The 55,330-nt window shown below is 70.9% G+C and carries 52 protein-coding genes and 1 pseudogene (2 of these 53 cut by a window edge); 33 read left to right on the top strand and 20 right to left on the bottom strand.

From position 1 onward, the window contains the following. Window positions 1–1,896: the 5' portion of an insulinase family protein gene (locus tag KA711_02720; GenBank protein ID MCM0607897.1), read on the bottom strand. It extends 852 nt beyond the left edge of the window; 1,896 of the gene's 2,748 nt are visible here — the first part of the coding sequence; its start codon is at window positions 1,894–1,896; the stop codon falls past the left edge of the window. A 101-nt stretch (window positions 1,897–1,997) separates the two neighbouring features. Next, window positions 1,998–2,732 carry a Crp/Fnr family transcriptional regulator gene (locus KA711_02725; GenBank protein MCM0607898.1) on the bottom strand — a complete coding sequence of 245 codons (735 nt, stop codon included), beginning with the start codon at window positions 2,730–2,732 and terminating at the stop codon, window positions 1,998–2,000. Window positions 2,733–2,857: 125 nt separating this feature from the next. On the opposite strand from KA711_02725, the gene KA711_02730 reads away from it, so the two are divergent. The 9 genes from KA711_02730 (at window position 2,858) to KA711_02770 (ending at window position 13,403) form a co-directional block, all read left to right on the top strand. Continuing rightward, window positions 2,858–4,837 carry an AMP-binding protein gene (locus KA711_02730; protein MCM0607899.1) on the top strand — a complete coding sequence of 660 codons (1,980 nt, stop codon included), beginning with the start codon at window positions 2,858–2,860 and terminating at the stop codon, window positions 4,835–4,837. 577 nt (window positions 4,838–5,414) lie between these two features. Then, window positions 5,415–6,209 (top strand): ABC transporter ATP-binding protein, encoded by a 795-nt coding sequence (locus KA711_02735; GenBank protein MCM0607900.1) that lies wholly within the window; start codon window positions 5,415–5,417, stop codon window positions 6,207–6,209. A gap of 12 nt (window positions 6,210–6,221) precedes the next feature. Further along, window positions 6,222–7,151 (top strand): branched-chain amino acid ABC transporter permease, encoded by a 930-nt coding sequence (locus tag KA711_02740; GenBank protein MCM0607901.1) that lies wholly within the window; start codon window positions 6,222–6,224, stop codon window positions 7,149–7,151. 164 nt (window positions 7,152–7,315) lie between these two features. Beyond that, complete coding sequence (locus KA711_02745) at window positions 7,316–8,392, top strand: branched-chain amino acid ABC transporter permease (GenBank protein MCM0607902.1); 1,077 nt, start codon at window positions 7,316–7,318, stop codon at window positions 8,390–8,392. Window positions 8,393–8,414: 22 nt separating this feature from the next. After that, a complete protein-coding gene (locus KA711_02750) occupies window positions 8,415–9,740 on the top strand; it encodes an ABC transporter substrate-binding protein (GenBank protein ID MCM0607903.1) in 1,326 nt (441 codons plus the stop codon). A 122-nt stretch (window positions 9,741–9,862) separates the two neighbouring features. Continuing rightward, complete coding sequence (locus KA711_02755; GenBank protein MCM0607904.1) at window positions 9,863–10,672, top strand: ABC transporter ATP-binding protein; 810 nt, start codon at window positions 9,863–9,865, stop codon at window positions 10,670–10,672. Then, window positions 10,669–10,971, top strand: coding sequence for a hypothetical protein (locus KA711_02760; GenBank protein ID MCM0607905.1), 303 nt, complete (start codon window positions 10,669–10,671; stop codon window positions 10,969–10,971). The genes KA711_02755 and KA711_02760 overlap by 4 nt, the downstream gene beginning before the upstream one ends. 92 nt (window positions 10,972–11,063) lie before the next feature. Continuing rightward, window positions 11,064–12,281 carry an AMP-binding protein gene (locus KA711_02765; GenBank protein ID MCM0607906.1) on the top strand — a complete coding sequence of 406 codons (1,218 nt, stop codon included), beginning with the start codon at window positions 11,064–11,066 and terminating at the stop codon, window positions 12,279–12,281. 153 nt (window positions 12,282–12,434) lie between these two features. After that, window positions 12,435–13,403: a tripartite tricarboxylate transporter substrate binding protein BugD gene (locus KA711_02770; protein MCM0607907.1), complete on the top strand. Its 969-nt coding sequence runs from the start codon at window positions 12,435–12,437 to the stop codon at window positions 13,401–13,403. 81 nt (window positions 13,404–13,484) lie between these two features. Here the strand turns inward: KA711_02770 and dtd are convergent, their stop codons facing one another. Together dtd and KA711_02780 are read right to left on the bottom strand one after the other, a co-directional pair. Then, entirely contained in the window at window positions 13,485–13,925 is a 441-nt protein-coding gene (gene dtd / locus KA711_02775) for a D-tyrosyl-tRNA(Tyr) deacylase (protein ID MCM0607908.1), read from the bottom strand. 36 nt (window positions 13,926–13,961) lie between these two features. Then, the gene (locus KA711_02780; protein ID MCM0607909.1) at window positions 13,962–15,221 is read right to left on the bottom strand and encodes a tyrosine--tRNA ligase; all 1,260 of its coding nucleotides are present in this window, start codon (window positions 15,219–15,221) and stop codon (window positions 13,962–13,964) included. Window positions 15,222–15,464: 243 nt separating this feature from the next. Between KA711_02780 and KA711_02785 the strand changes: the two genes are divergently transcribed. Both KA711_02785 and KA711_02790 read left to right on the top strand, forming a co-directional pair. After that, window positions 15,465–16,832 carry a M23 family metallopeptidase gene (locus tag KA711_02785; GenBank protein ID MCM0607910.1) on the top strand — a complete coding sequence of 456 codons (1,368 nt, stop codon included), beginning with the start codon at window positions 15,465–15,467 and terminating at the stop codon, window positions 16,830–16,832. 32 nt (window positions 16,833–16,864) lie between these two features. Continuing rightward, complete coding sequence (locus KA711_02790; protein MCM0607911.1) at window positions 16,865–17,980, top strand: anhydro-N-acetylmuramic acid kinase; 1,116 nt, start codon at window positions 16,865–16,867, stop codon at window positions 17,978–17,980. A gap of 167 nt (window positions 17,981–18,147) precedes the next feature. On the opposite strand, the gene erpA is transcribed toward KA711_02790, so the two are convergent. The 5 genes from erpA to rplM all read right to left on the bottom strand — a co-directional run bounded on the left by erpA (window position 18,148) and on the right by rplM (window position 20,607). Next, window positions 18,148–18,522 (bottom strand): iron-sulfur cluster insertion protein ErpA, encoded by a 375-nt coding sequence (gene erpA / locus KA711_02795; GenBank protein MCM0607912.1) that lies wholly within the window; start codon window positions 18,520–18,522, stop codon window positions 18,148–18,150. 11 nt (window positions 18,523–18,533) lie between these two features. Continuing rightward, entirely contained in the window at window positions 18,534–18,935 is a 402-nt protein-coding gene (locus KA711_02800) for a polymer-forming cytoskeletal protein (GenBank protein ID MCM0607913.1), read from the bottom strand. A 30-nt stretch (window positions 18,936–18,965) separates the two neighbouring features. Next, window positions 18,966–19,673 (bottom strand): hypothetical protein, encoded by a 708-nt coding sequence (locus KA711_02805; GenBank protein ID MCM0607914.1) that lies wholly within the window; start codon window positions 19,671–19,673, stop codon window positions 18,966–18,968. 108 nt (window positions 19,674–19,781) lie between these two features. Then, window positions 19,782–20,174 carry a 30S ribosomal protein S9 gene (rpsI, locus tag KA711_02810; protein MCM0607915.1) on the bottom strand — a complete coding sequence of 131 codons (393 nt, stop codon included), beginning with the start codon at window positions 20,172–20,174 and terminating at the stop codon, window positions 19,782–19,784. 4 nt (window positions 20,175–20,178) lie between these two features. Continuing rightward, entirely contained in the window at window positions 20,179–20,607 is a 429-nt protein-coding gene (gene rplM / locus KA711_02815) for a 50S ribosomal protein L13 (protein ID MCM0607916.1), read from the bottom strand. 229 nt (window positions 20,608–20,836) lie between these two features. Between rplM and KA711_02820 the strand changes: the two genes are divergently transcribed. Together KA711_02820 and KA711_02825 are read left to right on the top strand one after the other, a co-directional pair. Next, window positions 20,837–21,487 carry a GNAT family N-acetyltransferase gene (locus KA711_02820; protein MCM0607917.1) on the top strand — a complete coding sequence of 217 codons (651 nt, stop codon included), beginning with the start codon at window positions 20,837–20,839 and terminating at the stop codon, window positions 21,485–21,487. After that, the gene (locus KA711_02825) at window positions 21,484–21,858 is read left to right on the top strand and encodes a translation initiation factor Sui1 (GenBank protein ID MCM0607918.1); all 375 of its coding nucleotides are present in this window, start codon (window positions 21,484–21,486) and stop codon (window positions 21,856–21,858) included. The genes KA711_02820 and KA711_02825 overlap by 4 nt, the downstream gene beginning before the upstream one ends. 240 nt (window positions 21,859–22,098) lie before the next feature. Here KA711_02825 and KA711_02830 read toward each other — a convergent pair whose 3' ends face one another. Next, window positions 22,099–24,303 (bottom strand): helicase, encoded by a 2,205-nt coding sequence (locus KA711_02830; protein MCM0607919.1) that lies wholly within the window; start codon window positions 24,301–24,303, stop codon window positions 22,099–22,101. After that, window positions 24,300–26,249: a radical SAM protein gene (locus KA711_02835; GenBank protein MCM0607920.1), complete on the bottom strand. Its 1,950-nt coding sequence runs from the start codon at window positions 26,247–26,249 to the stop codon at window positions 24,300–24,302. The genes KA711_02830 and KA711_02835 overlap by 4 nt, the downstream gene beginning before the upstream one ends. 122 nt (window positions 26,250–26,371) lie before the next feature. On the opposite strand from KA711_02835, the gene KA711_02840 reads away from it, so the two are divergent. The 3 genes from KA711_02840 to KA711_02850 are packed head-to-tail and all read left to right on the top strand — an operon-like array spanning window position 26,372 to window position 29,669. Further along, window positions 26,372–27,535 carry a hypothetical protein gene (locus tag KA711_02840; protein ID MCM0607921.1) on the top strand — a complete coding sequence of 388 codons (1,164 nt, stop codon included), beginning with the start codon at window positions 26,372–26,374 and terminating at the stop codon, window positions 27,533–27,535. Between the two features lie 23 nt (window positions 27,536–27,558). Further along, the gene (locus tag KA711_02845; GenBank protein ID MCM0607922.1) at window positions 27,559–28,794 is read left to right on the top strand and encodes a 6-phosphofructokinase; all 1,236 of its coding nucleotides are present in this window, start codon (window positions 27,559–27,561) and stop codon (window positions 28,792–28,794) included. Continuing rightward, window positions 28,791–29,669 carry an alpha/beta fold hydrolase gene (locus tag KA711_02850; GenBank protein MCM0607923.1) on the top strand — a complete coding sequence of 293 codons (879 nt, stop codon included), beginning with the start codon at window positions 28,791–28,793 and terminating at the stop codon, window positions 29,667–29,669. Before KA711_02845 ends, KA711_02850 begins: the two co-directional genes overlap by 4 nt. 148 nt (window positions 29,670–29,817) lie before the next feature. Here KA711_02850 and KA711_02855 read toward each other — a convergent pair whose 3' ends face one another. Continuing rightward, on the bottom strand, window positions 29,818–30,831 hold the full coding sequence (locus KA711_02855; protein ID MCM0607924.1) for a 2-dehydropantoate 2-reductase: 1,014 nt from the start codon (window positions 30,829–30,831) through the stop codon (window positions 29,818–29,820). Window positions 30,832–31,041: 210 nt separating this feature from the next. Between KA711_02855 and KA711_02860 the strand changes: the two genes are divergently transcribed. Then, entirely contained in the window at window positions 31,042–31,668 is a 627-nt protein-coding gene (locus tag KA711_02860; GenBank protein MCM0607925.1) for an amino acid transporter, read from the top strand. A gap of 89 nt (window positions 31,669–31,757) precedes the next feature. On the opposite strand, the gene KA711_02865 is transcribed toward KA711_02860, so the two are convergent. The 3 genes and pseudogenes from KA711_02865 to KA711_02875 all read right to left on the bottom strand — a co-directional run bounded on the left by KA711_02865 (window position 31,758) and on the right by KA711_02875 (window position 34,321). Continuing rightward, complete coding sequence (locus tag KA711_02865; protein MCM0607926.1) at window positions 31,758–32,297, bottom strand: DUF1415 domain-containing protein; 540 nt, start codon at window positions 32,295–32,297, stop codon at window positions 31,758–31,760. After that, window positions 32,294–33,383, bottom strand: a pseudogene (locus KA711_02870) (FAD-binding oxidoreductase). Before KA711_02870 ends, KA711_02865 begins: the two are co-directional and overlap by 4 nt. 29 nt (window positions 33,384–33,412) lie before the next feature. Beyond that, window positions 33,413–34,321 carry a LysR family transcriptional regulator gene (locus KA711_02875; GenBank protein ID MCM0607927.1) on the bottom strand — a complete coding sequence of 303 codons (909 nt, stop codon included), beginning with the start codon at window positions 34,319–34,321 and terminating at the stop codon, window positions 33,413–33,415. Window positions 34,322–34,408: 87 nt separating this feature from the next. Here KA711_02875 and KA711_02880 point away from each other — a divergent pair, with 87 nt between their 5' ends. From KA711_02880 to KA711_02920, 9 genes are all read left to right on the top strand, one after another. Then, complete coding sequence (locus KA711_02880; GenBank protein MCM0607928.1) at window positions 34,409–35,101, top strand: substrate-binding domain-containing protein; 693 nt, start codon at window positions 34,409–34,411, stop codon at window positions 35,099–35,101. Then, on the top strand, window positions 35,098–36,126 hold the full coding sequence (locus KA711_02885) for an amidohydrolase (GenBank protein ID MCM0607929.1): 1,029 nt from the start codon (window positions 35,098–35,100) through the stop codon (window positions 36,124–36,126). The genes KA711_02880 and KA711_02885 overlap by 4 nt, the downstream gene beginning before the upstream one ends. 47 nt (window positions 36,127–36,173) lie before the next feature. After that, the gene (gene ligK, locus KA711_02890; protein ID MCM0607930.1) at window positions 36,174–36,857 is read left to right on the top strand and encodes a 4-carboxy-4-hydroxy-2-oxoadipate aldolase/oxaloacetate decarboxylase; all 684 of its coding nucleotides are present in this window, start codon (window positions 36,174–36,176) and stop codon (window positions 36,855–36,857) included. A gap of 297 nt (window positions 36,858–37,154) precedes the next feature. Next, entirely contained in the window at window positions 37,155–38,063 is a 909-nt protein-coding gene (locus tag KA711_02895) for an NAD(P)-dependent oxidoreductase (GenBank protein ID MCM0607931.1), read from the top strand. Next, entirely contained in the window at window positions 38,060–39,241 is a 1,182-nt protein-coding gene (gene pobA / locus KA711_02900; GenBank protein ID MCM0607932.1) for a 4-hydroxybenzoate 3-monooxygenase, read from the top strand. Before KA711_02895 ends, pobA begins: the two co-directional genes overlap by 4 nt. Window positions 39,242–39,344: 103 nt before the next feature. After that, a complete protein-coding gene (locus tag KA711_02905) occupies window positions 39,345–40,262 on the top strand; it encodes an amidohydrolase family protein (GenBank protein MCM0607933.1) in 918 nt (305 codons plus the stop codon). A gap of 105 nt (window positions 40,263–40,367) precedes the next feature. Then, window positions 40,368–40,808: a protocatechuate 4,5-dioxygenase subunit alpha gene (gene ligA / locus KA711_02910; GenBank protein ID MCM0607934.1), complete on the top strand. Its 441-nt coding sequence runs from the start codon at window positions 40,368–40,370 to the stop codon at window positions 40,806–40,808. A gap of 14 nt (window positions 40,809–40,822) precedes the next feature. Continuing rightward, window positions 40,823–41,665 (top strand): protocatechuate 3,4-dioxygenase, encoded by an 843-nt coding sequence (locus KA711_02915; GenBank protein ID MCM0607935.1) that lies wholly within the window; start codon window positions 40,823–40,825, stop codon window positions 41,663–41,665. Next, entirely contained in the window at window positions 41,662–42,612 is a 951-nt protein-coding gene (locus KA711_02920; protein MCM0607936.1) for a Gfo/Idh/MocA family oxidoreductase, read from the top strand. Before KA711_02915 ends, KA711_02920 begins: the two co-directional genes overlap by 4 nt. Here KA711_02920 and KA711_02925 read toward each other — a convergent pair. Both KA711_02925 and KA711_02930 read right to left on the bottom strand, forming a co-directional pair. After that, the gene (locus KA711_02925) at window positions 42,512–44,224 is read right to left on the bottom strand and encodes a DEAD/DEAH box helicase family protein (protein ID MCM0607937.1); all 1,713 of its coding nucleotides are present in this window, start codon (window positions 44,222–44,224) and stop codon (window positions 42,512–42,514) included. The two genes, KA711_02920 and KA711_02925, sit on opposite strands and share 101 nt — an antisense overlap. After that, the gene (locus tag KA711_02930; protein MCM0607938.1) at window positions 44,191–45,228 is read right to left on the bottom strand and encodes a hypothetical protein; all 1,038 of its coding nucleotides are present in this window, start codon (window positions 45,226–45,228) and stop codon (window positions 44,191–44,193) included. Before KA711_02930 ends, KA711_02925 begins: the two co-directional genes overlap by 34 nt. Between KA711_02930 and KA711_02935 the strand changes: the two genes are divergently transcribed. From KA711_02935 to htpG, 5 genes are all read left to right on the top strand, one after another. After that, on the top strand, window positions 45,124–46,128 hold the full coding sequence (locus KA711_02935) for an aldo/keto reductase (protein ID MCM0607939.1): 1,005 nt from the start codon (window positions 45,124–45,126) through the stop codon (window positions 46,126–46,128). The two genes, KA711_02930 and KA711_02935, sit on opposite strands and share 105 nt — an antisense overlap. A gap of 159 nt (window positions 46,129–46,287) precedes the next feature. Beyond that, window positions 46,288–46,917 (top strand): outer membrane beta-barrel protein, encoded by a 630-nt coding sequence (locus KA711_02940; protein ID MCM0607940.1) that lies wholly within the window; start codon window positions 46,288–46,290, stop codon window positions 46,915–46,917. A gap of 56 nt (window positions 46,918–46,973) precedes the next feature. Next, complete coding sequence (locus tag KA711_02945) at window positions 46,974–47,693, top strand: response regulator transcription factor (protein ID MCM0607941.1); 720 nt, start codon at window positions 46,974–46,976, stop codon at window positions 47,691–47,693. Beyond that, window positions 47,671–49,059 (top strand): HAMP domain-containing protein, encoded by a 1,389-nt coding sequence (locus tag KA711_02950; GenBank protein MCM0607942.1) that lies wholly within the window; start codon window positions 47,671–47,673, stop codon window positions 49,057–49,059. Before KA711_02945 ends, KA711_02950 begins: the two co-directional genes overlap by 23 nt. A 101-nt stretch (window positions 49,060–49,160) precedes the next feature. Then, on the top strand, window positions 49,161–51,038 hold the full coding sequence (htpG, locus tag KA711_02955; GenBank protein ID MCM0607943.1) for a molecular chaperone HtpG: 1,878 nt from the start codon (window positions 49,161–49,163) through the stop codon (window positions 51,036–51,038). A 6-nt stretch (window positions 51,039–51,044) separates the two neighbouring features. Here the strand turns inward: htpG and KA711_02960 are convergent, their stop codons facing one another. After that, window positions 51,045–52,112 (bottom strand): serine/threonine protein kinase, encoded by a 1,068-nt coding sequence (locus KA711_02960; protein ID MCM0607944.1) that lies wholly within the window; start codon window positions 52,110–52,112, stop codon window positions 51,045–51,047. Window positions 52,113–52,265: 153 nt separating this feature from the next. Here KA711_02960 and KA711_02965 point away from each other — a divergent pair, with 153 nt between their 5' ends. Next, window positions 52,266–52,646, top strand: coding sequence for a transcriptional repressor (locus KA711_02965; protein ID MCM0607945.1), 381 nt, complete (start codon window positions 52,266–52,268; stop codon window positions 52,644–52,646). A gap of 40 nt (window positions 52,647–52,686) precedes the next feature. On the opposite strand, the gene KA711_02970 is transcribed toward KA711_02965, so the two are convergent. Then, a complete protein-coding gene (locus tag KA711_02970) occupies window positions 52,687–54,090 on the bottom strand; it encodes a heavy metal sensor histidine kinase (protein MCM0607946.1) in 1,404 nt (467 codons plus the stop codon). Further along, on the bottom strand, window positions 54,087–54,839 hold the full coding sequence (locus tag KA711_02975) for a heavy metal response regulator transcription factor (protein MCM0607947.1): 753 nt from the start codon (window positions 54,837–54,839) through the stop codon (window positions 54,087–54,089). Before KA711_02975 ends, KA711_02970 begins: the two co-directional genes overlap by 4 nt. 209 nt (window positions 54,840–55,048) lie before the next feature. Between KA711_02975 and KA711_02980 the strand changes: the two genes are divergently transcribed. Then, window positions 55,049–55,330 carry the 5' portion of a hypothetical protein gene (locus KA711_02980; protein ID MCM0607948.1) on the top strand. It continues 120 nt past the right edge of the window, so only the first 282 of its 402 coding nucleotides appear in the window; the start codon lies at window positions 55,049–55,051; the stop codon falls past the right edge of the window.

A 55,330-nucleotide genomic window follows, 5' to 3' on the forward strand; every position in this document is an offset into this window, starting at 1 on the left:
GCGGCGGTCGACCACGGCACCGGGGTCCTGGCGCGACTCCTCCAGGCCCAGCAGCCACTGCCGGCGCATCTCTTCCAGCGGCCCGGCCTCGAAGGCCGGCTCGCGCAGGAGCCGGCCGACCAGCAAGATGACCTCGGGCAAACGCTCGCGGCGCGTCGTCACGTTCACCCAGATCGACTCGCCGGTGCCCTGGATGGACACCTGGGCCTGCAGCGCATCGAAGCGGTCGGCGATCTGCTGGCGCGTCATACCGGCGCCGCCCTTGTCGATCAGCGCACCCGCCAGCTCCGCCACGGTGCGTTGGCCCACCAGGCTCTGCGCCGTGCCGTGGTGCAGCGCCAGGCGCATGCGCACGCTGCGCCCGCGCGTGCCCTTGGGCAGCAGCGCATACCGCAGGCCCGCGTTCGGCAGCCGTGCCGGGCCGCCGACGGTGCCCTGCACCGTGCGGGCGTCCAGCACCGCGGGCGTCGGGTCGAAGGCCTCGGCCACGGCGGCGGCGGGGTCGCCGCGGTAGCCCTCGACGAGGCGGGCGACGTCGAACTTGGCCGGGGTCGGCGCCCGGTCGGGCGCGGCCACCGGCTCGAACACCGCGACGCTGCGGTTGTCGCGCTTGAGCCAGGTGCGCGCAAAGCGGTTGAGATCGTCGAGCGTGAGGGCACGGACGCGGTCACGGGCCAGGAAATACAGCCGCCAGTCGCCCTGCGCGATGGCCTCCGACAGCGCCACGCCGATGCGCTCGGGATCGGCGAAGCCGTTGTCCCAGTCGTTCAGCCAGGCCTGGCGCGCGCGCTGCAGCTCCTCGGCCGTCACCGGCTCGGTGGCCACGCCGTCGAGCACCGCAGCCATGGCGGCGCGCGCAGCGGCCACGTCCTGGCCTGGCGCCAGCGCCGCGCCCACGATCAGGGCCGAGGGCTCGGCCCAGGCCAGCGTGGCGCTGAAGGCCTGCGCGGCCTGACCCGGCTCAACGACGCGGCGGTGCAGGCGGCCGCCGGGCGTGTCGCCCAGCACCATGGCCAGCAGCTGCGCCGCGGCGAAGTCGGGGTGCGGGCCCGGCGGCACGTGGTAGCCGATGTAGATCAGCGGCGCGCCGCCGACACGGCGCACGGTGGCGAGCCGCTCGCCGTCCTGGGCCGGGTCCAGCGTGTAGGTGGGCTCGAGCACGCGCGTCGGCCGCGGGATCGGGCCGAAGCTCTCCTGCACCCAGGCCAGCACCTGGGCCGTGTCGAACTTGCCCGAGACGATGAGCGTGGCGTTGTCGGGCTGGTAGTGCCTGCGGTAGAAGGCCTGGAGGCGCGAGATGTCGACGTTCTCGATGTCGGTGCGCGCGCCGATCGTGCCCTTGCCGTAGTTGTGCCAGTCGTACATCGTGCCCAGGAGGCGGTGGAAGAGCACGCGGCCGGGGTTGTTCTCGCCGGCCTCGAACTCGTTGCGCACCACCGTCATCTCGGTGTCGAGATCGGCCCGGGCGATGAAGCTGTTGACCATGATGTCGGCCTGCCAGCCCAGATACCAGCGCAGGTTGCGGTCATCGGCGGCGAAGCTGGCGAAGTAGTTGGTGCGATCCGTCCAGGTGGTGCCGTTGGCGCGCAGACCACGGCGGCTGAACTCGGCCAGCGCGTTGCGCGTGGTCGGCGTGCCCTTGAAGACGAGGTGCTCCAGCAGATGCGCCATGCCGGTCTCGCCGTAGTTCTCGTGCCGACTGCCGACACGGTAGGTCATGTTCACCGTGGTCGTCGGCTTGCTGTCGTCGGGCACCAGCAGCAGCTGCAGGCCGTTGACCAGGCGGTATTCGCTGATGCCTTCGACGGTGGTCACCCGTTGCGGAGCCGCCAGCGCGGCACCCGCGGCGCAGAGCAAGGCGAGCGCGCAGGCCCGCAGCCAGAGGAGCTTGATCATGGGCGGATTCTTGCGCAGCGCCGCGGCATCGACATGCCCCGTGGCCGGCCAGGGTTGGTGACAGCGCCTTCCGCCGGAGCGCTTGATGTCCTCAAGGGCGGTCAGGCCGCATAACGCCGCAGCCGTTCCAGATCGAGCACGCGCACGCCACCGTACTCGACGCGGATGACGCCTGCGCCGTCCAGCGCGGCCAGCGCCTCGTTCACACGCTGGCGGCCCAGGCCCACGAGGTAGCCCAGCTCCTGCTGCGTGATGCGCAGCCGCTCGCCCACGCCGGGATACAGCACGGGGTGAAACAGCGCCGCCAGGTTGCGCGCCACGCGCTCGTCGGGGTGGGTGAGGCGGTCGATCTCGCGCGCGGCGATGAACTGGCCCAGCCGCTCGTTGAGCTGGTTCATGACGAAGCGGTTGAAGGCGATGCTGCGGCCCAGCAGCCAGTGGAAGGTGTCGGCCGGGATGCCCGCCACCACGCTGGGCCGCAGCGCCTGGATGTTGTAGCGGTAGACCTCGTTCTTCAGCAGCGTGCCCTCGCCGAACCAGCCGCCACTGGTGATGCCGGTGAAGGTGATCGGCAGGCCCTCGGCGCTGTCGTTGCTCATCTTCAAGAGGCCGTCGATCACGCCCAGCCACCACACGGCGGCGCGGCCGACACGGCACAGCACCTCGCCCGGCTGCACGTCGATGACGCGCAGATCGGCCACCACGCGGGCCCGGTGCTCGGCCTCGATCAGCCCGAGCCAGGGCACGCTGGCGAGATCGTCGCGCGCGGGCGCCCGCGACTGCGAGCTGCGCACCGCGATGGCATGGTTGGCTGACGGGAGAGCATTCGTCGCCATGGGCGGGTCACAAGGGAAACACCTGTCAGTGCGAACCCGACAATTGTCGTCGGAACGACAACACGGCGTCAAAGTGATGTCCAGAATGAATGCTCGGGGTCCAACGAGAACCCAGGAGACACGCAGTGCCGACGACGTTCCCCCGTCTGATGCTCGACCACGCGAAGGCGCGCCCCTCGGCGCCGGCCCTGCGCGAGAAGGTCTACGGCATCTGGCAGACCACGACGTGGGCCGAGCTTGCGGTGCTGGTGCGGCACCTGGCTTGCGGCCTGGCCCATGCGGGCCTGAAGCGCGGCGACCACATCGTCGTCGTCGGCGACAACCGGCCGCGCCTGTACGCCACCCTGCTGGCGGCGCAGAGCCTGGGCGGCATCCCGGTGCCCCTGTACCAGGACGCCGCGGCCACCGAGTACGTGTTCCCGGTCAACAACGCCGAGGTGCGCTTCGCCGTCGTCGAAGACCAGGAGCAGGTCGACAAGATGCTCGAGCTGCGCGAGCAATGCCCGCTGCTGGCGCACATCTGGTACGACGACGCGCGCGGCCTGCGCAACTACGCCGAAAACGGCCTCGACAGCCTGGACGCGCTGGTGGCCGCCGGCCAGGCCCACGACGCGAGCCACGCGCGCCTGTTCGACGACGAGGTGGCGCAGTGCCAGCCGGGCGACGTGGCGGCGATGTTCTTCACCAGCGGCACCACCGGCAACCCGAAGGGCGTGGTGCACACGCACGCCACCCTGCTGGACCGCGCCAAGGCCGGCCAGTCCTTCGACAAGCTCACCGAGCGCGAAGAGGTGCTCGCCTACATGCCGCTGGCCTGGATCGGCCAGAACATCTTCAGCTACGCGCAGTGGCTGGCCTGCGGCTACGTGGTGAACTGCCCTGAGAGCGCGGCCACGGTGATGATCGACCTGAAGGAGATCGGCCCCACGTACTACTTCGCGCCGCCGCGGGTGTTCGAAGGGCTGCTCACCAGCGTGATGATCCGCATGGAAGACGCCGGCCGCGTGAAGCGCTGGCTGTTCGAGCGCGGCATGGACGTGGCCCGCCGCGTGGGGCCGGCCCTGATGGACGACCGCCTTGCCGCGGGCACGGCGGGGGCCGGCAAGACCATCGGCGCGCTCGACCGCCTCAAGTACCGCCTGGGCGACTACTTCGTCTACGGCCCCTTGCGCAACACGCTGGGCTTCAGCCGCGTGCGCGTGGCCTACACGGCCGGCGAGGCCATCGGCCCCGACCTCTTCACCTTCTACCGCTCCATCGGCATCAACCTGAAGCAGCTCTACGGCAGCACCGAAACCGCCGTGTTCGTGTGCCTGCAGCCCGACCATGAAGTGAAGGCCGACACGGTGGGCGTGCCGATCGACGGCGTGCAGATCCGCGTCGAGGCCAGCGGCGAGATCATGGTCAAGAGCCCGGGCCTGCTGAAGGAGTACTACAAGAACCCCAAGGCCACCGAAGAGGTGCTGACGGCCGACGGTTGGTACCACACGGGCGACGCCGGCTTCCTGGATGCCACCGGCCACCTGAAGATCATCGACCGCGCCAAAGACGTGGGCCGCCTGTTGGGCGGCACCAACGACGGGGCCATGTTCGCGCCCAAGTACGTGGAGAACAAGCTGAAGTTCTTCCCGTTCATCAAGGAGGCCGTGGCCTTCGGCGACCGGCGCGAGAAGGTCTGCGCCTTCATCAACATTGACTTCGAGGCCGTGGGCAACTGGGCCGAGCGGCGCAACCTGCCGTATGCCGGCTACACCGATCTGGCCGGCAAGACCGAGGTGCTGGCGCTGGTGAAGGACTGCGTCGAGAAGGTCAACGCCGATCTCGCCGCCGACGCCATGCTGGCCGGCAGCCAGGTGAGCCGCTTCCTCGTGCTGCACAAGGAGCTGGATGCCGACGACGGCGAGCTCACGCGCACGCGCAAGGTGCGCCGCGGCGACATCGGCGACAAGTACCAGGTGCTGGTCGATGCGCTCTATGGCGGCCGGGCCGAGCAGTTCATCGAGACGGCGGTGAAGTTCGAAGACGGCCGCTCGGGCAGCGTGAGTGCGACGCTGCCGATCGTGGATGCGAAGACGTTCGCGGCGGTGGGGGGGAAGGCGGCGTGAGTGCCTCGGCGCTGTTCTCGTGGGCTGCTGCGCGTCGCGGCGGGCGGTGTCGGGCTGGGGGGCAGGATGGGGCGGTCTTCGCTGCGCGAAGACTCCGCTCCGATGCTCGGTCCGAGGGCGCACGGCAAAACTCGCTACGCGGGCCTTGCCCGCTCCGCTCAAACACTTGCCGTGAGTCAGTCCACGAAGCGCGCTGCGCGCGCCGCCCTCGGCCCTGCGCTTCTCGCCGCCCCAGACTGCCCCCCAGCCCGACACCGCCCGCCGCTCAAGCACCGGCATTGGTTCTCGGTGACGACCCAAGACGGTTGTTTGCAAAGGCGGGGGCGGTGGGCCGGTGGCGCGCCTTTGCGCAGCCGAGGAGCGCAGGGCTTTCGGCCCGCGCGCGCAGCGCGCCTCGTCAACTGACTCACGGCAAGTGTTTGAGCGCAGCGGGCAAGGCCCGCGTAGCGAGTTTTGCCGTGGGGCCGGAAGCCCGAGCACCGCAGGGCACCCCCGCGCAGCGGGGGCCAGCAACGAAGCGACACCGGCCCACCGCCCCCGCCTTTGCCCGCGCAGCAGCGAGCGAGCACCCCACACCATGAGCCAACGCAAGATCGGCGACGTCATCCTCGACGTCAAGAACATCAGCCTGCGTTTCGGTGGCGTGAAGGCGCTCACCGACATCAGCTTCGACGTGCGCGAGCACGAGGTGCGGGCCATCATCGGCCCCAACGGCGCCGGCAAGAGCAGCATGCTCAACTGCATCAATGGCGTGTACACGCCGCAGGAAGGCAGCATCACCTTCCACGGCAAGACCTTCGACCACATGAACAGCCGCCAGGTGGCCGAGATGGGCGTGGCGCGCACCTTCCAGAACCTGGCCCTCTTCAAGGGCATGAGCGTGCTCGACAACATCATGAGCGGCCGCAACCTGCGCATGAACACCAACCTGCTGCAGCAGGCCTTCCGCAACCCCTGGTGGAGCAGCGCCGAGAAGGAAGAGGCCGAGCACCGCGAGACGGTGGAAAAGATCATCGACTTCCTCGAGATCCAGGCCTGGCGCAAGACGCCCGTCGGCCGCCTGCCCTATGGCCTGCAAAAGCGCGTGGACCTGGGCCGCGCGCTGGCCATGGAGCCCACGGTGCTGCTGCTCGACGAGCCGATGGCCGGCATGAACGTCGAGGAGAAGCAGGACATGAGCCGCTTCGTGCTCGACGTGAACGACGAGTTCGGCACCACCATCGTGCTCATCGAGCACGACATGGGCGTGGTCATGGACATCTCCGACCGCGTGGTGGTGCTCGACTACGGCAGGAAGATCGGCGACGGCACCCCGCAGGAGGTGCGCGCCAACCCCGACGTCATCAGTGCCTACCTCGGCACCAGCCACTGAGGAGCAAGGGCCATGGGGTTCTTCATCGAGACGGTGATCGGCGGGCTGATGAGCGGCATGCTGTATTCGCTCATCGCGCTGGGCTTCGTGCTCATCTTCAAGGCCAGCGGCGTCTTCAACTTCGCTCAAGGCGCGATGGTGCTGTTCGCGGCACTGGCGATGGCGCGCTTCTCGGAGTGGTTCCCGGCGCTGCTGGGTTTCGACAGCAAGCTGCTGGCCAACCTGCTGGCCTTTGCCGGCGCGCTGGTGCTGATGATCATCGTGGCCTGGCTGATCGAGCGGCTGGTGCTGGGCAAGATGGTCAACCAGGAGGCCATCACGCTGCTGATGGCCACATTGGGCATCACCTACTTCCTCGACGGCTTCGGCCAGACGGTCTTCGGCAGCGCCATCTACAAGATCGACATCGGCCTGCCGAAGGACCCGCTCTTCCTGTTCGAGAGCACCTTCCAGGGCGGCGTGCTGGTCAACAAGGAAGACCTCTACGCGGCGGCGATCGCGGCCACACTGGTGATCGCGCTGAGCATCTTCTTCCAGAAAACGCCTACGGGCCGCGCGCTGCGCGCCGTGGCCGACGACCACCAGGCCGCACAGAGCATCGGCATCCCGCTCAACCGCGTGTGGGTGATCGTCTGGAGCGTCGCCGGTTTCGTGGCGCTGGTGGCCGGCATGATCTGGGGCAGCAAGCTGGGCGTGCAGTTCAGCTTGAGCCTGCTGGCACTGAAGGCGCTGCCGGTGGTCATCCTGGGCGGGCTGACCAGCGTGCCGGGGGCCATCGTCGGCGGGCTGATCATCGGCGTGGGCGAGAAAGTCTCCGAGGTCTACCTCGGGCCTCTGCTCGGCGGCGGCATCGAGATCTGGTTCGCCTACGTGCTGGTGCTCTTCGTGCTGCTGGTGCGGCCGCAGGGCCTCTTCGGCGAAAAAATCATCGACCGCGTATGAGCCTGAATCCCCACCCGTTCGGGCTGAGCCTGTCGAAGCCTCACACGGCACTTCGACTGGCTCAGTGCGAACGGGATCGTTACCCGTTCGGGCTGAGCCTGTCGAAGCCCTGCCCCCACAGCCCACCCAGCGCTTCGACAGGCTCAGCGCGAACGGAGGCCTGAGTGCTCTACAGAGAAAACGGTCAGTTCAAGACCTCGTACACGAACGACTCGCAGGTCTTCCCGATCACGCAAGACCGCGTCGGCATCACGCTGCTGCTGGCCTTTGCCGTGATCGGCGTGCCGCTGCTGGCTGACGAGTACGCCTTCCGCGCCATCCTCATCCCCTTCCTCATCCTGTCGCTGGCCGCGCTCGGACTGAACATCCTCGTCGGCTACTGCGGCCAGGTGTCGCTGGGCACCGGTGCCTTCATGGCGGTGGGCGCCTACGCGGCCTACAACTTCATGGTGCGCATCGATGGCATGCCGCTGCTGGTGGCCATCCTGCTGGGCGGTGTCTGCGCCATGGTGGTGGGCGTGCTGTTCGGCATTCCCAGCCTGCGCATCAAGGGCCTGTACCTGGCGGTGGCCACGCTGGCGGCGCAGTTCTTCGTCGACTGGGCCTTCCTGCGCATCTCCTGGTTCACCAACAACTCGTCGTCAGGCTCGGTGTCGGTGAGCGGCCTCAACGTGTTCGGCATCGCCATCGACCAGCCGCACGAGAAGTACCTGCTGTGCCTGGGCGTCCTGATCGTCTTTGCCTGGATGGCCAAGAACCTGGTGCGCAGCCACATCGGCCGCGAGTGGATGGCCATCCGCGACATGGACGTGGCCGCCGCCGTGATCGGCATCCGCCCGGTGTACGCCAAGCTCACCGCGTTTGCCATCAGCAGCTTCTTTGTCGGCGTGGCCGGCGCGCTGTGGGGCTTCGTGCATCTGGGCTCGTGGGAGCCGGCGGCCTTCAGCATCGACCGCTCGTTCCAGCTGCTGTTCATGATCATCATCGGCGGCCTCGGCTCCATCATGGGCAGCTTCTTCGGCGCGGCGTTCATCGTCATCCTGCCGATCTTCCTGAACCAGTTTCTGCCCGCGCTCGGGGCTGTCGTCGGCGTCACCATCAGCACCGCGGCCATCGCGCACGCCGAGCTGATGATCTTCGGCGCGCTGATCGTTTTCTTCCTGATCGTCGAACCGCACGGCCTGGCACGACTCTGGTCGACCGCCAAGGAAAAGATGCGGCTGTGGCCCTTCCCTCACTGATTGCCAAACGGAGACACACACCATGAAGCTCAAGACCCTGGCCCTGGCCGCCACGCTGGCCGCTGCCGGCAGTCTGGCACCCCTTGCGTACGCGCAAGAGAAGGTGCAGTTCTTCCCCAGCCTCACCGGCCGCACCGGCCCGGTGGCGCCGAACGCCACGCCGTTTGCCAACGGCTATGCCGACTACATGAAACTCGTCAACGTGCGCGGCGGCATCAACGGCGTGAAGACGCTGGTCGAAGAGTGCGAAACCGCCTACGCCACCGACCGCGGCGTCGAGTGCTACGAGCGCCTGAAGGGCAAACACGGTGGCGCGACGGTGTTCCAGCCGCTGTCGACCGGCATCACCTTCGCGCTGACCGAGAAAGTGCCCGCCGACAAGATCCCGATGATCACCTCGGGCTACGGCCGCAGCGACAGCCAGGACGGCAGCATCTTCAAGTGGAACTTCCCGCTCATCGGCCACTACTGGGTGGCCGGCGACACGGTGCTGCAGCACATCGCCAAGCAAGAGGGCGGCTGGGACAAGCTGCGCGGCAAGAAGATCGCCGTCGTCTACCACGACAGCCCCTTCGGCAAGGAGCTGCTGCCCATCATCGAAGAGCGCCGCAAGATGCACGGCTTCGAGGTCCAGCTGCTGCCGGTGCCGGCGCCGGGCGTGGAGCAGAAGGCCGTGTGGCTGCAGGTGCGTCAGCAGCGCCCCGACTTTGTGGTGATGCAGACCTGGGGGGTGATGACGGCCACCGCCATCAAGGAAGCCGTGGCCACGGGCTACCCGCGCGAGAAGATGTTCGGCACCTGGTGGAGCGGCGCCGAACCCGACCTGAAGGACATCGGTGCCGCCGCCAAGGGCTACAGCGCGGTCATGATGCAGCACGGTGCCGAGCCAGGGGCCGCCGTGGTGAAGGAGATCCTCGACAAGGTGCACGCCAAGGGCCAGGGCACAGGCCCGAAGGACGAAGTCGGCCAGGTGCTGTACATGCGCGGCGTGGTCGGCGCGATGCTGGCGGTGGAAGGCGTGCGTGCCGCGCAAGAACGCTTCGGCAAGGGCAAGGTCGTCACCGGCGAGCAGGCACGCTGGGGCTACGAGAACCTCAACCTCACTCAGGCGAAGCTCGACGCACTCGGCTTCAAGGGGGTGATGCGCCCGGTGTCGACGAGCTGCTTCGACCACATGGGCTCGGCGTGGGCGCGAGTGCACACCTGGGACGGCGCCAAGTTCACCTGGTCATCTGACTGGCTGCAGGCCGACGAGCAGATCATCAAGCCGATGGTGCGCAGCTCGGCCGAGCGTTATGCGGCCGAGAAGAAGCTCACCAAGCGCGACCCCAAGGACTGCCAGTCTTGACCCACCCCCCGGAGCGCCTGACGGCGCTCCCCCCTCAAGGGGGGCGCCGCCAGCGGCCCGGCGAAGCCGGTTCCGCGGCGGCCGCTTGATGTCAGACCTTCACTTCGTTCGGTCAGCCCGCCATGAGTGCCCACATTCTTCTAAACGTTAACGGCATCGAGGTCATCTACAACCACGTGATCCTCGTGCTCAAGGGCGTTTCGCTGCGGGTGCCCGAGGGCGGGGTGGTCGCGCTGCTGGGTGGCAACGGCGCCGGCAAGACGACCACGCTGCGCGCGGTGAGCAACCTGCTCGCCGGCGAGCGGGGCGAGGTCACCAAGGGCTCGATCGAGCTGCGCGGCGAGCGCATCGAGAAGCTCAGCACCGCCGACATGGTGCAGCGCGGCGTGGTGCAGGTCATGGAGGGGCGGCATTGCTTCGCGCACCTCACGATCGAAGAGAACCTGATGACCGGCGCCTACACCCGCAAGGACGGCAAGGGCGCCGTCAGCGCCACCTTGGAGAAGGTCTACGACTACTTTCCGCGCCTGAAGACGCGGCGCACCAGCCAGGCCGCCTACACCTCGGGTGGCGAGCAGCAGATGTGCGCCATCGGCCGCGCACTGATGGCCAACCCGAAGATGGTGCTGCTCGACGAGCCCAGCATGGGCCTGGCGCCGCAGATCGTGGAAGAGGTGTTCGAGATCGTGAAGGACCTCAACACCAAGGAAAGAACCACCTTCCTGCTGGCCGAGCAGAACACCAATATGGCGCTGCGCTACGCCGACTACGGCTACATCCTCGAAAACGGCCGCATCGTGATGGACGGCGAGGCCAAGTCGCTGCGCGAGAACGAGGACGTCAAGGAGTTCTACCTGGGCATGGGCGGCGGTGACCGCAAGAGCTTCCGCGAGGTGAAGAGCTACAAGCGGCGCAAGCGCTGGCTGTCGTGAGCGCCGACGACGACTTCGGCTTCGCGCCGCCACCCTTCAACGCCGAGCACACGCTGGCGCAGATGAAGCGCGCGCTGCGCGACGCGAAGCTGGCCGAACGCGGGCCCGGCTTCGAGCTGCGCGGCCGACGGGTGGCCGAGCTCGCGGTGGTCGACGACGGCATCGAGGCCAGGCTGGCCCGCCGACTGGCGATGACACCGGAATGGGACCGCCGCGTGCTCAAGAACGCCAACGAGCAACGCCAGTGGCTCGACGACCTGAAGAAACGCCTGGCCCGCTGGGAATCCGGCGACGACTGAGCCCGTGAGGCCAAGAGATTGACGTGAACACAGCCCCCTCCGCCATCGACCCCCTGGCCCTGCGAGACCCCGCCGAGCGCGAGGCCTCGTTGATGGCCGCGCTGCCGGCGCAGTTGCGCGCTGCCCAGGCCCTGCCGGCGATGGCCGGGCTGCTCGCCGGCATCGACGCCGACACACTCACCAGCCGCGCCGCGCTGGCGCGCGTGCCGGTCACGCGCAAGCACACGCTGCTCGAGCGCCAGCAGGCGGCGCGCGAGGCCACTCCCGGCCGCGTGCACGACCCCTTCGGCGGCTTCAGCGCCATCGGCTGGCGGGCCACCGGCGCCACGCGCCGTGCGCGGCGCGTGTTCCAGTCGCCGGGCCCCATCTATGAACCTGAGGGCGAGGCCCCCGACCATTGGCACTGCGCGCGCGCCATGCAGGCCGCCGGCTTCGTGGCCGGCGATCTCGTGCACAACAGCTTCAGCTACCACCTGACGCCCGGCGCCTGGATCATGGAAAGTGGCGCGCTCGCCCTGGGCTGCACCGTGTTCCCCGGTGGCACCGGCCACACCGAGCTGCAGCTGCAGGCCATGCAGCACCTCGAGCCCGACGCCTACGCCGGCACGCCCAGCTTCCTGCGCATCCTGCTGGAGAAGGCGGCCGAGCTGGGCGTGGCGCTGCCGCGGCTGAGGAAGGCGATGCTCAGCGGCGAGGCCTTCCCGCCCAGCCTGCGCGACTGGCTGGCCGAACGCGGCGTGGCCGGCTACCAGGCCTACGCCACGGCCGAGTTCGGCGTCATCGCCTACGAGACGGCGGCACGCGAGGGGCTGGTGGTCGACGAGGCCGTGCTGGTGGAGATCGTCCGCCCCGGCACCGACGACCCTGTGTCCGACGGCGAGGTGGGCGAGGTCGTCGTCACCGCGCTCACGCCCGACTACCCGCTGCTGCGCTTTGGCACCGGCGACCTGTCGGCCGTGCTGCCCGGCCGCTGCCCCACAGGGCGCACCAACACCCGCATCAAGGGTTGGCTGGGCCGCGCCGACCAGACCGCCAAGGTGCGCGGGATGTTCGTGCACCCCAGCCAGGTGGCCGAGGTGCTCAAGCGACACCCCGAGCTCGGTCGCGCCCGTCTGGTGGTAGCCGGCGAGATGGCCGCCGACACGATGACGCTGCGCGTGGAGGCGGGCTCGCGCCCCACCGGACTGGCCGAGGCCGTGGCCACGAGCGTGCGCGAGGTGACCAAACTGCGGGCCGAGATCGAGCTGGTGGAGCCGGGCAGCCTGCCCAACGACGGCAAGGTCATCGAAGACGCCCGCAGCTACCGCTGAAGACCGGGCTGGCATCACGCCTGCGCAGCGGCCGGCCGGCAGGCGCTGCTTCACCCCGAGACGATCCGGGAGATAGGTAGTTTCCACGCGGCACCGGTGGGCGGCTTGCCTACCATCTGCGCCCAGCATTCCGTCACCTGTGGAGACCAACGCATGAAGAAGAGCCTCGTTGCCCTGGCCACCGTCGTCATCAGCGGTGCCGCGATGGCCTGGCCCGAAAAGCCCATCACCATCGTCGTGCCCTTCGCCGCCGGAGGCCCCACCGACAAGGTGGCGCGCGACTTCGGCGTGGCGGTGCAGAAGCAGATCCCGAACTCGACCGTCATCATCGAGAACGTCGGTGGTGCCGGCGGCACGCTGGGCGCTGCGCGCGTGGCCAAGGCCGCGCCGGACGGCCACACCTTCCTGCTGCACCACATCGGCATGGCCACCAGCCCGGCCCTGTACCGCAACCTGCCCTACAAGACGCTCGACGACTTCGAGTACGTGGGCATGATCAACGAAGTGCCGATGACGCTGGTCGGCCGCAGCACATTGCCGGCGAACAACTACGCCGAGCTCGTGCGCTGGCTCGAGGCCAACCGCGGCAAGATCAACCTGGCCAACGCCGGCCTGGGCGCTGCCTCGCACCTGTGCGGGCTGCTGTTCCAGCAGGCCGTCAAGATCGACATGACGACGATCCCCTACAAGGGCACGGGTCCGGCCATGACCGACCTGCTCGGCGGCCAGGTCGACCTGATGTGCGACCAGACCACCAACACCACGCAGCAGATCGCGGGCGGCAAGGTCAAGGCCTTCGCGGTGACGACCAGCCGGCGCCTGAGCACCCCGGCCCTGGCCAGCCTGCCCACCCTGGACGAAGCCGGCCTGAAGGGCTTCAACGTCAGCGTCTGGCACGGCCTTTACGCGCCCAAGGGCACGCCGGCCGCCGTGCTGACGCGTGTGAACACGGCGCTGAAGGCCGCGATCAAGGACACGGCTTTCGTGTCGAGCATGGAGTCGCTGGGCGCGGTGATCGTCAACGACGCTCGCATCAACCCCGCCGAGCACAAGCGCTTCGTCGAGACCGAGATCGCCAAGTGGGGCCCGGTGATCCGCGCGGCTGGGGAATACGCGGACTGAAGGCCGCTGTGCCACAAGAAGAGGCCGCCCGACCGGGCGGCTTTTTTGTCGGCGGTCTTCCTGGCGTCCAGGGCACCGGTGTCAGCGCAGCGTGATCGGGATCGTCACCGGCCCGTCGTTCACCAGGTGGACCTGCATGTCGGCACCGAACTCGCCTGCCTCGACCCGGCCCAGGCGCAGACGGGCCTGGGCCAGCACCGCCTCATAGAGCACGCGGCCCAGGGCCGGCGGCGCGGCACCGGTGAAGCTGGGCCGGTTGCCGCCGCTGAGGTCGGCAGCCAGCGTGAACTGGCTCACCACGAGCAGCGCGCCGCCGACGTCCTGCACGCTGTGGTTCATCTTGCCGGCCTCGTCGGCAAAGATGCGCAGCTTCGCGATCTTGTCCACGAGCCTCGCGGCCGTGGCCCCGGTGTCCGCAGGCTCAGCGCACACCAGCACCAGCAAGCCCGGGCCGATGGCGCCGGTGACGCGGCCGGCCATCTCCACGCGCGCCTCGCGGACGCGCTGCACGAGGGCGATCATGCGGCCTGCCTCGGATCGGCCGACGCGGTCCGCCCCTCAGGCGGTCAGCGTGACGCGCGCGAACTTGCGCTTGCCCACCTGCACCACCACCGTGCCGGCGCCGACCTTCAGGCCCTTGTCGGAGACCGCGCCGCCGTCGATGCGCACGCCGCCCTGCTCGACCATCCGCAGGCCCTCGTTGGTGCTGGGCACCAGCCCGGCCGCCTTGAGCAGCGTGCCGATGGGCATGGGGGCGCCGGACAGCGCCACCTCGGGCACCTCGTCAGGGATGCCGCCCGCGGCGCGGCGCTGGAAATCCGCCTCGGCGTCGTCGGCCGCCTTCGCCGAGTGGAAGCGTGCGGTGATCTCCTTGGCGAGCATCACCTTGGCGTCCTTCGGGTTGCGGCCGGCCTCGACCTCGCGCCGGAGCGCCGCGATCTCGGCCTCGGGGCGGAAGCTCAGCAGCGTGAACCAGCGCCACATCGGCGCGTCGGCGATGCTCAGCACCTTGGCGAACATGGTGTTGGCGTCTTCGGTGATGCCGATGTAGTTGTTCTTGCTCTTCGACATCTTCTCGACGCCGTCGAGGCCCTCGAGCAGCGGCATCGTCAGGATGCACTGAGGCTCCTGGCCGTACTCCTGCTGCAGCGCGCGGCCCACGAGCAGGTTGAACTTTTGGTCGGTGCCGCCGAGCTCGAGATCGCTCTTCAAGGCCACCGAGTCGTAGCCCTGCATCAGCGGGTACAGCAACTCGTGAATGCTGATCGGCGTGCCAGCCCTGTGGCGCCTGGTGAAGTCGTCACGCTCCAGGAGCCGCGCCAGGGTGTACCGGGCCGAGAGTTGGATGAGTCCGCGTGTGCCGAGCGCGTCGGACCACTCGCTGTTGTAGCGGATCTCGGTCTTGGCCGGGTCGAGCACCAGGCTCGCCTGCTGATAGTAGGTGCTGGCGTTGGCCTCGATCTGTTCCCTCGTGAGCGGCGGGCGTGTGGTGTTGCGGCCCGAAGGGTCGCCGATCATCGACGTGAAGTCGCCGATGAGAAAGATCACCGTATGCCCCAGGTCCTGCAGCTGGCGCATCTTGTTCAGGACCACCGTGTGGCCGATATGGATGTCGGGGGCGGTCGGATCCAGGCCGAGCTTGATGCGCAGCGGCTGGCCGGTGGCCTCGCTGCGGGCCAGTTTTTTCAGCCAGTCGGCCTCGGGGAGCAGTTCTTCGCAGCCGCGACGCGACACGGCCAGGGCTTCGCGCGTGCGGTCGGTGACCGGGAAGTCCGGGCCGCTGGCCGGCACACGCGCGGTGGCCTGGGGCTGTGACATGGGATTTCGAAGGGGGATTTCGTGAAGGGGAGCGAGGGTGCCCGCCGCTATACTCGACGCCCCGGATCACGTGAGGGGTGCAGTCAGCGCAGAGCGCTTCCCGGCGCACCCGCACATTCTAGTGGACGGGCCCCGCCGGCGCTGCCCTCGTGGCCGTGGCTGGCGCCCTCGAACCCGTCCCCGGCCCGCTCGCGGGCGACCGTGCCCGACAACGCCCGCCACACGCTGCCGTAGCCGCCCGCGATGCCGCCCCGCACTTTCCGCGAACACCTCGAGTCCCTGGCGCGCCGCCATCGCGGCACGCTGGTGGCGGCCGGCGTGGCGCTGCTGGCCGGTTTTGGCATCACGGCCATCGCCGTGGCCCCGCTGGCGCCGGATGCGGCCGACCTGCCGCGCCGCAGCATCACCGAGACCGTGACGCCGCCGGACTTGTCGGCCCAGCTTGAGGCCCTGGCGGCACACACCCTCACCTTGACACGCAGCGACGTCACCCGTAGCACCGACACCGCCGAGGCGCTGCTCTCGCGGCTTGGTGTGCGCGATGTCCTGGCGGCCGACTTCCTGCGCAGCGACGCCACGGCGCGGCAGTTGCTCAGCGGCCGCGGCGGCCGGCTGGTGCAGGTGCAGACCACGGCCGAAGGTTTCCTCGAAGAACTCGTCGCGCGCTGGCCGAGCGCCGCTGCAGACGCCGGCCGCACGCACTTCACGCGGCTGACCATGCGTCGCGGCCCGGATGGCCGCTGGACCGCCGAGACCGCCACCGCCGCTTATGGCACCGAGCAGCGCCTGGCCAGCGGCACCATCGCCTCCACCCTGTTTGCCGCCACCGACGACGCCGGGCTCCCAGACACCGTGGCGGCGCAGATCGCCGACATCTTCTCCACCCAAATCGATTTCCACCGCGAGCTGCGCCGCGGCGACAGCTTCAGCGTCGTCTACGAGTCCCTGACCGCCGACGGCCAGCCCGTGCCCTGGAACGAGGGTGCCGGCCGCGTGCTGGCGGCGGAGTTCGTCAACGGCGGTCGCGCGCACCATGCCGTGTGGTTCACGCGCGAAGACGGCCGCGGCGGCTACTACGGCGCCGACGGCCGCAGCCTGCGCCGCAGTTTCCTGGCCAGCCCGATGGAGTTTTCACGGGTCACCTCGGGCTTCGCGATGCGCTTCCATCCGCTGCTGCAGCGCTGGCGCCAACACCTCGGCGTGGACTACGCGGCCCCGGTGGGCACGCCGGTGCGGACGGTGGCCGATGGCGTCGTGAGCTTCTCGGGCTGGCAGAACGGCTACGGCAGGACGATCGAGATCGACCACGGCAACGGCAGGACGACGCTCTACGCCCACCTCAGTCGCCATGACGTCAAGCGCGGCCAGCGCGTGCAGCAGGGACAGCGCATCGGTGCCGTGGGCATGACCGGCTGGACCACCGGGCCGCACCTGCACTTCGAGTTCCGCGTCAACGGCACACATCAGGATCCGCTGCGCATCGCCAAGGCCTCTGAAGCCGGGGTGCTGGACGGCGCGTCGCGCCCGCGCTTCGACCAGATGGTGCTGCAAGTGCGCAACAAGCTTGAGCTGGCCGAGTCGCTGACCGCCCCGGTCGTCGCCTCCCGTTGACGGCGGGCCGCCAACGCGGCGATGTCGCGACGATGACAGCCTGGATCGGCCTGATGTCGGGCTCTTCGCTCGACGGCGTCGACGGCGTGCTGGCGCTCGAAGAGAACCGCGGCGTGCTGCGCGGCTGTGCCCACGTGCACCTGGACTTTGCGCTCGAATTGCGCGCCGAGCTGCTGGCGCTGAACAGCCCCGGCAACAACGAGCTGCACCGTGCGGCTCTCGCCACGAACGCGCTGATGCAGGTGTACGCCGAGGCGGTGGCGACACTGCTGAGTCGCACCAGCCTAGCGCGCGCGTCCGTTCGGGCCATCGGCGCCCATGGCCAGACGGTACGCCACCGGCCTGGCGAGTTCGACGGCAGTGGCTACACGCTGCAGCTCGTCAACGGCGCACTGCTGTCCGAGCGGGCCGGCATCGATGTGGTCTGCGACTTTCGCAGCCGCGACGTCGCGGCCGGCGGCCAGGGCGCACCGCTGGTCCCGGCCTTCCACGCCGCGCGCTTCGGCCGCGCGGGCGAGTCGCTGGCGGTGCTCAACATCGGCGGCATCGCCAATCTCAGCCTGCTCGATGCCGACGGCGGCGTGCGCGGCTTCGACTGCGGGCCGGGCAACGTGTTGATGGATGCGTGGATCCAGCGCCACCGCGGCGAGGCTTTCGACGACGATGGCGCCTGGGCCGCCCGTGGCCGACCGCTGCCGGCATTGCTGGCGTGCTGCCTGGACGAGCCTTACCTGTCGAAGGCGCCGCCCAAGAGCACGGGGCGGGATCTGTTCACGCCCGACTGGCTGACCCCGCGGCTCGACGCGGCCGGTGCCACCGCGGCCGATCCCGCTGACGTGATGGCCACGCTGGCGGAGTTCACGGCCACCGCCGCCGTGCAGGCCCTGCGGACGCAGCAGCGAGGCACGACGAGGCTGGTGGTCTGCGGGGGCGGCGCCTGGAATGCCCACGTGATGCGGCGCCTGACGGCACTGTCTGGCCTGCCGGTGGTGTCGAGCGCCGCCGAGGGTGTGCCGCCCGAACAGGTGGAGGCCATGGCCTTCGCATGGTTAGCCCGAGCCTGCGTGCGGCGCGAGCCTGGCAATGTGCCCGCCGTCACGGGCGCGGCCGGGCCGCGGGTGCTGGGAGCTCTTTACCAAGCGGGCTAGGAGCGTGGGCGGCAGAAATCCAGCCCCGGCCCCTCGGGTTGGGCCGATTTCGGGGCCCATGCGGCGTTGCCACGCTGGCCCGGGCGCACAGCCCGGGCTGCGCGCGGCGCCTGGCCTGGGCCCCGAAGTCGGCCCAACGCGGGGCTGGATTTCTGCCGCCCACGCTCCTAGACTGAGAACGACGACCCGCAGCCGCAGGTCGTCGAGGCGTTCGGGTTCTTGATCACGAACTGCGCACCCTGGAGGTCTTCCTTGTAGTCGATCTCGGCGCCCATCAGGTACTGCAGGCTCATGGCATCGATCAGCAGCGTGACACCGTTCTTGGACATCTGCGTGTCGTCTTCGTTGACAAGCTCGTCGAAAGTGAACCCGTACTGAAAACCCGAGCAGCCGCCGCCCTGCACGAAAACGCGCAGCTTGAGTTCGGGGTTGCCTTCCTCGGCCACCAGATCGGCCACTTTGGCCGCGGCGCTGTCGGTGAAGATCAGCGGCACCGGCATCTCGTCGGTGGCGGTGGGCAGGGCTTCGGCGATGGCGTTCATCCACTTCTCCTTCAGGCTTCGTTGGACGCAGCAAGCTTGAGTGCGGGCTTCTCGGCGCTCTTCAGCGGCTTGAGCTCGCCGTCGACCAGCGCCCCGGGATGCACTTCCAGCAACTCGTAGCGAATGTCCCCGGTGACGCGAGCCTTGGGCTGCAACTCGAGCATCTCGGTGCTGTGCACGGGACCACACACTTCACCGCTGATGATCACATGGCTGGCCGCCACCCTCCCGTGCACCCGGGCATTGTCGCCGATCACCAGGATGCTGCGGCCATCGCCGTCGGCGATCACGTCGCCGTTCACCTGGCCGTCGATGCGCAGCCCCTCGCGGAAGCGGACGGAGCCCTGAAACACCATGCCGTCACCGATGAGGCTGCGGATGGGGGGTGGGCGCTTCTTGCCGAGCCAGCTCATGAAGGGTACTCCTGTGTTCGGGGGCAGCGGCTACAGCCGCACCGCCTGGGTGGCGCGGGTCGCGCCCTGATCGTCCAAGACCCGCACCTCCAGGCTTTTTATCACGGCGCCGGGCGGGTGATCGACAAGGCCTGAGACGCGCGTGACACGGCGCAACTTCAGCGGCCTGGGGCCGCCGGGCAAACGCTGCTGCCAGGCCTTGCCCTCCAGCTGACCGGTGAGCAGCACCTCATAACGGCCGCGGAACTCCGCCTCGCCCTTGGCCTGGTGCACCAGCAGCAGCTGGTAGCGAAGCTGCCCCGGCGCCTGTGGCTCGGCCGACAGCCCACGCACCTGCAAGCCCTCGCCGGTAGCCGGAATCAGACGCTGGAAGAACCCCAGCTCGTCCTGCAGGGCCTGTTTGTCCAGCTCCAGCTGCCGCACCTGCTGCACGAGCCGCTCCTGCGCGGCGCGCTCGGCCGTCAACAGGCTGTCGGCGGCGTTCGCGATCTGCTGCGCCTGACCGTGGCGCTCCTTCAACATCGCCAACTCGCCACTCAGTGCGGTCAGCTCTTCCTTGGCGCCGCGGTCCAGGCCGGCAATCTCTTTGCCGAATTCGAAGGCCCACAGGGCGATGGCGGCCGAGAAACCCAGCACCACGGCCAGCGCCGCCCAGCGCAGCGGCCAGGGCAGGTGGCTGCGCACGATCATGCGCGGCGCACTCACCGACAGCCGGCGACGCAGCAACTTCCAGCGCATCGCCCGTCAGAGCCTCGGTCTGGCCAAGCGACCGCCGCGGATCCGGGTCAGCATCCGCCAGCGGTGCCCCCTCGAGGGGGCGCGCGAAGCGCGTAGGGAGGGAACCAATCAGCGCTTGCTGAACTGCTTGCGGCGCCGCGCGCCGTGCAGGCCGACCTTCTTGCGCTCCACCTCGCGCGCATCGCGCGTGACGAAGCCGGCGCGGCTGAGTTCGCTCTTGAGCGCCGCGTCGTAGTCGATCAGCGCACGGGTGATGCCGTGGCGCACCGCGCCGGCCTGACCGGATTCACCGCCGCCGTGCACGTTGATCTTGATGTCGAAGCCCTCGTTGTTGCCCGTCAGCAGCAGCGGCTGGCGGACGATCATGATCGAGGTCTGACGGCCAAAGTAGGCGTCGATGGGCTTGCCGTTGATGACGATCTGGCCCGAGCCCTTCTTCATGAAGACTCGTGCCACGCTCGACTTGCGGCGGCCGGTGCCGTAGTTCCAGGTTCCGATCATCGCGTCAGATCTCCAGCGCCTTGGGTTGCTGAGCGGCATGGGGGTGCTCGGCACCGGCATACACCTTCAGCTTCTTGACCATCGCGTAGCCCAGCGGGCCCTTGGGCAGCATGCCCTTCACGGCCTTCTCAAGGGCGCGGCCGGGGTGCTTGGCCTGCATGTCCTTGAACGGCGTGGCATAGATGCCGCCCGGGTAGCCCGAGTGGCGGTAGTAAATCTTGTCCGTGGCCTTGGCCCCGGTGACGCGGATCTTGTCGGCGTTGACGACGATGATGAAATCACCGGTGTCGACGTGAGGCGTGTAGATGGCCTTGTGCTTGCCGCGCAAACGGCGTGCTGCTTCGCTGGCAACACGACCGAGCACCTTGTCGGTGGCGTCAATCACAAACCACTCGTGCTTCACCTCGGCCGGCTTGGCGCTGAAGGTCTTCATGAGGGTCTTTCGATGCTTCGGAGGATGGGGCCGCCAGCAGGGCCTCCGGTGCCGTCTCGGGCGGACGGCCTCTCGGGATGACGGGCGGTTCTTGCCCGGCCGAATCCGGGAAAGCCCGCCAGTATAGCCGCAACCGGGGCAATCCTGGCGCAGGCCCTGAAAGCGCCCGCTGCGAAGGTTGACGCGCTGTTTGAGGGTAAACCCTAGATTGATGGGCTAGCATGTGACCATGACTCCCCGCGACGACCTGCTGCACACCACCCTCCCGGACGTGCCGGCCCCCCGCTGGCTGCTGCCGGGCTGGCTGCCGGTGCGCACGCTGAGCGAGCGCCACCGCGAGCGGGTGCTCACCCACCTGTTGGCGCTGGACGAGCTCGACCGCCACCGCCGCTTCGGCCAGGTGGCCACCGACGAGCAGATCCGTGGCTATGTCGACCGCATCGACTTCGCCCGCGACGAGCTGTTCGGCGTGTTCGACGCGCGGCTGCGGCTGGTGGCCATGGCGCATCTCGCGTACTCGGCCGATGGCGCACGCGACGCGGCCTCGGCCGAGTTCGGCGTCTCGGTGCTGCCGCGCGGCCGCGGGGGCAGGCTCGGCCGCCGGCTGTTCGAGCTGTCGGTGCTGCACGCCCGCAACCGCGGCGCGCACACGTTGGTGATCCACCTGGCGCGCGACAACGCGCCGATGCTGGCCATCGTGCGGCGCTCGGGCGCGGCGGTGCGCTACGAAGTCAACGACGCCGTCGCCCACCTGACACTGCCTGACGACAGCCTGCGCAGCCACCTCGGCGCACTGGCCGAGAGCGGCGCTGCCAACCTGGACTACCGCCTCAAGCGCACCGCGCTGCGCTGGCGCGCGCGGCGGGGCATGGCAGCATGAGGGACATGAGCCCACCGCCCGGCGCTACGCGCCTCGTCTACTCCACCGATGGCGGCCGCACCTGCCCGCAGTGCCGCCAGCCCCTGGCGGCCTGCGGCTGCACCGCCGCACAGGCGCAGCAACTGCGCGGCGACGGCCGCGTGCGCGTGGGCCGCGAGAGCGCCGGCCGCGGCGGCAAGACGGTGACGGTGGTGCGAGGCCTGGCGCTCGCCGACGCGCAGATCGCCGAGCTCGGCAAACGGCTGCGCAGCGCCTGCGGCACCGGCGGCACGGCCAAGGACGGCGTCATCGAGATCCAGGGCGACCACATCGAGCGTGTGCTGGCCCTGCTGCTGAAGGACGGCCACGCCGCCAAGCGAACCGGGGGATGAAGCGGGCCCCCAGGCTCGCTGCGCTCGCCGCCCCCCAAGGGGGCCGTGTCGCGGACCGGCCAAGCCGGATCCGCTTCGACCGGGCCCCCAGGCTCGCTGCGCTCGCCGCCCCCCAAGGGGGCCGTGTCGCGGACCGGCCAAGCCGGATCCGCTTCGACCGGGCCCCCAGGCTCGCTGCGCTCGCCGCCCCCCAAGGGGGCCGTGTCGCGGACCGGCCAAGCCGGATCCGCGACGGCTCCGCTACCGCCGACCGCGCAGTGGCCGCATGGCCAGCGGTCGCTTGCTCTTGAGCTGCCGCTCGATGCCGTCGTTGAGCGCGCCGCGCAGGTGCAGCACTTCCTCGAGCAGGCCGTAGACGCCCGGGAAGCGCAGGTCCAGCCACAGCCACAGCGTGCAGCCGCGCAGGCCTTGCTCCATGCGGTCGAGCCGGCTCGCGCCATCGACCTCGTCGAGGAAAGCGGGCCGGCCGACCTGGCCGTGGCGCGCGTGCTGGTGCGCCCAGTCGAGGAAGGCCTGCACCAGCTGCTCGGTGCGCAGGTCCACCGGCGCCTGCGCGTAGATGAAGCGCTGCATCAGCGTCAGCGAGCCTGCCGCCCGATCCAGCTCCTCGGCCAGCTGCAGCATGCCTTCCAGCTCAGCGACCGCGAAGTGCGCGTCGTCCAGCCGGAGCTGCTGCATGAACACCTGCAGCACGGTGTGCAGCCGCCGCTGGCCAAGCCGTGCGGCGATGGTCTCGACGTGGCGCGCGTTCGGCGCCACCGGCGCCTTGAAGTCGCGCGGCGCGCGCGGCTCGGCGGCCAGGCGCTCCTTGAGCAGCGCCGCCGCGCCGGGCTCGGCGTCCTTCAGCACGCCGACAAAGCCCTCTTCGTGCATCCCGAAGCGCCCGGCACGGCCGGCGATCTGGTGCACCTCCGACACATCGAGCGGCCGGTCGCCGACGCCGTCGAACTTCTCCATGGTGCTGAAGAGCACGCGACGGATCGGCAGGTTCAGGCCCATGCCGATGGCGTCGGTGGCCACCAGCACGTCGGCGGCACCGCCGGCAAAGCGCTCGGCCTCGCGGCGGCGCACCTCGGGCGGCAGCGCGCCGTAGATGACGCAGACCCCATGCTCCTGCTCGGCCATGGCGTCGCGCAGGCGCAGCACCTCGCGTCGGCTGAAGGCCACCACCGCGTCGCCGCGCTCCAGGCTCCACAGCGGCACCGGGCGCGCCAGCACCTGCACGTGCTGCTTGCGCTCGAAGCGGCGGATTTCAGGCGTCTCGCCGCACAGCGCCAGCAGCTGCTGGATAGCCGGCACCGCGAAGGCGCTGCAGATGATGATCAGCTCGCGCGCGGCCACGCCCACGATGGCCTGCGTCCAGGCCCAGCCGCGGCTGGGGTCGAACAGCATCTGCGCCTCATCGACCACGGCCACATCGAGCTCGCCCCGGGTGTCGACCATTTCGATGGTGCTGCTGACGACGCGCGCGCCGTCGGCCGGCACGTTCTCTTCGCCGGTGAGCAGCGAGCACGGCACGCCGCGGGCCACGAGCCGGTCGCGCCCCTCCAGCGCCAGCAGCCGCAGCGGCGCGAGGTAGGCGCCGTCCAGCGCCTGCGCCAGGCGTTCGAAGGCGGCGTGGGTCTTGCCGCTGTTGGGCGGGCCGACGTACAGGTGCACGCGACGGTTGAGGCGCCGTGCGGCGGCAAAGCTGTCGGGGTAGCCCTGGAAGGCGAGGTCGCGGTGCAGCCCGGCCATGGTCTGCTGCTCGGCGACAGCGTGTTCCCAGCGGTCCTGGGCGCGGTTGCAGGCGGCCAGCAACTCGGGCAGCGGCAGCGGCGTGGCGCAGGCCGCCACCAGCCGCGGCCACAAGGAGCCCAGCTGCGCCGACGACAGCGACTCGCTGCGCTCGGCCAGGCGCAGCAGGTGGGCACGCAACGCCTCGCGCTGCGGGTGCGGGGGCACGGGCCCAAGCGCGGCCTGCAGCGCATCCCGTTCGCCATCGCGAAAGAAACGCCAGACGGCGGCCTCGTCGACGGCGTGGCGGAAGGCCACCGGCACGCGCGCCCCCGGCCCCAGCACGAGGGTGTCCAGCCCCTGGCGCTGCCACGAGCCGTGGCGGCGCACGAGGCCCAGGCCCTCCAAGGTCTGCCGGCGCTGCAGCATGAGCGTGCGCGCTGCCGGGCCGGCGCCCAGCGTGTCGAGGTGCTGCAGCGCCTCGGCCATGAGCGGCGGCGGGAGCCAGCGGCTGGGGCGCGAGCCCTGGGCCTTCTGCAGCAGCACAAAGCCCGCCTCGTCGAGCGCGCGCTCGGCCTCGGCGGTGCTGGCATCGCTCCAGTCAGCCGGCGCCAGCACCTGGGGCAGCGCCCACGCGTTGTCGCGCAGGCGCTGAAGCTGCGTGAGGTCGATCTCGGCGGGCCGGCGCGCGGCGTGTGCGGCCACGGGCAGGCGGGGGCTTGGGGTCATGCGGTCTCCGCGCCGGCCTGCAGCGCCCGTTCGATGCGGCGGCGGGCCACGCGCGCCTTGGGCACGGGGAAGTCCCACCACCGGCGCACGTCCTCCTCGAGGCCGAGGCCGTGCATGTAGTTGTAGAGGGCCTTCTTGAGGCCGGCGCCCAGCGCATCGTGGTCGGTGCCCGTGGGGTCGGTGAATCCGACGTCGTTCCTGGCGAAGGTCGGACCCGGGCCCGATGGCAAGGGGTGCAAGGCAATGCCGTAGTCCTGCGGGTTCTTGCCCACAGGCGAGTGCACGGTGCACACGAAGCGGTGCCAGAAGCCACTGTGGATGCAGCCCTGGGCGAACAGTTGGCGCACCAGCTCCAGCGCATCGACCGTATCCTGCACCGTCTGCGTCGGAAAGCCGTGCATCAGGTAGGCGTGCACCAGCACGCCCTGGTCGGCGAAGGCCTTGGTCACGCGGGCCACCTGGTCCACCGTCACACCCTTGTGCATCAGCGCCAGCAGCCGGTCGGACGCCACCTCCAGGCCGCCCGTGATGGCGATGCAGCCGCTCTCGGCCAGCCGCTCGGCCAGCGCGGGGGTGAAGGTCTTCTCGAAGCGCACGTTGCCCCACCAGCTGATGCGCGTGCCGCGCCGCAACAGTTCGTCGGCCAGGGCCTTGAGTGCCTTGGGCGGCGCGGCCTCGTCGACGAAGTGGAAGCCGGTCTGCCCCGTCTCGGCCACGATCGCGTCGACGCGGTCGGCCAGCACCTCCGCACTCGCCGTCTCGTAACGGCCGATGTAATCCAGGCCCACGTCGCAGAAGCTGCACTTTTTCCAGTAGCAGCCGTGGGCCACGGTAAGCTTGTTCCAACGGCCATCGCTCCACAGCCGGTGCATGGGGTTGAGCAGGTCCAGCAGCGAGAGGTAGCGGTCCAGCGGCAGGCCGTCCCAGGTGGGCGTGCCGACCTCCTCGAAGGGCAGGTCGGGCTCGAAGCCGGCCTGGTAGCGCACGGCCCCGTCCACGCGGGTGAACGTGCGCACCAGCCGCGCGGCGCCACGGCGGCCGGCCCAGTGCTCCAGCAGCGCCAGCACGGGCCGCTCGCCGGCATCGAGCGTGACGGCGTCGACAAAGTCGAACAGCCGCGGCTCGGCCAGCTCGCGCAGTTCGGTGTTGACGTAGCCGCCACCCAGCGCAATCCGCAGGTTCGGCAGACCCGGCCGGGCCGCCCGGGCCGCCTGCGCGATGCGCAGCGCGCCATACACCGCGCCGGGGAAAGGCACGCTCAGCAGCAGCACGTCGGGCGCGTGCTCGGCCAGCGCCTCGTGGGTGAGCGCCTCCAGCCACGCATCCAGCAAGGTGGGCGGCGCGGCCAGGGCCTGGGCCAGCGGCTCGAAGCTGGCCTGGCTGGCGGCCAGCTTCTCGCCGTAACGCACGAACTCGAAGCGCGGGTCGACGCCGTCCTTGACGACGTCGGCGATGTCGTTCAGATAGAGCGTGGCGAGGTGGCGTGCGCGGTCCGTGGTGCCCAAGCTGCCGAAGGCCCAGGCCAGCGGATCGGCGTCGCCTGCGCCGACGCCGGCCGCGTAGGCGTCGAGCGCGCGAAAGCGCTCGCCCTCGGGCAGGAAGCCGCCCATGGCGATGCGGTGCGCCAGCGTCGGATCGCGCCCCTGCAGGAAGGCGACCACGCGTTCGACGCTGGCGGCGTAGGCCTCGGCCTGCTGCAGGAAGGCGGCGACGCGCGGTGTCCGGCGAGCCTCGGGCAGGCCCCGCAAGGCCTCGGCCAGCGCCTGCAGACCCGGCCGCGACAGCAGCTTGAGCACCAGGGCCAGCGCCAGATCGCACTGCCGCGCGTCCACCCCCCGCCCGCGCAGGAAGCCGGTGAGGTAGGCGGTGGACGGGTAGGGCGTGTTCAGCTGCGTCATCGGCGGGATGACGGCCAGCACGCGCAGTCCGGGGGTGGCGACGGGCATGCACCATTGTCAGCGCCACGGCTTGGGCCGGCCGGCCCAAGCACGCGCCAGGGCTGGAGTGGCCCCGGATTGCTGGACCTGCGGACCCTTTTGCTGCTGCACGTCGACAATCCGGGTCGAACATGACTGAGCTTGGCCCTGCTGACGTTGCCGCCCGCGTGGTGGCCTGGCACAACCGGCACCCGCTGGCGCGGCGGTTGCGGGTGGCCGACGTGCACTCGATCGGTCACGTGGCGCTGCCATTCAGCAACCCTGCCGCGGCACCGGTGGAGTCCCCCGAAGAGGCCACGGGCTCTTTGCGCGAACGGGCGGCAGCCCGGGCGCGCGCAGGCCCGGGTGCCGCCGCAACGGGCGGTGCCGGCGGGCCGCTGCAGAGCGCCTTCCGAGAGGACTTCATCCCGCCCTGGACCCCCGACGAGGTGGCCACCTTCGCCGCGGGCCATGGTGTCGAGCGCGGCAGCGAGCCCCGGGACGCGCCGGTGCGCCGCGCCCTGCCGCAGCCGGCGCAGCAGGGCCTGGTCTGGCGCTGGCTGTGGACGGCCGAGTTGCGCAGCGGCCGCTGGCACACCCGTGTACTGCTGGGCCCGGCCCCAGACGGGCCGCTGCTGGGGCGGCGGCTCTGGAGCCTGCCGCGCATCGGGGCCCTGGCGGCGCTGGGCGGGGCGGTGCTGGCGGGCGCGCTGGCGGCAGGCGGGCTCCGCGGCAGCGGGCCTGGCGAGGCGGCCGTCGCGGGGGGCACCCTGCCGGCCGCCACGCCTGGCTCCGGCACAGTCGCCGGCACGGCAACGGCCGCGCCGCCCCCCGCCTCGGCCGACGCCGGGGCCGGCACGGCCACGATCACCCCGGCGGCCGAAGCGGCCGCCAGCGCAGCCGCTGCGCGCCCGCTCGACGTCGAGCCGCGGCTCGGCCGCATCGAACTGCCGCCCATCGGCAGCATCGTCGATGCCCGCCGCCGGCAGGCGGCCGAACAGGCGGCCTCCGCGGCGGCGTCAACCCCCGACGCGTCGGCGGCCGTCCCGCTGGCCGCTGCAACCCCGGCCACGAGGGCTCCGGCCTACGCCCTGGCCACGCGGGTGCTGCGCACGCGCACCGAGAGCGAGCAGATCGCGCGCGCGCTGAGCGCCTTGCTGGTCGTGCCCGGAAGCCCGGTGCAGAAGGTCGAGGTGCTGCGCCTCGGTGACGACTTCCGCGTCGTCGCCTGGCCCTACCCGGCGCGCGCCGATGCCGAGCGCGCGCAGGCCGCGCTGCGGGCCCGCGGGCACGCCTTGCAGTTGATCGATTTCTGACCCCCACCCCCCGAAGGACCGCCATGCACTCCGGCAAGATCCTCGTCGCCCAGGGCGGCGGCCCCACCGCCGTCATCAACCAGAGTCTCGTGGGCGTGGTGCTCGAGGCCCGCCGCCACGCCGGCATCACGCGCGTGTATGGCGCGCGCCATGGTGTGCGCGGCATCGTCGACGAGGACTTCGTCGATCTCACCCAGGAGACCAGCCACAACCTCGAGCTGGTGGCCGCCACGCCCGCAGCGGCCCTGGGCAGCACACGCGACAAGCCTGACCTGGCCTACTGCCGCGAGATGTTCAAGGTGCTGCAGGCGCACCGCATCGAGAACTTCTTCAACATCGGCGGCAACGACAGCTCCGACACCGTGCGCATCGTCGCCGAGGAGGCCCGTGCCGCCGGCTACCCGCTGCGCTGCATCCACATTCCCAAGACGATCGACAACGACCTCGTGCTCAACGACCACACGCCGGGCTTTCCGAGCGCGGCGCGCTTCGTGGCCCAGGCCTTTGCCGGCGCCAACCTGGACAACGCGGCACTGCCGGGCGTGTACGTCGGCGTCGTGATGGGCCGCCACGCCGGCTTCCTGACGGCGGCCAGCGCCCTGGGCAAAAAGTTCGCCGACGACGGCCCGCACCTGATCTACCTGCCCGAGCGCGTGTTCGAGATCGACCGCTTCCTGGCCGACGTGAAGGCGACCTACGAGCGCCACGGCCGCTGCGTGGTGGCGGTGAGCGAGGGCATCCACGACGCCGCGGGCACGCCGATCCTGGCTCGGCTGGCCAAGGACCTGGAGCGCGACGCCCACGGCAACGTGCAGCTCTCGGGCAGCGGCGCGCTGGCCGACCTGCTGTGCGAGGAGATCCGCAGCAAGCTCAAGATCAAGCGCATCCGCGGCGACACCTTCGGCTACCTGCAGCGAAGCTTTGTCGGCTGCGTCTCCGATGTCGACGCACGCGAGGCGCGCGAGGTCGGCGAGAAGGCCGTGCAATACGCGATGTGGGGCTTTCAGGGCCAGATGCGCGATGGCTCGGTGGCCATCCAGCGCACCGGCTTCTACAGCGCCGACTACACGCTGCTGCCGCTGCAAGCCGTGGCCGGCAAGACGCGCACGATGGACGACGCCTTCATCGCCGACAGCGGCACCGACGTGACGGACGCCTTCCGGATGTACCTGCGGCCGTTGCTCGGGTCGGGCATGCCGGATGCCTTCCGGCTGCGGCCCAACGCCGTGCCGAAAGTCCTGCGCGGCACCCGGCCATGAGCCCCCAAGACCTCCGCCCGGACGGCTTGCATGTCCACACGGCCGGCGACGGCCCGCCCGTGCTGCTGGTGCACAGCATCAACGCCGCCGCGGGGGCCCACGAGATGCGGCCGCTGGTGGAGCACCTGCGCACCACCCACACGGTCTACACGCCCGACTTGCCGGGCTTCGGCGCCAGCGAACGGGCCGACGTGGCTTACACGCCGCGCCTGTACACCGACGCGCTGCACGGCGTGGTGCAGGCTATCCAGGCGCGCCACGGCCCGGCGGCGCTGCCCGCGGTGGCCCTGTCGCTGGGCTGCGAGTTCCTGGCGCGCGCGGCGGCCGAGCGGCCCGCGGCCTTCTCGCGCCTGGCGCTCGTCAGCCCCACCGGGCTGATGGGCACCAAGGCCCGCCGCGGCCCGCCTGGGGGCACGCGCGCCGTGCCCGGGCTGCATGCGCTGGTGGCGGCGCCCTGGTGGGGCGAGCGGCTGTTCCGCCAGCTCACGCGGCCCGCCGTTGTGCGCTACTTCCTGCGCCGCACCTGGGGCTCCGACGCCATCGACGAGACGATGTGGGCCGAAGCCGTGGCCGCCGCGCAGGCACCGGGCGCGCACCACGCGCCCCTGCACTTTCTCTCGGCGGGCCTGTTCAGCGCCGACGTGTTGGCCTTGTACGAGGCGCTGTCGATGCCGGTGTGGGCCAGCCACGGCACGCGCGGCGACTTCACCGACTACCGCGGCCGCGTGCACCTGCAGCAACGCGCCAACTGGCAGTGGACGGTGTACGAGGGCGGCGCCCTGCCCTACTTCGAGCACCGCCCGGCCTTTGCGGCGGCACTGGACCGCTTCCTGGCCGGGGAGTCCGGCCCCGCAGTGAGCGTGGGGGCCTCGTGAGGTCACGGCGCGCGTGGGGGTGCGCTCCGCTGACCGGCACGCTGGATGTGCCGACGCGGCGCCCCCAGCCCAGGATGCCGGCCACGGCCACTGACGACCCGCCAGACCCCCTGCCCGGCGCCTGCACGTCAGCGCAGCACGTGCATGCTCAAGGCGGATACAGGCCGCGTTCCCGCGCCATCAGGCGCACCAGGCCCATCAGCGCATCGAGCATGGGCGTCGGCCGGCCCAGCCGCACGCCGATCTCGCGCACGGCGCCCACCAGCGCGTCGATCTCCAGCGCGCGGCCGGCCTGCAGATCCTGCAGCATGCTGGTTCGCACCGCGCCCAGTTTCGCCGTCACGGCGTGGCGTTGTTCGGGCGTCTGCCCGATGGGCAGACCGATGGCGGCGCCCAGCGCCTGCGCCTCGGCCATCACGGCGCTGCAGTAGGGGCGCACCAGCTCGTCGGCCAGGATGCGGTCGAGCGTGGCGCCGGTGAGCGCCGACACCGGGTTCATCGTGAGGTTGCCCCAGAGCTTGAACCAGACCTCACCCTGGATGCAGGCCGAGGACTCCGCCTCGACGCCGGCCTCGGCCAGCAGCGCCGCCACGGTGGCGGTGCGCAGGCCCATGCCGCCGGTGGCATCGCCGATGACGAGGCGGCGGCCCATGGCGTGCTTCACATGACCGGGGCTCAGGGTGGACGCCGCCATGTGCACGACACCGCCCACGGTGCGCGCCGGGGGCATGCGCTCGCGCAGGCGGCCACCGGGATCGACGCTGTCGAGCACCCAGCCGCGGGTGGGCACGGGCATGCCGGGGCCCGGCTCCGCGGGCAGGCCGTCGAAGAACCACCAGGGCACACCGTTCATCGCGCTCAGCACGGTGGTGTCGGCGTGGCTGAGCGCCGCCACGGCGTCGGCCACCGCGGGCAGCGCCGGGGCCTTGACGGCGACGATGACGAGGTCCTGCGGGCCCAGCGCCGCGGCGCTGTCCGCCACGGTGATGGCCAGGTGGTGGGTGCCGGTGGCATCGTCGAGCACGAGGCCGCGCTCGCGCACGGCCGCCAGCGTCTCGCCGCGCACCAGCGCGCTCACCTGCACGCGGCCGGGCGGCAGCCGCGCGATCCAGGCCGCGAGCAGGCCACCGATGGCGCCCAGGCCGACGATGCAGACCTTCATGGTTCAGTCCCCTCGGGAAGTGGTTGAAGCACGGCGGCGGCACAGCGCCTCGCCGGCCGCCAGGGCGTGGCAGGGCGGGCTGCGCACCACGGCCGCAACGGCAGCCACCAGAAAGTCATCGGGCATCGGCAAGGGTGGGCCGCAGATCCGCGGTAGCCGCCGCAGGAAGTCTAAGCCGCGGGGCCTGTGCGATCAGGCAGCATCGGGGACATGACCACCGCTGCCTGGGCTGCCGCTTCCACGGGCTTCGCGCTCGGCCTCACGCTCATCGTCGCCATCGGCGCGCAGAACGCCTTTGTGTTGCGCCAGGGGCTGCGGCGCGAGCACGTGGGCCTCATCGTCGCCTTCTGCGCCACGGCCGACGCGGCGCTGATGCTGGCCGGCATCGCCGGCCTGGCCAGCGTGCTGGGCCACCAGCCGCTGCTGGCCAGCGTGCTGACGGCCGGCGGCGCGCTGTTCCTCACCGTCTACGGCCTGCGCGCCCTGGCCCGCGCACGGCGCGGCGGCTCGCTGGGTGCGGCCGCGGGCACGGCGCCGCTGTCGCGCCGCACGGCCCTGGCGCAGACCGCCGCCTTCACGCTGCTGAACCCGCATGTCTACATCGACACCGTGCTGCTGGTGGGCAGCGTCGGCGCGCAGATGGGCGAGGCGCGATGGTGGTTCGCCACCGGCGCGGCCGCAGCCAGCGCGTTGTGGTTCACGTCGCTGGGCTTTGGTGCGCGACTGCTCGCGCCGCTGTTCGCACGGCCCCGGGCGTGGCAGGTGCTGGATCTGCTGATCGGGCTGACGATGCTGGGCATCGCGGCGCTGCTGCTGCGGCGGCTGATGGGGGGCTGATGGGGGGCTGATGGGGGGCTGATGGGGGGCTGATGGGGGGCTGATGGGGGGCTGATGGGGGGCTGATGGGGGGGCTGAGCGGCGCCTGATCAGCCGTCGAGCAACCGTCGCCAGCCCGCCGGCCCCAGCCGCCGCAGCGTGGCGATGTTGCGGCCGTAGATGGCTTCGGCGTCGGGGTAGGCGGCCACGGCGCGCGACACGCTGGCCTCGCGCAGCAGGTGCAGCGTGGGGTGCGGCGCACGGTTGGTGTGGTTCGTGATGTCGTCGACTGCGGTGCCCTCGAACACCCAGCCCGGATGAAAGGCCGCGATCTGCAGCTTGCCCTGCAGCCCCAGCGCAGCCAGCGCGTCGTCGGCCAGGCCGAGGAAGTCGTTGAAGTCCTCGAAGCGCGGCAGCAGCTCCGGCGCGACGATGAGCGTGGTGTCGGTGTCGGCCGGATCGGCCGCGGCCAGGTGCTGCAGCTCCTGCACCAGCAGCTCCAGCACAACGCCCGGCTCGGCCGCCGGGGACGCGACCCAGCGGATCTGGCCCTTGGTGTGCACCGCCTTCGCAAACGGGCACAGGTTGAGACCCATCACCACGCGCTCCAGCCAGCGCCGCGTGTCGGCCAGGGCGCCGGACGTCGTCATGCGCGCTCGCCCGGGCGCCGCACGCGCAGCGCGTGCCGCAGTTCGGCGTCGGCCCAGGGTGGTGGAGGACGTCGCAGCGCCAGCGCCGCAGCCAGAGCACCCGCGGCGGGGCTGGTCTGGATGCCGTAGCCGCCCTGCGACGCCAACCAGACGAAGGTGGGCTCGCCGGGCTCGGCACCGATGACGAGGCTGCCATCGGGCACGAAGCTGCGCAGCCCTGCCCAGCTGCGCCGCGGGCGGCGGATGGCGAGCGTGGTGGCCGCCTCGATGCGGTGGATGGCGGTGGCGATGTCCGGCTCCTCGGGCATCACGTCATGCGGCGGCACCGGGTCGGCGTTGGCCGGCGAGCCCAGCAGCAGGCCGGCCTCGGGCTTGACGTAGAAGCTTTCGTCGATATCCACCACCAGCGGCCCGTCGCGCACATCCAGGTCCGCGGGCGGGTCGAAGACCAGGGCCGATCGGCGCCTGGGCTGGAGCGCGATGCCGGCCAGGAGCGTGGGCGGCGAGTTCGTCGGCCCAAGCCCCGGCGGCGTTCACCACGAGCCCCGCCTCCACCACGCCGGCCGGCGTGTGCAGGCGCCAGCCGCCGGCCCAGCGCTCGGCGCGCTGCACCTCGGCGTCGCACACCAGCGTGGCCCCGGCGGCGCGGCCGCGCTTCAGGCAGCCCTGGTGCAGCGCGTGCACGTCGATGTCGGCGGCGCCAGGGTCCAGCACCGCAGCGGCCACGGCCTCGGGGCGCAGGACGGGGCAGCGGGCGCGGGCTTCATCGGTGCCGAGCCATTGGGCCGCGAGACCCTCGCCGCGCAAGGTGGCGTGCAGCGCGCGCAGCGGCGCCAGACGGTCGGCCGCGGCGATGAACAGCGCGCCGCGCGGGCGCAGCAGCGGCGCCTCCGCAAAGCCGGCGCCGGGCTGCTCGAAGAAGGCGCGGCTGGCGCGCGTGAGCGCGCGCACGGGGGAGGGGCCGCAGCTCTCCTCGAGCATCGCGGCGCTGCGGCCGGTGCTGTGCAGGCCCGGCTTCGGCTCGCGCTCCAGAATCGCCACGCGCGCGTGCGGCGCGGCAAAGCAGGCCGCGGCCGCGCCGGCCATGCCGGAGCCGACGATGGCGATGTCCACCTTCACGAGGCCGCCTGCGCCTGCGCCAACTGCACCAGCAGCGCCGAGGCCTGCTCCAGCAGCGGCCCGCGGGGCCGCTGCGCCGAGGTCGCCAGCGACAGGCTGGTGCTGAGCGGCCGCCTGGGCGCCCGGTGGATCGGCCGGGCATGCAGCGCGCCGCCGGCCGGGTGGTCGGCCAGCGCGCTGGAGGCCAGAACGGCATGCAGCGCATGGCGCTGCACCAGCGCCAGCATCGCGCCGACGCTCTCGATCTCCAGCGCCACGCGCGGCACCAGGCCGGCCTCGGCCAGCGCGGTTTCCACGCGCATGCGCAGCGCGTGCGGCCGGCTGGGGATGACGAGCTCGCAGACGGCCAGCTCCACCAGCGAGACCGGCCGGGCCCGCGCCGGCTGGCGGCCGCGCGCCGAGATCAGCTGCAGCGGCTCTTCGAGCACCGGCTGCAACGCCACGGCGGTGGACGGCGTGGCGTTGTAGACGAGTGCGGCGTCGATGCGGCCCTGCACCAGCCACTCCAGCATGTAGTGCGTCAGGCCCTCGACGATGCTGACGCCGGCCCGCGGCAGGCGCTCGCGGAAGGCCTCCACCAGCGGCGCGGTGAGCGTGCGGCTCAGGCTGGGCGGCAGGCCGATGGACAGCACGCCCGAGACCGTGCCGCGCAGCTCCTCCAGATCCTGGACGGCGCGCTGCACCTGCTGCAGGATGCCGCGGCCGTGTGCCAGCAGCCGCGTGCCCGCAGGCGTGAGCGTGACGCCGCGGCCGTTGCGCTCGAAGAGGGTTTGACGCAACTCGACCTCGAGTGCGCGCACCTGGCGGCTGAGCGCGGGCTGCGCCACGCGCAGCACCGCCGCAGCGCGCGTGAAGCTGCCAAGTTCGGCCACCTGCACGAAGCCGGTGATCTGCTTCAGATCCATGCCGGCATGGTATGCCCAAACGTTCTAGCAGCTAGTGCGGGTGTGCGGTTGAAACATGGGCCGGGGCGCCGAAGAATCGGCCCTCCCATGAGCACCATCCTGACCGGAATCTCCTCGATGGCCACGCGCCAGGTGCTGGCCGCGCTGGCCGAGCACGCCGCGGCCACGGGCGGCCTGGCGGTGCGCTGGGAAAGCGTCGGCGGCGTCGATGCCGCCAGGCGCGTGGCGGCGGGAGAGCGATTCGACCTCGTCTGCCTGGCCGCCGACGCGCTGGACAAGCTGCTGGCCGCTGCCCAGGTGCAGGGCCCGCGCGTGGACCTCGTGCGTTCGGCTTGTGCCTTGGCGGTGCGCGAGGGCGCGGCGCGGCCCGGCATCGCCACCGAGGCCGCGCTGCGCGAAGCCGTGGCCTCGGCGCGCACGATCGGCTACTCCACCGGCCCGAGCGGCAACCACCTGCTGGCTCTGCTGGAACGCTGGGGCCTGAAGGAGGCGCTGGCCGGGCGCCTCGTGCAGGCCCCGCCCGGCGTGCCGGTGGCGCAACTGGTGGCTCGCGGCGACGCCGAGCTGGGCTTGCAGCAGATGCCCGAGCTGGCTGGCCAGCCCGGCATCACCGTGCTGGGGGCGCTGCCGGGCGCCGCGGCGCAGATCACCACCTTCAGCGCCGCGCTGGGCGCCGGCACGGCAAACGCCGACGCCGCCCGTGCCGTGCTGGGGCTGTTCAACGACGACGCCGCAGCCGCCATCAAGCGGCGCTGCGGCCTGGAGCCCTGCTCACCATGATCATCGACATCCACGGCCACTACACCACCGCGCCCAAGGCGCTGGAGGCCTGGCGCAACGCGCAGATTGCCGGCATCCAGGACCCCGCCGTCATGCCGAAGGCGGCCGACCTGAGGATCTCCGACGACGAAATCCGCGAGAGCATCGAGACCAACCAGCTCGCCAAGATGCGCGAGCGCGGCAGCGACCTCACCGTCTTCAGCCCGCGCGCCAGCTTCATGGCGCACCACATCGGCGACTTCCAGGTCTCCAGCACCTGGGCCGCCCTCTGCAACGAGCTGTGCTTCCGCGTCAGCACCCTGTTCCCGGATTCGTTCATCCCCGCGGCCATGCTGCCGCAGAGCCCGGGCGTGGACCCGGCCAGCTGCATCCCCGAACTCGTGAAGTGCGTGGAGCAGTACGGCAACGTCGCGCTCAACCTCAACCCCGACCCGAGCGGTGGCCACTGGACGAGCCCACCACTGACCGACCGCCACTGGTACCCCCTCTACGAGAAGATGGTGGAGTACGACATTCCGGCCATGGTGCACGTGAGCACGAGCTGCAACGCCTGCTTCCACACCACCGGCGCGCACTACATCAACGCCGACACCACGGCGGTGATGCAGCTGATCCAGGGCGACCTGTTCACCGACTTCCCGACGCTGAAATTCGTCGTGCCGCACGGCGGCGGCGCCGCGCCCTACCACTGGGGCCGCTACCGCGGCCTGGCGCAGGAGCTGAAGAAGCCGCTGCTGGCCGAGCACCTGCTGAACAACGTGTTCTTCGACACCTGCGTGTACCACCAGCCGGGCATCGACCTGCTGACGAAGGTGATTCCGATGAAGAACATCCTGTTCGCCAGCGAGATGATCGGCGCCGTGCGCGGCGTCGACCCCGAGACCGGCTTCCACTACGACGACACCAAACGCTACATCGAGGCCAGCACGCTGCTGAGCGCGGCCGACCGGCACGCCATCTACGAAGGCAACGCGCGGCGCGTGTACCCTCGGCTGGACGCCGCGCTCAAGCGCAAGGGGAAGTGATGGACCCCCAAGCTCCCTTCGTTCGCTGCCCCCCGTGAGGCCCTGACATGTACGAACTCGGCGTCGTCTACCGCAACATCGAACGCACCCCTGGCCACCTCGCCGATGCGCTGGCGAAGTTCGGCAGCGCCACCGTGCACGAGGCCATGGGCCGCGTGGGCCTGATGCACAGCGGCATCCGCCCCATCTGGGCCGGCGCGCAGGTCAGCGGGACCGCGGTGACGGTGCTGCTGCACCCGGGCGACAACTGGATGATGCACGTCGTGGCCGAGCAGATCAGGCCGGGCGACATCGTCGTGGCCGCGATCACGGCGCCGTGCACCGACGGCTACTTCGGCGACCTGCTGGCCACCTCCTTCCAGGCCCGGGGCGCGCGGGCGCTGGTCATCGACGCCGGTGTGCGCGACGTGAAGACGCTGCAGCAGATGGGCTTCCCGGTTTGGAGCCGGGCGATCAGCGCCAAGGGCACGATCAAGGCGACGCTGGGCAGCGTCAACATCCCGGTGGTCTGCGCCGACGCGCTGGTGCACCCGGGCGACGTGATCGTGGCCGACGACGACGGCGTGGTCTGCGTGCCGCGCAAGCTGGCCGAGAAGGCGCTGGAGGCGGCGACAAAACGTGAGGCCAACGAAGGCGAGAAGCGCGCCAAGCTCGCCAGCGGCGTGCTGGGCCTGGACATGTACAAGATGCGCGAGCCCTTGGTGGCGGCGGGGCTGCGGTATGTGGATTGACGAGGCGGTGGAGGCTGGGCTTCGACAGGCTCAGCCCGAACGGAGGTTTCCCACTTCCGCTTTCAATCAGCCACGAACCGCCGTTCGCACCGAGCCACACACCCCCGCTCGCACTGAGCCACACCCCTCCGTTCACGCGGAGCCACGCCCCTCCGTTCACGCGGAGCCACGCCCCTCCGTTCGCACTGAGCCTGTCGAAGTGCGCTCGCCACACCCCTCCGTTCACGCGGAGCCACGCCCCTCCGTTCGCACTGAGCCTGTCGAAGTGCCCGCGCGCCGCACCGCCAGCCACACGCCATGACCATCGCGCTCATCGGCTACGGCGAAGTCGGCCGCATCCTGGCTGAAGACCTGCGCGCACGCGGCATGGCCGTGCGCGCCTACGACCTCAAGCTCGACAAGGCCGACAGCGCCCAGCCCCTGCGCGAGCACGCCGCCGCGTACGGCGTGGCGCTGGCCGCCAGCGCCGCCGACGCCGCCCACGGCGCCACGCTGCTGATCAGCGCCGTCACCGCCAGCCAGGCCGTGGCAGTGGCCGCAGCCGTGGCGCCAGCCCTGCCCCGCGACGCCTTCTTCCTCGACCTCAACAGCGCCAGCCCCGGCGCCAAGATCCAGGCCGCCGAGTTCGTGCAGGCCGCAGGCGGCCGTTACGTCGAAGGCGCGGTGATGACCAGCGTGCCGCCCTACCGCTGCCGTGTGCCGCTGCTGCTGGGCGGGCCGCACGCGGCGGCGCTGAAGCCGCGGCTGGACGAACTCGGCTTCGCGCCCACCGTGCACAGCGTCGAACTCGGCGTGGCCAGCGCCACCAAGATGTGCCGCAGCGTGATGATCAAAGGTCTGGAGGCCATGGTCATCGAGAGCTTCACCACGGCGCGTGCGCACGGGGTGGAAGACGCTGTGATCGCCTCGCTGCAGGAAACCTTCCCGGGCATCGACTGGGAGCGGCAGGCGAGCTACTTCTTCCAGCGCGTCATCGAACACGGCCGTCGCCGCAGCGAAGAGCTGCGCGAGGTGGCCGTCACCGTGCGCGAGGCGGGGCTTGAGCCCTTCAGCGCCGCCGGCACCGCCGAGCGCCAGGCGCGCATGGCCGATCTTGCCGACGCGGGCGTGTTCGGCGCCCGCAGCGAGCCGGGCTTTGCGCGCAGCACCGACTGGAGAACCGAGGCAGACCGCCTGCTCCGCTCGATCAAGGAAACGGGCTCATGAAGACCCAGGTCGTCATCATCGGCGCCGGCCCGGCGGGCCTGCTGCTGTCGGAGATCCTGCACCACCACGGCATCGAGAGCGTCGTGCTGGAGCGCTCCAGCCGCGAGCACGTGCTGGCGCGCATCCGCGCCGGCGTGCTGGAAAGCACCACGGTGGACGTGCTGCGCGAGTTCGGCCTGGCCACGCGCATGGACGCCGAGGGCCACCCGCACGACGGCATGCGCATCGCCTGGGCCGGCCGCGACAGCTTTTTCGTCGACACCTATAGGACGCTGGGCCGCCGCTTCATGGTCTACGGCCAGACGGCCATCCAGGAAGACCTGTTCGCCGCCGCCGATCGCCGCGGCCAGCCGGTGCTCACGGAAGCCTCCGACGTGGTGCTGCACGGGCACGACGGCAGCCAGGGCGCCAAGCCCTTCGTCACCTTCGTGCAAGACGGCCAGGCCCGGCGCATAACCTGCGATTTCATCGCCGGCTGCGACGGCTTCCACGGCGTGTCGCGCCGCTCCATCCCGATCGGCGTGCGCCGGGAGTTTGAAAAGGTCTACCCCTTCGGCTGGCTGGGCGTGATGGCGCGCGTGAAGCCGCTGGAGGACATCACCTACGTCAACAACCCGCGCGGCTTTGCGCTGGCGAGCTACCGCAACCAGAAGCTCTCGCGCTACTACATCCAGGTGCCGCTGAGCGACAAGGTCGAGGACTGGCCCGACGAGCGCTTCTGGCCCGAGCTGAAGGCGCGCTTCCCGGCCGCGATGGCCGATGCCATCACCACGGCCGACACCATCGAGAAGAGCATCGCGCCGCTGCGCAGCTTCGTCAGCGAGCCCATGCGGTTTGGCGCGCTGTTCCTCTGCGGCGACGCGGCGCACATCGTGCCGCCCACCGGCGCCAAGGGCCTGAACCTCGCGGTGAGCGACGTGTACTACCTGTCGCGCGCCCTGGCGCGCTGGTATGGCCGTGGCGACGCCAGTGGCCTGGACGGCTACAGCGCGACCGCGCTGCGGCGTGTGTGGAGCAGCGTGCGCACCAGTTGGTACCTCACCACGCTGCTGCACCGCTTTCCGGACACCAGCGAGTTCGACCAGAAGGCGCAGGAGGTCGAGCTGGATTACCTCAAGAACTCCGAGCGCGCGCAGGCCGCGCTGGCCGAGCAGTACGCCGGCCTGCCCTACGAATGAGCCCCCAAGCTCGCTGTCGCTCGCTACCCCCCGAGGGGGCCGCCCGCCAGCGGCCCGGCAGAGCCGGTTCCGCGGCGGTGGCTGGACAGGATCCATTCCCGACATGAGTCCATTCACGAAAACACCCGGCTGGCTGGACTGGCACGCCAGCCCCAGCAAGCCCCGCTTCCGGCTGCCGGCGGCCGCGGTGGACGCGCACTGCCACGTGTTCGGCCCCGGTGCCGAGTTCCCGTATGCCCCGGAGCGCAAGTACACGCCTTGCGATGCGAGCAAGGCGCAGCTGTTCGCGCTGCGTGACCACCTCGGTTTTGCGCGCAACGTCATCGTGCAGGCCACCTGCCACGGCGCCGACAACCGTGCCATGGCCGACGCCTGCGCCACGAGCGGCGGCCGGGCGCGCGGTGTGGCCACCGTGCGCCGCAGCGTCAGCGATGCCGAGCTGGAGAGCCTGCACGCTGCAGGCGTGCGCGGCGTGCGCTTCAACTTCGTCAAGCGGCTGGTGGACTTCACGCCCAAGGACGAGCTGATGGAGATCGCCGACCGCATCAAGGCCCTGGGCTGGCATGTCGTCATCTACTTCGAGGCGGTCGACCTGCCCGAGCTGTGGGACTTCTTCACCGCGCTGCCCACCACCGTGGTGGTGGACCACATGGGCCGGCCCGACGTGCGCAAGCCCGTGGACGGACCCGAGTTCGCGCTCTTCCTGAAGTTCATGCGCGAGCACGCCAACGTCTGGAGCAAGGTCAGCTGCCCCGAGCGGCTGTCCGTCTCCGGCCCGAAGGCCCTGGACGGCGAGCAGGCGGCCTATCGCGACGTGGTGCCGTTCGCGCGCACGGTGGTCGAGAGCTTCCCCGACCGCGTGCTCTGGGGCACCGACTGGCCGCACCCCAACCTGAAGGACCACATGCCCGACGACGGCTTGCTGGTGGACTTCATCCCGCACATCGCGGTCACGGCCGAGCTGCAGCGCAAGCTGCTCGTCACCAACCCGATGCGCCTGTACTGGCCCGAAGACCGATGAGGCGGGCCTTCACGCGCACTTCGACAGGCTCCGTGCGAACGGTCTGCCCTTTCGGGCTGAGCTTGTCGAAGCCCCTTTGGCTCACCGCTGCGGAGGCTTGAACCCATGGCCCTGGACAAACCGTATCTCGACGTGCCCGGCACGACCATCTTCGACGCCGAGCAGTCGCGCAAGGGCTACGCGCTCAACCAGTTCTGCATGAGCCTGCTGAAGGCACCCAACCGCGAGCGCTTCCTGGCCGACCCGCGCGCCTACCTCGACGAATGGCCCATGACGCAGGCCCAGAAAGACGCCGTGCTCGCGCGCGACCTCAACCGCTGCATCGCCGAGGGCGGCAACATCTACTTCCTGGCCAAGATCGGCGCCACCTACGGCAAGAGCTTCCAGCAGATGGCCGGCAGCATGACGGGCATGACCGAAGAGGAGTACCGCGACATGATGATCCGGGGCGGCCGCTCCATCGAGGGCAACCGCCACACCGGTGAAGACGGCAGCGCGCAGCCGCAGCGCCAGCCGCAGGGCAGCGCCCCTTCGACAAGCTTCTAGGCGGAATTCAGCCCATGGCCCGCATCACCGCATCGGTCTACACCAGCCACGTGCCGGCCATCGGCGCCGCGCTCGATCTCGGCAAGACCCACGAGCCCTACTGGCAGAAGGTCTTCGCCGGCTACGAGTACAGCAAGCAGTGGCTGCGCGAGAACCGGCCCGACGTCATCTTCCTCGTCTACAACGACCACGCCACGGCCTTCAGCCTCGACCTCATCCCCACCTTCGCCATCGGCACCGCCGCGCAGTACCAGCCGGCCGACGAGGGCTGGGGCCCGCGGCCGGTGCCCGTCGTCCAGGGCCATCCGGATCTCGCCAGCCACATCGCGCAGAGCGTGATCCAGGACGATTTCGACCTCACCATCGTCAACCGCATGGACGTCGACCACGGCCTCACGGTGCCGCTGAGCCTGATGTGCGGGCAACCCGCCGAATGGCCGTGCCCGGTGATCCCGTTTGCCGTCAACGTGGTGCAGTACCCGGTGCCCAGCGGCCGCCGCTGCTTTGCCCTCGGCCGCGCCATCCGCAAGGCCGTTGAGCGCTACGACGAGCCGCTGAAGGTGCACATCTGGGGCACCGGCGGCATGAGTCATCAGCTGCAGGGGCCGCGCGCCGGGCTCATCAACGCCCAGTGGGACGGGCGCTTCCTCGACCGCCTGATCGGCGAGCCCGAGGCGCTGGCCCAGGTGCCGCACATCGAGTACGTGCGCGAGGCGGGCAGCGAGGGCATCGAACTCGTGATGTGGCTCATTGCCCGCGGGGCCATGAGCGATGCGCCGCCGGTCGTCAAGCACCGCTTCTATCACGTGCCCGCCAGCAACACGGCCGTGGGCCACCTGATCCTGGAGAACGCATGAAGACCCTCAAGGTCGCGCTGGCCGGTGCCGGCGCCTTTGGCCTGAAGCACCTCGATGCCCTGAAACTCATCGATGGCGTCGAGGTCGTCAGCCTCGTCGGCCGCGAGCTCGACAAGACGAAGGAAGCCGCCGCGAGGTACGGCGTCGGCCACGTCACCACCGACCTGGCCGACACGCTCAAGCTGCCCGGACTGGACGCCGTGATCCTGGCCACGCCCACGCAGATGCACGCCGCGCAGGCCATCCAGTGCCTGCAGGCGGGCGTGCACGTGCAGGTCGAGATCCCCCTGGCCGACAGCCTGCGCGACGCTTACGCGGTGGCCGATCTGCAGGCCAGGACGGGCCTGGTGGCCATGGTGGGCCACACCCGCCGCTTCAACCCCAGCCACCAGTGGGTGCACGAGCGCATCGCGGCGGGTGAGTTCGCCGTCCAGCAGATGGACGTGCAGACCTACTTCTTCCGCCGCACGAACATGAACGCGCTGGGCCAGACGCGCAGCTGGACCGACCACCTGCTGTGGCACCACGCCGCGCACACGGTGGACCTGTTCGCCTGGCAGTGCGGCAGCCCGGTCGTGCAGGCGCACGCGATGCAGGGGCCCATACACCCCACACTCGGCATCGCCATGGACATGAGCATCCAGCTGAAGGCCGCCAACGGCGCCATCTGCACGCTCTCGCTCAGCTTCAACAACGACGGCCCGCTGGGCACCTTCTTCCGCTACATCGGCAGCACCGGCACCTACATCGCGCGTTATGACGACCTCGTCACCGGCAAGGACGAGAAGATCGACGTCTCGATGGTGGACGTGTCGATGAACGGCATCGAGCTGCAGGACCGCGAGTTCATCGCCGCCATCCGCGCCGGCCGCGAGCCCAAGGCCAGCGTGGCGCAGGTGCTGCCCTGCTACGAGGTGCTGCACCAGCTGGACCGACAGCTGAACTAGGAGTGTGGGCGGCAGAAATCCAGCCCCGCGCCGGGGCGGCCAGCGCTCGCAACACGCGGGCCCGGTCCAGCATCGTGGCAGCGCCGCCTGTCTCCACCGCAGCCTGCGGCGCACCACCCTTCAGCAGCTCCAGGCCCAGGTCCATCTGTTGTGCCGAGCGCGGCTGTGCATCCGGCGCCCAGTTCGCCACCCACTGTGCAGGCTGCGCCGCCTGCCAGTCCAGGCCCGCCAGCACGTCGCTGTCGTACTCGAGATCGCGGCGCTGGCCGTCGGGCTGTACCCAGGTCACGCGCGGCACGACGATGCGGGTGCCTTGCCAGGCCCCGCGGCGCTGCTGCTTCACGGGGCGCGGCGACTCGGGGTCCGCGTCACCGCCACGCACGGCCGAGCCCAGGTCGCCCATGCCTTCGCCTTCCAGCGACTTGCGGATCGCTTCCACCACCTTGCCCGTCTCCGCGTCGTGGCACAGCACGTAGCAGGCATCCAGCGCCGGCCGGCCGGTCTTCGCCACCTGGGGCAGCCGCAGCACACGGCCCACCAGCTGGGTCATCGCGGCCAGGTTGCGGCCCGCCGCCAGCGTGCACAGCACATAGGCGAACGGGCAGTCCCAACCCTCCTGCAAGGCCTGCTTGGTGATGATGGCGCGCACCTCGCAGGAGGGTGAGAGCAGGTCGATGTTCTCGGGCGCCGCCAGGTCGTTGCGTTCGCTGGTCTTGATGGCGATGTGGCGCGGCTGCAGGCCCAGGGCCAGCAGGTGTTCGCGTGCATCCTCGGCGTGGATGAACCCGGCGTCGCGCAGGTCGGCCCCGGTGCGCTCCACCTGCACCAGCAGGATGGGGCGGATGCAGCGCGCCGTTTCGCCCTGCAGGGCCTCGGCCTCGCGTTGCAGTGCGTCCAGTTGGGCACGGCCTGCAGCAGCGCATGGTGGGCGGCCAGGTCGTCTTCGCGTGGCAGGAAGCCCATCACGCGGCCGCTGTCGGCAAAGAACTTCAGCGTCTCCCTGTTGCGCCGGGCGGCGCCGGGCGGCACCGGCCAGCATCCGCAGCATCACGCACAGGTGGCCGTCCACGTCCTGCCGTGTCAGAGGGTGTGTCTTCTCCAGCACCTTCACGCGGCCGGCACCGGCCACGTTGAGCAGTTGGCGGTACGGAAGCTCGCGGTTGGCCAGCGCCTTGGGCGTCTGCGTGTAGATCGCCTCGTTGGGCACCACCCACAGCACCAGGCCCGTGCTCCGGCGCAGCCACCCCTGCAGGATCTGGCCCACGGCGGCGGCAGCCAGCAGCGTCTTGCCGCCACCGGTGGGCACCTTCAGGCAGACGTTGGGGATGGCGCGGCCGGCGCCGTCCCAGCGGCTGTGGTGCTCCGCGCTGTGGTCCTTGTGCAGGGGCGGCGGCAGGGCGCCGGCCTTGCGCAGCGCTTCCCAGGTGTGCCGGGGACAGTCGGCGAGCTGGCGAAGCGTCTCTTCGGCACCGTCCATCATGCGCAGCGCCTCGGCCTGCTGGACCGTGGAAGCCTGCTGCCGACGCAGCTCGGTGATGTAGCGCTCCAGTTGCTCCAACACACGGCGCTGGAAGTCCTTCAGCGACACCCCGCCCACCGGTGCTGGGCCCACGGCGGCGCGGCGAAGTCCACGCCCAACGCCTGCCAGGTGGGCAGGTGCTCGCCGCTGAGCATCTTCTCCAGGCTCAGCGGCTCGCCCAGCGTGCAGCAGGTGAAGCTGCCGCCCAGGCCCGGTGCATGCTCGCTCACGCGGCGCACGCCTTCGACGCGCAGCACGCCGTCGTCGACCTTGGCCTCGATGGCGTGGAAGCGCTTGGGCGCGTCCTCGCCCGGGTCGGCCAGGTCGCCTTCGGCAAAGCCTTCGCGGGCCTTGATGGCGTCCACCTGCGCCAGCAGGGCATCGGCCTGCTTCAGCTGCGTGTAGGTGATCTTCTGCTCCAGCAGCGTTTCGCGCTGCGTGCCCTCCCACGCATAGCCGCGGATGGCAAGGCGCAGGCGCTCGGCGGTGAGCGTGTCGGCGTAGGCCTCGCCTTCGACAAGGATGAAGCGGCGCGTGCCACCGTCCTTGGCGTTGGCCTTGAGCACGGCGTGGGCGGTGGTGCCGGAGCCGGCGAAGGAGTCGAGGATGAGGGAGTCGGAAGCACCGCCAATCTCCAGCACACGCAGCAGCAACTCCACGGGCTTGGGCGTTGCGAACTCGGCGCTGTCTTGCGCGGCGCCCAGGCGGACAGCACGGTGACCGGCAGGGCCAGAGCCCCCGGCAGCAGGCCGAGTCGCGCCGCGATGGTGAGGTTGACGGCTCTCATGAGCAGGACCTTCAGCAAGGACGGGTGGTCGGTCGATCCGGGTTCGTGCCCGGTAGCAGGTTCGACCGGATGTCGGAGCGACGGGCCGGACTTTGGGGCGGGAACTGAGCCGGAGCCTGAGCCGCGTTTTCGGGCGACGTGCCCGGCCGGCATGGGCAGAATCGGCGGCGGCCGCAGCAAGCGGCCGCCAAGAGCCCGTCTTCCCATGCCTCACGATCCCCGCCCGCTCGGGCCCTTCCTCGTGCGCCCGCTCGGCCTGGGCTGCATGAACCTCAGCCACGCCTACGGCCTGCCGCCGCCGCCCGAGCAGGGCGAGCGCGTGCTGCTGGAGGCGCTGGACGCCGGCGTCGACTTCTTCGACACCGCCGCGCTCTACGGCTTCGGCGCCAACGAGCGCCTGGTGGGCCGCGTGCTCGGCCCGCACCGCCACCGCTTCGTGCTGGCCAGCAAGGGCGGCATGACCGCGCAACCGGTGGGCGAAGGCGGCGCGCTGCAGCGCGTGATCGACGGCCGGCCCGCGAGCATCCGCCGCGACTGCGAGGACAGCCTCCAGCGCCTGGGCACCGAGGTCATCGACCTGTACTACCTGCACCGCTGGGACAAGGCCGTTCCCATCGAGGAGAGCGTGGGGGCGATGGCCGATCTGCTGCGTGCCGGCAAGGTGCGCGCGCTCGGCCTGAGCGAGGTCTCGGCCGCGACGCTCAGGCGCGCCCACCGCGAGCACGCCATCGCCGCGCTGCAGACCGAGTACAGCCCCTGGACGCGCAACCCCGAGATCGCCGTGCTTGAGGCCTGCCGCGAGCTGGGCACGGCCTTCGTCGCCTTTAGCCCCGTGGGCCGCGGCGCGCTCACCGACACACCGCCCGACCCCGGGGCCTTCGACGCCAAGGACATCCGCCGCTCGATGCCGCGCTTCGCCCCCGCCCACTGGCCGGCCAACCAGGCGCTGCGGCAGCGGCTGGCGGCGCTGGCGCGCCAGGCCGGCTGCACCACGGCGCAGCTGTCGCTGGCCTGGGTGCTGTCGCGCGGGGCGCACGTGCACGTCATCCCGGGCACCACGAGCGTCGCGCACCTGCAAGAGAACCTGGCCACGCCCGCGCTGCCGGCGGCGGTGCTGGCCGCCGTGGGTGCTCTGATGACGCCGCAAGCGCCCTCGGGCCAGCGCTACGGTGAGCAGGCGCAGGGCGAGGTGGACACCGAGGTGGCCTGAGCATGCGCGGCGCCGCGCGGCGGGCGGCTGGCGACAGGCGACAGGCTCTGGAAAGTCGCCGGTAAGTCGAGCCGGCCGACGATGCGGTCCGCCGCCCGTGGTGGCCACTTCAACCTCCTGGAGCTCCACATGCCCTGCCTCAGCCGCCCGCCCCTTGCGATGTTCGCTCTGACCCTCACCGCCTCCCTTGTTGGCGCCGCGCCGGCCGCCGCACGGGCACAGGAGCGCCCGTGGAGCGTCACGCTCGACGCCGGCCTCAGCAGCGCCAGCGACCCCGATTTCGCCGGTGGCCGCCTGAGCACACGGGGCGGCCCGGCCTACGGCGGCGCCATCGGTCGCCGCCTGGGCGACGACTGGCGCGTCGAGGCGGCGCTGATGTACCGCAGCCACCCGGTCAAGGCGGTCAGCAGCCCCGGCTTCGACGCCCGCCCGGCCGACGCGGACTGGGCATCCCTCTTCGTCACCGTGAACCTGATCCGTGACTTCGCGGCGTTCAAGCTGGGCCCTGCCCAGGTTCGCCCCTACGTCGGCCTGGGCTTGGGCCGTGCGCAGGAGGTGGATGCCGACCTGACCAGCGGTGGCAGCCCTCGCGAGTTCTCGGGCTCGCGGAGCGCCTGGCAGGCCATGGTCGGACTGCGCTGGGACTACGGCAGCCCCTGGGTGGCCGACATCGGCCTGACGCTGGCCGACGCCGGCCGCGTGCGCCTGGCGGCCTCCGGAGGGGGTGCCGCGGTGGAGGCGCGCTACCGAGCGGCCACGCTCATGGCGCGGCTGGGCTATCGGTTCTGACCGCCTCGGCGCTGCAAGCGAACGCGCCCGCTGGCACCGGCTTCCAGACTGGCAACGTGAACCGCATTCTGCTGGTCGAAGACCACCCCGCCATGCGCGATCTGGTGCAGCTCGAGCTCGCCCAGGCCGGCATCGCGGCCGACGCGGTGTCGCGCATCGGTGAGGCCGAGGCTTGCCTGGCGCAGTCGAGCTACGCCGCGCTGGTGCTCGATCGTGGGCTGCCCGAGGGAGACGCGCTGCCCTGGTTGAAGCGGCTGCGCGGGCGCCAGCTGCTGCTGCCCTGCCTGCTGCTGACGGCACGCGATGCGTTGCACGACCGCGTCGACGGCCTCGAGGCCGGCGCCGACGACTACCTGCCCAAGCCTTTCGAGCGCGAGGAGCTGGTGGCCAGGGTGCGCGCGCTGCTGCGGCGCCAGCAGGCTTGGGTCAGCAATGCCCCGCAGTGGGCCGGGCTGGTGGTTGACCCCATCAGCGCGCGGCTGACTTGCGGCCGAACGAGCGTCAACCTGGCCACCAGCGAGCTGCAGCTGATGATCGCGCTCGTGCGCGCGCAGGGCGCTCTGGTGCGCCGCGCCGCGCTCGAGGAGGCTGCCTGGGGCCTGACCGAGCCGGTGACGCCCAACGCGCTCGACGTGGCGCTGCACCGGCTGCGCCGCAAGCTCGCGCTGGTGGCGCCGGGCGTGCTGGTCATCAACACCAAGGGCGTGGGCTACTCGCTGCAGCAAGGCGACCAGCCAGGCCCGGAGGACGCGGATGCCGGGTCCGCGCCGCGCTGAAGACCGCACGCCCAGCCTGGCTGTGCGCCTGGCGCTGGGTTTCGCCCTGGCCTTCGCATCGACGGCGCTGCTGGTGGTGGGCGTGCAGGCCGTGCTGGCCGAGCGATTCGGGCATCGCGTCACGCAGATGAGCATGGCCGGACAGACCGAGGACATCTTCGACGGCTTCGTGTTCGATGAGCACCGGCGGGTCATCGACGTGCGGCTGCCTGCCGAGGACTCGATCGGCTTCGACGACTTCTTCGCGAACCTCAAGTACCGGGTGCTCGACCAGACAGGCAAGGTGGTGGCCAGCAGCGAGACCGACCGCCGCTCGCTGCTGCCCGGGCGCCCGGTGGCGGAGCAGGACGGCTTCTTCGGCGTCGTGCCGGTGGACGGGCGCGACTTCTTCGTCGGCGTCTGGGCGCGTGAGCTGCACGGGCACCGCTACCTGTTGCAGCTGGGGCGCAGCGACCGCTTCGAACTGCTGGCGCGCGAGGCGCTGACACCCGCCATCACCGACACCGTGCTGGTGCTGGGCTCGCTGTCGGCCATGATCTTCTCGCTGGCCGGTGCGCTGGCGGTGCGCTCGGTGCTGCGGCCGATCCGCCGCGTCGAGGCAGCGGCACGCGACGTCGGCGGCCGCAACCTGGCCGCACGGCTGCCCGAAGACGGTCTGCCGGCCGAGATCCGCCCTCTGGTGCAGGCCTTCAACGGCGTGCTGGAGCGTCTGGAACGCTCGTTCCAGGAGCAGGACCGCTTCATCGCGAACGCCGCTCACGAGCTGAAGACGCCACTGGCGCTGGTGCGAGCGCAGCTCGAGGCCGGACCACCCGGGCCCGAGGTGCAGGCCCGATTGCTGCGCGAGCTCGATGGCCTGGGGCGCCAGGTGCAGCTGCTGTTGCAGTTGGCCCAGGTGGCCGATCGCCAAACGCTGCGCCGCGGCCCGACGCAGCCCTTGGTGGTGGCCCGCACGGTGCTGGAGCACCTGGCCTTCCAGGCCGAGCGGCGCGACATCAGCCTGCGCCTGGAGGACAACAGTGCCGGACAGCCCATCGACGCCGATGCCGGTGCGCTGTTCGTGCTGGTGAAAAACCTGGTGGACAACGCGCTGGGCTTCGCGCCGCCCGGCAGCGCCGTCGAGCTGCGGCTGGAGGGCACCGGGTTGAGCGTCAGCGACCGCGGGCCCGGCGTGCCCCCGGAGCTGCGCGAGCACGTGTTCGAGCGCTTCTGGCGAGCGCCTGGGCAAGCGCGCGCCGGCTCGGGCCTCGGGTTGGCACTGGTCCGCGAGATCGCCCACGCCCACGGCTGGACGGTGCACTGCACCGAGACACCGGGGGGCGGCGCCAGCTTTGTGCTGCGATGGGCGGGCCCGGCGGCTGACTAGAAGCGTGGGCGGCAGAAATCCAGCCCCGCGCCGGGGCTCTTGAAATCCGTCGCGCTGCCTCCATCCTGGACAGACCCCGCGGTTTCTATCCTCCGACTCCCATGGACAAAAAGACGCTTTCCTTCCAGGCCGAGGTGCAGCAGATCCTGCACCTCGTCACGCACAGCCTGTACAGCAACAAGGAGATCTTCCTGCGCGAGCTGGTCTCCAACGCCTCGGACGCCTGCGACAAGCTGCGCTTCGAGGCCCTGGACCAGCCCGCGCTCTGGGAAGAGCAGCCCGAGCTGAACGTGCGGGTGTGGTTCGACGCCGAGAAGAAGACCCTCACCATCCGCGACAACGGCATCGGCATGAGCGCCGAGGAGGCCGTGGCCCACCTGGGCACCATCGCCAAGAGCGGCACGCGCGAGTTCCTCGGCAGGCTCGAGGCGGACAAGAAGAAGGACGCCAATCTCATCGGCCAGTTCGGCGTGGGCTTCTACAGCGGCTTCATTGTGGCCGACCGCATGACGGTGGAAACCCGCCGCGCCGGGGCCCCGGCCGGCGAGGGCGTGCGCTGGAGCAGCACCGGCAGCGGCGACTTCGAGGTCGAGACGATCGAGCGCACCGAGCGCGGCACCGACGTCATCCTGCGCCTGCGCGAGGGCGAGGAGGAGTTCCTCAGCGCCTGGAAGCTCAAGTCCATCATCGCCAAGTACTCCGACCACCTGAACCTGCCGGTGCTGATGCGCAAGCAGACCTGGGACGAGGACAAGAAGGAGCAGGTCGACACGGACGAGTGGGAGCCCGCCAACAAGGCGCAGGCCCTGTGGACACGCAGCAAGAGCGACATCACCGACGCCGAGTACACCGCGTTCTACAAGCAGATCAGCTACGACCAGGACGCGCCGCTGGCCTACACGCACAACCGCGTGGAGGGCCGCACCGAGTACACGCAGCTGCTGTACGTGCCCAAGAAGGCACCCTTCGACCTGTGGAACCGCGACAAGCGCGGCGGCGTCAAGCTCTACGTCAAGCGCGTCTTCATCATGGACGACGCCGAGGCGCTGATGCCGGTGTACCTGCGCTTCGTCAAGGGCGTGATCGACAGCGCCGACCTGCCGCTGAACGTGAGCCGCGAGCTGCTGCAGGAGAGCCGCGACGTGAAGGCCATCCGCGAGGGCAGCACCAAAAAAGTGTTGGGCATGCTGGAGGACGTGGCCGAGAACCAGAAGGACACCTACGCCGATTTCTGGGCGCAGTTCGGCAACGTGCTAAAAGAAGGCATCGGCGAGGACTACACCAACCGCGAGCGGCTGGCCAAGCTGTTCCGCTTTGCGAGCACGCACGCCGACAGCGGCGTGAGTCTTGCGGACTACGTGGGCCGCATGAAGGAAGGCCAGGACGACATCTACGTCATCACCGCCGACAGCCTGGCGGCGGCCCGGAGCAGCCCGCAGCTGGAGATCTTCCGCAAGAAGGGCATCGAGGTGCTGCTGCTGGTGGACCGCGTCGACGAGTGGATGCTGAGCCACCTCCACGAGTTCGACGGCCACACCCTCACCAGCGTGGCCAAGGGCGCGGTCGACCTCGGCAAGCTGCAGGACGACGCCGAGAAGCAGCAGGCCGAGGCCGCCGCCGAGGCCGCCAGGCCGCTGATCGAGCGCCTGAAGAAGACGCTGTCCGAGCGCACGAAGGATGTGCGCGTCACGACGCGACTGGTCGACAGCCCGGCCTGCATCGTGGCCGACGAGGGCGACATGAGCGCGCACCTGGCGCGCATGCTCAAGTCCGCCGGGCAGGACGCGCCCAAGGCCAGACCCATCCTGGAGATCAACGCCGAGCACGCGCTGGTGAAGAAGCTGGACTCCGCCGAGGAGAGCGAGCGCTTCGACGACCTGGCCCACATCCTGCTCGACCAGGCCGTGCTGGCCGAGGGCGGCGTGCTCGAAGACCCGGCCGCCTACGTGCGGCGCGTCAACGCGCTGCTGGTGGGCTGACGGGGCTCAGTCGCCCATCAGCTCCAGCTGCTCTCGCAGCAGCGTCGTCTGCTGGCTCCAGTAGGCGGCGCTGCCGAACCACGGGAAGTGGATCGGGAAGGTGGGGTCGCTCCAGCGTGCGGCCAGCCAGGCGCTGTGGCGCAGCATGCGGCGCGTGCGCAGCGGCTCGATCAGCGCGCGCTCGCGGTCGTCGAAGTCGCTGAAGTCCTCGTAGCCGCGCAGCAGCACGTCGAACTGGCGCGCCATCGTCGGCGCGTCGCCCGATACCAGCATCCACAGGTCCTGCACCGCCGGGCCTTGCAGCGCGTCGTCGAGGTCGACGATGTGGGGGCGGCCAGGGTCGCCCTCGGCGCTGCCGGGGCGCCACAACACGTTGCCGATGTGGCAGTCGCCGTGCAGGCGCAGCGTGGCAAGGGCGCCGCTGGCCGCCACCCGCTCGAACGCCATGGCCACGGCCGCTGCCGCCGCCTCGGCGCTGGCCTGCCAGGCCGGTCGCTCGGCCGGCGTCACGATGTCGGCGTCGATCAGCGCCTGCACGGCCCGCGCCGCGTCGGCCGGGGCGAGCCGCTCGCGGTGTGCGAAGCGACCCTGGCGCCCGACCGCGTGCAGCCGCCCGATGAAGCGACCGAGCTGCGCGAGTACGGCCGGGTCGTCGAGCTCGGGCTCGCGGCCGGCGCGGCGCTCGGCCACGGCAAAGCGGTAGGCCGTGCCGTCGACGTCGTGCCAGGTGGCCAGCGTGGCCGGCTGGCCCTGCAGCTGCAGCCGCTCATCGGCCGGCTGCAGCACCCAGGGCGGCACGACCGGCACCTCGGCAGCGGCGAGCTGGAGTGCGTAGGCATGTTCTTCGAGGATCTGCGCATCCGTCCAGCGCCCGGGCCGGTAGAACTTGGCCACCACCGCGCGGCCGTCCTCGAGCATCACCTGGAAGACGCGGTTCTCGTAGCTGTTGAGCTGCAGCAGCCGTCCGTCGCCACGCAGACCGGCGGCGTCGAGCGCCCCGAGCACCTGCTGCGGGCCCAGGCCGGCGTAATGCGCCTGCGGCGCCGAGGTGGGGGTGTTCCGGGACAGGTCCATCGGGCAGGCCGGGTGTCGGGGAGGCGGGCCCCGGGTGCCAGAGCGGCCACCGGCCGCGCGTGTGGCCGGGCTTGCGGTGATTCTTGCATGCGGGTGCCGCGCTCAAGCGGTGCCGTCGCCCCGGGCAGGACGATCCGTTACCCTCGCGGCCCGATGGAACGCAACACCCGCCAACGCACCGCCATCCGCGACGCCCTGCAGCGCGCCCGCCGCCCGCTGCTGCCGCAAGAGGTGCTGCAAGCCGCCCAGGCCCAGGCGCCGCGGCTGGGCCTGGCCACCGTCTACCGCAACTTGAAGATGCTGGTCGAGGACGGCGAGCTGTGCACCGTCGAGCTGCCCGGCGAGAACCCCCGCTTCGAGTTCGCCGGCCGCCAGCACCACCACCACTTCCAGTGCACGCGCTGCCAGCGCGTGTTCGACGTGCACGCTTGCCCGGGCGATCTGTCGCGCCTGGCGCCGCCCGGCTTCACGGTGCAGGACCACGAACTCACGCTGTACGGGCGCTGCAGCGACTGCGCCACCGCGCCGCGCTGACAACGGCTTGTTCGCGCCTGCCCGGGTGGCTGGCGCGTGGTCAGTGCGGCGCGATGGAGAAACCCACGCGGGTGCGCCCGTCGGCCGACTGGGCGCGCGGCTCGCCGCGGTGCATGCGGGCGATCGCCGCGACGATGGCCAGGCCCAGCCCGTGGTGACCGCCCTCGGCCGTGCAGCGCACGGTGTCGACGCGGAAGAAGCGGTCGAAGATGCGGGGCAACTGCTCCGCGGTGATCGCCGGGCCGGCGTTCTCCACCTCCACCTGGGCCGGCGCATCCAGCCCCGGCTGGGCGATGCGCACGGTGACGGCCGTCCCCGGCTGGGCGTAGCGGGTGGCGTTGCCGATCAGGTTGGACAGCGCCCGCTTGACCAGCGGCTCGTCGACCGCCACCGCAGCGTCGCCGTCGATGTGCACCGCCAGCGCCGCGTCTTCGAGCGCGGCCTCGTGGAACTCGATCACCTGGCGCGCCAGCGCGGCCAGGCTCACCGGTGCGCCGCGGCGGGCCGCTGCGCCGCGGTCTGCGCTGGCCAGGAACAGCATGTCGTTGACCATCGCCGACAGGCGCTGCAGCTCCTCGAGGTTGGCGGCCATGGTGTCCTGCAGCTCGGCGCAGCTGCGCTCGCGCGACAGCGCCAGTTCGGTGTGCCCGATCAGTGCTGCCAGCGGCGTGCGCAGCTCGTGCGCGACGTCGGCGTTGAAGCTCTCCAACTGTACGTAGGCGCGCTCCAGCCGCCCCATCAGGGCGTTGAACTGGTCGACGGCGGGCTGCAGCTCCTCGACGGGCTGCGCGAGTTTCAGGCGCTGGCCCAGGCGATCGGCCTCGATGGCGCGCGTCTGCATGGCCAGGTCCATCATGGGCGCCAGGCCACGCTTGACGGTGCGGAACACCAGCAGGCCCACGCCCAGCCCCCCGGCCAGCGCCGTGCCGAGCAGCGTCAGCGCGATGCCGGCCAGCATGGCGCGGTCTTCGCCGCAGTCCAGCACCAGCGTGCCGACGAGCCGTCCCCCACCCACCGTGGGCGGGGTTTCGATCACGAAGCGATCGGTGCGGACGCGGTCGGAGTGGATGTCGAAGGCCGGCGGGCCGTCGCGGTAGAACTCGCTGCCGTCGGCGCGCTGCAGCACCAGGTGGGTGTCGGGCCGGCGCACGGCGTAGTAGGCCATCTTGGCGATGACCTCGGCCTCGCCGAGCTGCATGGTGTTGCGCACGATCTCCTGCACGATCGAGGCCTTCACCTCCCACTGCTCGGCGTGCTTGCGCTCGAACTGGCGGCTGGTGAAGCCCCACAGCAGCGCGCACAGCAGCACCAGGCCGATGAAGGTCTGCACGGCCACCATCCAGCTCAGCCGGCGGCTGATGGAGTGGCGCACCTGCGGGCAGGCCGCCGCCGCGGGCTTGCGGCCCGCCTCCGGGTTGTCCAGTGCCGTGTCGGAGATGCTCATGGCTGACCCTCGCTGACCACGGCGTCGGGCCGGGCGGCGATTGCCGCTTCAGACGCGGCGGCGCCGGGACGCTGCTCGAGCACATAGCCCATGCCGCGTACGTTGTGCAGCAGCTTGCCGCGGAAGGGGTCGTCGATCTTGGCGCGCAGCCGGCGCACCGCGACCTCGACGACATTGGTGTCGGAGTCGAAGTTCATGTCCCACACCTGCTCGGCCAGCGTGCTGCGCGACAGGATCTGGCCCTGACGGCGCATCAGCAGCGTCAGCAGCGCGAACTCCTTGGCCGAAAGGTGCAGGCGCTGCCCGGCGCGCTGGGCCTTGCGGCTGACGAGATCCAGCTCGAGGTCGGCCAGGTGCAGCAGCGTCGGCGTGGTGGCCGGTGCCGCCGTGGCCACGCCCCGGCGCAGCAGCGCCCCGACGCGGGCCAGCAGCTCGGAAAACGCGAAGGGCTTGACGAGGTAGTCGTCGGCCCCGGCTTCCAGGCCGCGCACGCGGTCTTCGATGCGTTCGCGCGCCGTCAGCATCAGCACCGGGGTGCGTCGGCGCTCGCGCAGCGCCTTGAGCACGCCGAAGCCGTCGATGCCGGGCAGCATGATGTCCAGCACCAGCAGCGCGTAATCGCCATCCAGCGCCAGGCGACGGCCGTCGATGCCGTCGCGGGCGACGTCGACCACGTAGCCGCTCTCGCCGAGCGCGCGGTGCAGGTAGTCGGCAAGCCGGGGGTCGTCTTCGACAACGAGGATGCGCATGGCAGGGGCAGAACCGGTGCAGGACAGTGGGCCTCGATTGTCCAGCCCCCCGCCCGGGCCGTGGATTACGGATTTGTCATCCCGGCGTTCGGCTCCGGTGAACCGGGCTCGCCACAGTTCGTTCCACGCCGCAAGCACACGGCGCATCTCCCGAAAGCCAAGCAGTCCTCCTCTACCGACCCAACCTCTTCGAACCACTGGAGCCCACCATGAACCGCTTCTCCCTGATCGCCCTTGCCGCCGCCGCCGTGCTGGCCACCGCCCCCGCCCACGCCGCCCTGGGTGCCGGCGAAGGCACACCGGGCTACGCCCACGAGACGGTCGCCACGCCGGCCGGCGAGCTCAGCCGCACCGAGGTGCGCGCCGAGGCCGCGCGCGCCCTGGCCGAAGGTCGCATCGCCAGTGGCGAGGCCACCCCGACGACCACGCCGGCCGGGGCCTCCCTTCCGGGACTGACGCGCGCCCAGGTGCGCGCCGAGGCCGCCCAGGCC

Origin of the sequence: Ideonella sp. WA131b, assembly GCA_023657425.1 — a bacterium.
Taxonomy (GTDB): Bacteria; Pseudomonadota; Gammaproteobacteria; order Burkholderiales; family Burkholderiaceae_C; genus Rubrivivax.

Excerpts from the sequence above, each read along its gene's own strand:
- KA711_02725 (MCM0607898.1), bottom strand. The coding sequence starts at position 2,732 with ATGGCGACGAATGCTCTCCCGTCAGCCAACCATGCCATCGCGGTGCGC.
- KA711_02735 (MCM0607900.1), top strand. The coding sequence starts at position 5,415 with ATGAGCCAACGCAAGATCGGCGACGTCATCCTCGACGTCAAGAACATC.
- KA711_02740 (MCM0607901.1), top strand. The coding sequence starts at position 6,222 with ATGGGGTTCTTCATCGAGACGGTGATCGGCGGGCTGATGAGCGGCATG.
- KA711_02750 (MCM0607903.1), top strand. The coding sequence starts at position 8,415 with ATGAAGCTCAAGACCCTGGCCCTGGCCGCCACGCTGGCCGCTGCCGGC.
- KA711_02755 (MCM0607904.1), top strand. The coding sequence starts at position 9,863 with ATGAGTGCCCACATTCTTCTAAACGTTAACGGCATCGAGGTCATCTAC.
- KA711_02765 (MCM0607906.1), top strand. The coding sequence starts at position 11,064 with ATGGCCGCGCTGCCGGCGCAGTTGCGCGCTGCCCAGGCCCTGCCGGCG.
- KA711_02770 (MCM0607907.1), top strand. The coding sequence starts at position 12,435 with ATGAAGAAGAGCCTCGTTGCCCTGGCCACCGTCGTCATCAGCGGTGCC.
- dtd (MCM0607908.1), bottom strand. The coding sequence starts at position 13,925 with ATGATCGCCCTCGTGCAGCGCGTCCGCGAGGCGCGCGTGGAGATGGCC.
- KA711_02780 (MCM0607909.1), bottom strand. The coding sequence starts at position 15,221 with ATGTCACAGCCCCAGGCCACCGCGCGTGTGCCGGCCAGCGGCCCGGAC.
- KA711_02785 (MCM0607910.1), top strand. The coding sequence starts at position 15,465 with ATGCCGCCCCGCACTTTCCGCGAACACCTCGAGTCCCTGGCGCGCCGC.
- KA711_02790 (MCM0607911.1), top strand. The coding sequence starts at position 16,865 with ATGACAGCCTGGATCGGCCTGATGTCGGGCTCTTCGCTCGACGGCGTC.
- erpA (MCM0607912.1), bottom strand. The coding sequence starts at position 18,522 with ATGAACGCCATCGCCGAAGCCCTGCCCACCGCCACCGACGAGATGCCG.
- KA711_02800 (MCM0607913.1), bottom strand. The coding sequence starts at position 18,935 with ATGAGCTGGCTCGGCAAGAAGCGCCCACCCCCCATCCGCAGCCTCATC.
- KA711_02805 (MCM0607914.1), bottom strand. The coding sequence starts at position 19,673 with ATGCGCTGGAAGTTGCTGCGTCGCCGGCTGTCGGTGAGTGCGCCGCGC.
- rpsI (MCM0607915.1), bottom strand. The coding sequence starts at position 20,174 with ATGATCGGAACCTGGAACTACGGCACCGGCCGCCGCAAGTCGAGCGTG.
- rplM (MCM0607916.1), bottom strand. The coding sequence starts at position 20,607 with ATGAAGACCTTCAGCGCCAAGCCGGCCGAGGTGAAGCACGAGTGGTTT.
- KA711_02820 (MCM0607917.1), top strand. The coding sequence starts at position 20,837 with ATGACTCCCCGCGACGACCTGCTGCACACCACCCTCCCGGACGTGCCG.
- KA711_02825 (MCM0607918.1), top strand. The coding sequence starts at position 21,484 with ATGAGGGACATGAGCCCACCGCCCGGCGCTACGCGCCTCGTCTACTCC.
- KA711_02830 (MCM0607919.1), bottom strand. The coding sequence starts at position 24,303 with ATGACCCCAAGCCCCCGCCTGCCCGTGGCCGCACACGCCGCGCGCCGG.
- KA711_02835 (MCM0607920.1), bottom strand. The coding sequence starts at position 26,249 with ATGCCCGTCGCCACCCCCGGACTGCGCGTGCTGGCCGTCATCCCGCCG.
- KA711_02840 (MCM0607921.1), top strand. The coding sequence starts at position 26,372 with ATGACTGAGCTTGGCCCTGCTGACGTTGCCGCCCGCGTGGTGGCCTGG.
- KA711_02845 (MCM0607922.1), top strand. The coding sequence starts at position 27,559 with ATGCACTCCGGCAAGATCCTCGTCGCCCAGGGCGGCGGCCCCACCGCC.
- KA711_02850 (MCM0607923.1), top strand. The coding sequence starts at position 28,791 with ATGAGCCCCCAAGACCTCCGCCCGGACGGCTTGCATGTCCACACGGCC.
- KA711_02855 (MCM0607924.1), bottom strand. The coding sequence starts at position 30,831 with ATGAAGGTCTGCATCGTCGGCCTGGGCGCCATCGGTGGCCTGCTCGCG.
- KA711_02860 (MCM0607925.1), top strand. The coding sequence starts at position 31,042 with ATGACCACCGCTGCCTGGGCTGCCGCTTCCACGGGCTTCGCGCTCGGC.
- KA711_02865 (MCM0607926.1), bottom strand. The coding sequence starts at position 32,297 with ATGACGACGTCCGGCGCCCTGGCCGACACGCGGCGCTGGCTGGAGCGC.
- KA711_02875 (MCM0607927.1), bottom strand. The coding sequence starts at position 34,321 with ATGGATCTGAAGCAGATCACCGGCTTCGTGCAGGTGGCCGAACTTGGC.
- KA711_02880 (MCM0607928.1), top strand. The coding sequence starts at position 34,409 with ATGAGCACCATCCTGACCGGAATCTCCTCGATGGCCACGCGCCAGGTG.
- KA711_02885 (MCM0607929.1), top strand. The coding sequence starts at position 35,098 with ATGATCATCGACATCCACGGCCACTACACCACCGCGCCCAAGGCGCTG.
- ligK (MCM0607930.1), top strand. The coding sequence starts at position 36,174 with ATGTACGAACTCGGCGTCGTCTACCGCAACATCGAACGCACCCCTGGC.
- KA711_02895 (MCM0607931.1), top strand. The coding sequence starts at position 37,155 with ATGACCATCGCGCTCATCGGCTACGGCGAAGTCGGCCGCATCCTGGCT.
- pobA (MCM0607932.1), top strand. The coding sequence starts at position 38,060 with ATGAAGACCCAGGTCGTCATCATCGGCGCCGGCCCGGCGGGCCTGCTG.
- KA711_02905 (MCM0607933.1), top strand. The coding sequence starts at position 39,345 with ATGAGTCCATTCACGAAAACACCCGGCTGGCTGGACTGGCACGCCAGC.
- ligA (MCM0607934.1), top strand. The coding sequence starts at position 40,368 with ATGGCCCTGGACAAACCGTATCTCGACGTGCCCGGCACGACCATCTTC.
- KA711_02915 (MCM0607935.1), top strand. The coding sequence starts at position 40,823 with ATGGCCCGCATCACCGCATCGGTCTACACCAGCCACGTGCCGGCCATC.
- KA711_02920 (MCM0607936.1), top strand. The coding sequence starts at position 41,662 with ATGAAGACCCTCAAGGTCGCGCTGGCCGGTGCCGGCGCCTTTGGCCTG.
- KA711_02935 (MCM0607939.1), top strand. The coding sequence starts at position 45,124 with ATGCCTCACGATCCCCGCCCGCTCGGGCCCTTCCTCGTGCGCCCGCTC.
- KA711_02940 (MCM0607940.1), top strand. The coding sequence starts at position 46,288 with ATGTTCGCTCTGACCCTCACCGCCTCCCTTGTTGGCGCCGCGCCGGCC.
- KA711_02950 (MCM0607942.1), top strand. The coding sequence starts at position 47,671 with ATGCCGGGTCCGCGCCGCGCTGAAGACCGCACGCCCAGCCTGGCTGTG.
- htpG (MCM0607943.1), top strand. The coding sequence starts at position 49,161 with ATGGACAAAAAGACGCTTTCCTTCCAGGCCGAGGTGCAGCAGATCCTG.
- KA711_02960 (MCM0607944.1), bottom strand. The coding sequence starts at position 52,112 with ATGGACCTGTCCCGGAACACCCCCACCTCGGCGCCGCAGGCGCATTAC.
- KA711_02965 (MCM0607945.1), top strand. The coding sequence starts at position 52,266 with ATGGAACGCAACACCCGCCAACGCACCGCCATCCGCGACGCCCTGCAG.
- KA711_02970 (MCM0607946.1), bottom strand. The coding sequence starts at position 54,090 with ATGAGCATCTCCGACACGGCACTGGACAACCCGGAGGCGGGCCGCAAG.
- KA711_02975 (MCM0607947.1), bottom strand. The coding sequence starts at position 54,839 with ATGCGCATCCTCGTTGTCGAAGACGACCCCCGGCTTGCCGACTACCTG.